The organism is Flavobacterium frigidum, assembly GCF_048286735.1.
In the GTDB taxonomy this organism is placed as follows: Bacteria; Bacteroidota; Bacteroidia; order Flavobacteriales; family Flavobacteriaceae; genus Flavobacterium.
The window spans coordinates 1-48045 of the sequence record NZ_JBLVPU010000026.1; the positions used below are offsets into that span (position 1 = coordinate 1).

The following is a 48045-nucleotide window of genomic DNA, read 5'->3' on the forward strand; positions in this document are numbered from 1 at the left end:
AACAATTTGTAATTTAAAAGACATTGAATAATCTTTTTGAGTCCGCTTTACATAGTGTGTTTCTTCATGTTTTTCCATTAGGATACTTATTGTGTATCGCTATTTCAGGACGGGACAAAATATAAAAAATTCAAAATAAAGGTTTTAAATAAAAGGTTAATCACATTACATTACATACTTTGTTTGTTTAAAAGATTCTATAGGTTGCTTTTAAACTTAAAAAACAATACAAGAAATAAAACAAAATTTATAAATCAAGATATAAATGAAAAGTAAAACAAACTGGATTTTAAAAAATCTACATCTGTTCTTATCTTTATCTATTGTAGTTCCGACAGCAATAATTTATGGTTCGCCATCAATTCTGCCTGAGTATTTGGATATTCAAATAAATACAGTTGACTTTTCAAATATGCTAAAAGCAATTATGTGTTTGTATCTTGGAATTTCAATCGTTTGGATTTTAGGAATTTGGAAAACTAAATATTGGATAACTGCTACCCAATTGAATATATTATTTATGCTATCTCTCGCAATTGGACGAATGATAAGTATGTTAATGGACGGAATTCCGACAGGCGGTTATATTTTCGGAATTATTGCAGAGTTTGTACTCGGATCGTACTCAATTTTTCAATTAAAAAAATACAGTCAGAACCAATAAAATTGTTAAAAAGCCAGCCTGTTGCAACTCGTAAGCAATAATTGGGCATTAGGCTCAATTTAAGATTTTGAAGAAATCATTATTTTTTTGAAAAAATCGGCTTTAATGAGCCCGACTTTGGCCTATTTGCGGGACGATTTAATTTCAGAATATTTTTAACACCTGAACGTCCAGAATAACTCATCCTTTAAAAATTTTTTAAAGATTTTTCTAGATTTAATTTTTTAAGCATTGTTACTATTTAATAGCATCTCCAAGTAAGGTGTTATTTACTAGTATTTATTCTTGATACTTCTTCCTCTAGGTTCATCTGCTTTGTGAAGTACAATTTCAGAATGTAGAAATGTTGCAGCATCTGCTGAATCTTTTACTTTGGAAGCACTACGTTCTATTATTTCAGCTTCAAATTTTTTTAACAGACTTTCTCGAATTCCAACTGTTCTCCATTGCGATAAAAGTCTGCATTCACTTGAAATGGCTCGTGCTAAAGCTAGTGCATCTAGCAACGCTTGGTTTGCTCCTTGTCCTTTAAACGGACTCATGGGGTGCGCTGCATCTCCGATCAAAGTTACTTTTCCAGCATTTTTTAATAACTCTGAGTGTAGTAATTCGCGATCATATACAGGATATCCTGAGACATGCACTTCTAGTGTTGCAAGTAAAATTTGTGGAATAGGATCGTGCCATTGCGTTCTACGAATTGCTTCTTCTCTTAGCGCTTTAGGACCTTGTGCACTTAATTCTTTAGCCTCTTTTTCAGTCATTGGAAAACTCAATTGCCACATTACTGAATCTTCTTTGTAAGGCATAATATAAATTCGTTCCTTGCCATTGGCAGTTTGAAATACTGTAGCTGAATCCAATAAAGAACTATTCATTTCTGCTAAAGCAATTAAAGGACATATACCTAATATCACAATACATCCTAAATACCGTAAAGGGCTCTGCTCATCACCAATTATTAACCTCCGTACTGTACTTCGAATTCCATCAGCTCCAACCACTAGATCGGCGTTTACAGTTTTTATTGCTCCATTTACTTGAAATCTTAGCGTAATACCTTTACTTTCATCCTCTTTAAAATCCAGTAATTGGTGACTCCATTGTACCTTTTCTGGATCACCTAATTGATTTAATAATTCCATCCGTAAAGATTGTCTTGCAATATGAATATTGGATCGCTTTGTTTTTGTTTTGTCATCTCCCTGTATCCACTTTCTCACGCCCCATTCACCTACTACATTTCCATCAGTAGTATGAACCAAATGCCTTGTTGAATGTACTCCATCTTTTAGTGAAAGTAGACCTAATCCCTCAATTGCCTTACTAGCTTGTTGTAAAGTGAGTCCGTATCCTTGAGAGCGAGTATCAAAATTTGCATCACGTTCGTATATAGTAAAAGGAATGCCCCGATGCAAACAAGCAACTGCTAGGGCAACGCCGCCAATACCTGCCCCAATAATAGCGAGGTGCGGAAAGTTTTCTGTATCAGCTGCAGGAGGATTTACAGCTGGAATTAAACCTAATCCTGAACATTTCAAGCAGGAGTAAAGGTGTCCTTTAGGAGGTATAGGAGCAGCTTCTTCGCTATTAGTCTTTTTTAAGTTGTCTAATGATAGTTGGTATTGGAGTCGCGCTTTTTTAGTTAGCCCCCGACTTTTCTTTCCTCTACCTTGGCACGCTAAGCACACCGTCCAACTTGCTTTTTTATTTTCCAATTTTTACTTCTTGTTTATTGTAATTTTACAAATAATATCCTTACTAAAAAACGGAGTTACTACAGTTGATGCCGTATTAAAAACTAAACTATTGATCATGGTCTTGGGTGTTTCTGGGTAATCGAACTAAAGATATATTCATTTTAAGCATTTTAGTGCTTGTATTATTTGCATGATTTTATGACAATAGAATAGCAGCGCAAAGCTACTTTTTTATAGTATAAGCTGTGTTCAACTCATAAGTGCAACAAACTTATTATTTAGAGTTTCAATAGGACTAAGGTAATTGAATTTTCTAATGGGTCTGTTATTAATTGATAATTCTACTTGTTTAATTCTTTCATTGGTTACAATTCGTAAATCAGTTTTCTTTGGAAAAAATCTTCTAATTACACCGATTCTATTTTCTACAGTTCCTTTTTCTTGCGAGGTATATGGTGTTGTAAAATAGGTTTTTAGATTAAATATTTTTGCGATTTCAGTATGTCCAGCAAACTCTTTTCCGTTGTCAAAAGTGATTGTTTTGACGTAGCTGGAGTTAAATCTAGAAAGCCTTTCAATTATTTTCTGTGTGACTTCTAATGATGTTTTTCCCTGCAACTTATCTATCATGGTAATTAATGTAGTTCTATCTGTAAGGACTAGCAATGCTGATTTATGGTCTTTTCCCATCATTAAATCGGCTTCTAAATCTCCGATTCTTTTTCTTTGTTCAATAACAGCTGGCCTCTCACTTATATGTTTACGATTTAGAATTGCTCCTCGAGTGTCTTTTATATTCCCTCTTTTTTGTCTCCTTTTACCATGTTTCAATTCTTGGTAAAGTGTATTAAAAGGTGTATTCTCTATCCTGTTGGTGTGCTTAGATTCCCATATCCATTTGTAAATTGTTTCATGACTAACTATTGCTTTACCTTCTAACTTCCAACGTTCTGAAATTAACTCCGGACTCCATTTGTCCAAGGTCATTTTATCGAAGATAGCTTGCTTCAAATCAGGTGTTAATAAAACTATTTTATACTTTTCTTTATGACGATTACTTGTTTTTCGCTGTGCATTTGAAGCACAATATTCTCCAGAACCTCTACCTCGTTTAGGTATCGATCTCTTTAGTTCTCTACAAATGGTACTGCGATGAACACCTAATTGAGCTGCTATCTTGGTTTGATTAAATCCAGCTTGTAGTAGAGCTTCAATTTGGTATCTTTGTTCTACCGTTAATTGTTTATATTTTTTCATGCAAGACAAATTTAGGCTTTTGACCTTAAACACTTGGGGGGATAACTCCAAGTGTTTTTAATTTATCTGTTGCACTTATAACTTGAACTTACATAATAAAAAGAATTGCTAAACGCTATTTATTTAAATTTCATGCTGATGTTAAAAAGTGGTTTATAAAAAGCTTAGCAAGGTTTATAACAAGCGCAAACACATCAAAAGATCTTTGTTTACGATTTGTATGTACGTTACAATTGCAAGTTATTACAATTATACAAGCCTTAAACTAAACCGCTTTATCGGCATAGGATACAAACGATAGCTATTTTATAGATAACTATTTGATGAAGTTTATCAGCGTCTGTAATTATTTCCATCAGTTATGGAGTGGCACAATGTAGTTTTGATTTCTGTAATTAAAAACCATACTGTTTTGCTTTACTGTAGCCTTTACCTCAATATTTTCTGAACTAAAGAGGTTTACTTATGGGTAAAGTAAAATAAAAAGACGATCCTTTGCCTTCTTCACTTTCAACCCATATTTTACCATTATTTTTTTCTAAAAATCCTTTGACAAGCAATAGACCAATACCCATTCCTTTATTTTCTTTTACCGCTTTAGAAAGTGCTTTGACCTTAGGAGCAAAAAGTTGATCGATTATTTCTTTTGACATGCCTTTTCCTGAGTCTTTGATCACTATGATCATCATGTCATCACTTTGCTTAGCTGATAGCGTAATTTGGCCTCCGTTATGAGAATGTTTAATCGCATTCGAAACTATATTTTGCAATATAGAAAGCAACATTTTCTCATCGGCAAACACATTACAATTTTTTTCTATTTCGTTTAGAAGGTTTATGGTATTGATGGATGCGGTTTCTTTTAAGGAATCAAAAACTTTTTCTACACAGTGTATTAATTCAATTGAGGCAGGTTTAAAAGCTTCGGCAGCATACTTAATCCTTGCCCATTCAACTAGATAGTCCAACATGTTCAATTCGTTTACCGCTGCTAAGTGAAATTCTTTCAACAATTCTTTTACTAAAGCAGGTTGTAGCGTGTCGAAATTTGCTTCTAAATATTGAGCACCCTGGATAATTCCTGCAAGTGGGCTTCTTAAATCATGAGATAATATCGCGAGCACATTTTCCTTGTGAGCATTGAGATCTTCAAGCTCTTTTGCATATTTTTTTATCTCGTCCTCAGCTTCTTTTGTGGCAGTGATATCACGCAATATTTTCACAAATCCCATACCAACCTCATTTTCATCTTTTAATGGAAATACCAATCCATCTGCAAAAAATGTTTTCCCGTCTTTACAGACATGCCATCTTATATCTACAGATCTCCCTGTTTTTGAAGCAATATCAATTTCCTTTTTTGGAATTCCAGCTTTTTTATCTTCTTCTGTAAAAATAGTTTCAAAGGGCTTTCCTATAATTTCATCTGTTTCATATTGAAATATATTTGTAGCTCCTGAATTCCAACTGTTTATATTTAAATCAGTGTCAACCGTAAAAATTGAATATTCCTCTAAACTATCAATTATTTGGCTATAAAATTCTGCTGTAGGAACGTACTGTTTTTTAAGGCTTTTCTTGTTTTGTGATGTTGACATTTTTCTGATTTTAGAGATAAGGGGTAAAAATTCTAAAAGCAAATATCTTTTTTTAACTGTAAAATTTGTTATACAATTCCGTATAAATGTTATATAATTCATTTCCTATACTGTTGGTCTTTGAAGTATAATTCATAAAATAAATGACAAGTATTGTATCCTTTGTTTATTTGTAAAAGCAAGAATTCAGCTAAACGAATTTCTCGTTTATGAACCCAAATAAATAGTAAGTCACTAATTGTAGTTATTTTTTTTTGAGCGTAAATTAGTTAATTACCAATTCTGAAATAGACGCAAGAATACACTATTGCTGGAACCTTGCAAAGCACTCAATAAAGCTTTTGTTAAAATCAAACCAAATCGTACTCATATTAAGGACTTTAAAATAAATTTGATTCAGATTTTTGATCCTATCAATGAAATTGATTAATGAAGAAAAACTGATAAATTATATTAGAAAAAAAATTTAATACACTGAACACTTAAAACACAGCACGCAGCATCTACTATAACAGTTTAAGGCGATAGGCACAATGGAAAGTTGGTTTTGTATTTTGGAAATTTGCTTCGCTTATTCGCTACAGCTCGGGTGGTAAGTTCTAAGATAGGCTTAGTTTAGTCCTAAATCCGATTTACTAAAAAGAATTTATTTAATAATTTTTGTTAAAGAAAACGCTGCACCACAATAAAATTGATAATGTAAATCGGTTTTTTTGACTAATAAATTGTGCTGTTTTTTGGTAAAAAAAACCTGTAAGCAATTTGAATGTTGGATTTTGAATTTGTTATCAATCCAACGTCAATGCACCAAGAATTTCTTCGGACATAAAAGGTCCGCCAGGATATTTTGCAGTATAATCTAAATTCATCCAGATTTGTCCGCGCTCATCAACGTGATAATGCAGTTTATTTTCTTTACTTTCATTAACAAATAACACATTTTTTATAAGAAAGTTTACTTTTTCTAAATCAGTCTGAGTGCCTATGAGTATTTCGGGATAAATATGGCCAGTAGTATGAATCAATCGTGGAGTTCCCCCAATAGACTTAATTGCGGCAGCCATTAATATGGAATGATCATCGCAATCGCCAGAGAAATAGAGTAGCGATTCTGATGCGCTTGCAATGTAATCTCTTGCTTTTGGATCACTTACATAATTCCATTTGTTATTTATTTCTTTAAAAACGGCAAAGCATTGTATAATAGTCCTGTAATCAGAATAGCCTTTTACTTTTTTAAAATGTTTAGTTGTTGCCATAATCGCAAAATTCCTAATTTTTGGATTTTGATATTCAATTGCATTTACAATCTTAGATTTGTTTGGAAACGGAAGCAACTTGGCAATAATAATATCTTGTGGATAAGGATTATCAGACATGGTGTACATGATGGAATTATAATCTTCAAAAACACTGTTAAATCCATAGTTTCCCATAGTTGATCCATATACTAAAACCAAAAAATAAAGGATGATACAAAAGAGAATTATAGTTCTTAAAAATCTAAGGATGATTTGAATACCTACAATCAATATCAAAAATAAAACTACACGATCGATGTTCAGAAACCAATTTGGATTAATTAGATTTTGATGGATGATTATAAAAAGAGGAATTGCAATTAAAATGTTTAGTACAAAAATAATCACGTCATCCCAAGGTTTTTTTACCTGAAATCGTTGTTTTATACTTTGAAAATTAATTTCTTTTATTTTTATCATAGTAAAAATAAAAACAGCAATCTAAACTGTTTCTACAAGATCTTCAAAAGTACCTTTTTTATCGATAATTTTAAGTTGAATCAATTGATTTTGAATTTTGTTTAACATTTCTGCTTTTAATTGGTTTTGCGACCAATGAGTTAAAGACAACCACTCTTGAATATCTTCAATTTTTTGATGGTATTTTAATGCTAATGTGGTATCAATACTTGGAATATCTTTAAAGTCAACAGTAGTTTGATTTATAATTGATAAAATTTTTGAAATAACATCCGCTTGTTTTTCAAGAATTTCTTTACGAACCGCAATCACAAAGCAAGGCCAAGGTGTTGGGCAATCTCCAATACGTCTAAAAATACCTTGGTCTACTAATGGCTTAGTCATAAAACGTTCCCACATAAAATAATCTGCAGTTCCGTTTGTTAAGGCTTCAACGGCACCGTCAATGGTGTTTACAATTTCAAATTGAAGATCATCCGTTTTCCATCCCGAATGTAGACGGGACTGATTATCGGCATTGACATACGCCATTAATTGTGAGCCAGAACCCAATCGAGAAATAGCAGCTGTAGTGCCGTTCAAGTCAGTTAAAGTATTGTATTTTGATTTAGCAGCCACATGAATTCCCCAAATTAAAGGACTATCAACATACACTTGAACTATTTTGCTCGGATTTCCAGCTGTGATATCTTTTACAATTCCTTCGGTTAATATGACTGCAATATCAGTTTCGCCATCACGCAGCAATTGGCACATTTTACCGGTACCTTCGGGAACATCAGTCCATTGTAAATCGATATTTTCTTTTTCGAAATCGCCGCTTTCTATGGCTAAATGCCAAGGCAAATTGAAATGTTCTGGAACTCCGGCTATTTTTATTGTATTCATTATAGATTTGGATTTTTTAATTCGTACCAATTCCAAGAAACGCCATCTTCTAGATAGGCTTCAGTCATTTCTAGTCCAATTTTTTGTAAAATTCGATTGGAGGCAATGTTGTCTGTATGCGCAGCTGCTTCCATTACAGGAATTTTCATCACATTAAAACCATAATCCAACCAAGCAAAACTGGCTTCACTTGCATATCCTTTGCCCCAGAATTTTTCGTTTAAGCGGTACCCAATGTCGTAAAAATGGATTTTATTATTGACCATTTCAGTGTTGTATTTTAATCCAGCCCAGCCTATAAGCTCTTGTGTCTCTTTTAAAATAATAACAAAGCGACCGATGTTATTCTGGGTGTACTGCTTATTAACAGACTCAATAGTAGCGTAGACTTCGCTAATTTCTTTTACAGGTTTGTTCCAAAGGTATTGATGCACCTTAGGATTTCGATCCATTTCAAATAAAGCTTCAGCATCTGAAATGAGCATTTCTCGTAAAAGTAATCGGTCAGTTTCTAAAATAAGATTCATGGTGTACTAAAAATTTCATAGTTAACGATTTAGCCCTGATAGCAGTGGTTTTCTGTCATTGCGAGGAACGAAGCAATCACACATTAATATCTTTGAAATTATTCAATTTTGCATATCGAATCATATTAGTGAAAGCTTCCTGATCTAGTTTTGGTATTTCCAAAATGGAGTTCAATAAAGTGGTGTCATATTCGTTGGCAGCAGTTGTAAAATAGGGACTTAAATGCTTACCAATACTTTCATAATACAGTTTTTCAATGACGTTTTTATATTTGAAATTTAATTGATTTTGAATTAAAGTAAAATTAGTGTAACCTACTTCCTTCATAATCAATTGCAATCCTTTTATCATATTAAAGCTTTTAGTATTTACAATGTTTAGCTGCTCAATATCGTCTCTTTCAAAGGTATTGACAATCACTTTTGCCACATAATCAACGGGAATAATATTTAAAACAGTGTCTTCATTGATGATAAAACGCACATTTTCTTGTTCCCCTTTTCGTTGAGAAGTAAAGTGAAAGAATTTTGCCAAAAGATAAAAAACCATATATTTTGAAATAAAATATGGATTTTCTGTCCCTAACATTTTTCCCCCAATAACACTTGGACGCAGAATTTGAAAAGGCAAATTTATTTTTTTACATTCTTGTGCTATAAAATTTTCGGAGTGAAATTTAGCGTTTTCATACGCATTGCGATGCTCTGGTTTGAATTCTAAACTATGAAAGTCATTGTCAATTAATCCTTTTCGGTTTCCAGATGAAAAAGCAGTTCCAATGTAAATAAACTTTTTTATGAAAGGATGAAATAAAGTGAAGAGGGATTTAGTGATTTTGGTATTTTCATCAAAAATCTTTTCTCGTTGTTCTTCATCGGTAGATAGATTAACAAATCCAGCTGAATGAATAAAATAAGCATCTTTTATTTGGCTTGAAAAAGTATCTTGAATTTCAGCCAAATCAATATCGATTATTTCAATGTATTCGTGCAGTTTTTCTATGCCTTTGTCCTTTATGATTTGCGGGGTATAACTACTCGATAATAGTTCGTTTATGCGATCTTGAGCTGTTTTTTTTCCTTTTTTTCGGGCAATTATAAAGAGTTTACCATCAATTTTAGTGTTGATGAAAAGCTCCAGAATTTCATACATAATATGAGATCCCAAAACTCCTGTTGCTCCTGTAAGTATTATTTTCATTATCGTTTTGTTCTAAAAGTAAAGGTAGTTTTAAATAGTAAATAGTTCAGGTTTAAGTATCATCGCGTTTTTGAAGTCTCCAACCAATAATTATCAATCTTTTGCTTTCAAATCGGAAATAATAATTCTGAATCCATCGGGATCCAAAAACATTTTGCCTCCCGAAACTTCGGGATCATTCCAATATGGATTTTTTGAAGTAATAATAGAAGTGTTAGAATTTAAAACATTGTTAATCATTGAATTATACTTACTTCTCGTTTCGGGATAAAGAACAAGAATATCATCTTCATCAAAGTGATGTTCTGCGTTTTCATTTGATTGTGTAAACTCAAAATGCCAATCTAAGTTAGAATTACCTATTAAGATACCATCGTACAGATCATGATTATTAAAGCTGCCAAGCAGTTCAAATTCTAGAATAGAAAGGTAAAAAACCTTAATTTTTTCTAAATCATTTGTATGTCTGGCAACTCTTAGTTTCATGTTAGTTTTTTTTAGCCCTGATAGGAGCGGCATCCTCTTGTGGTAGCGCTAGCGAACACAAGAGATATAGCGGATAGCAGGAAATAGCTCCTAATCATATTATTACTGTTATTGATTGGCCAGTTTATCTAGTGTATACGCAATCAATTCGTCAACCGCTTTATAAGGATCTTCACTAAATGTTCCCGAAGCACGATTCGCAATTATCGCGTTTAATGACAAGGCTTGATGTCCTAAAAGTGCCGAAAGCCCATAAATTGCTGCCGTTTCCATTTCAAGATTTGTGATTTGGTTGTCACCAAATTTAAAATTATCCATTTTAGAATTTAATTCTTCATCTTGAATATTCAGACGCAATACGCGTCCTTGTGGTCCGTAAAAACCTCCAGCAGTTGCTGTGATTCCCTTATGCATTTGGTCACTTTCAATAACTTTTTCTAATTTTTCAGAACAAGCAATTACGTAGGGCTTTCCTTTTTTTAGATCCCAATTGGTATGTTGTACAAAAGCATCTTCCATTTCGAGATTTGAAACTTCATCAATCAAATAGGAGCGGAGCATGTTGTCTAGTCCTAATCCAAATTTAGATAGTACAAAACTGTCTACAGGAATATCGGCCTGTAAAGAACCCGAAGTTCCGATACGAATAATGTTCAAGGAAGTCAAATTTTCTTTTGGTTGACGCGTTTCTAAATCGATGTTTACCAAAGCATCAAGCTCGTTGATTACGATGTCAATATTATCGGGCCCAATTCCTGTAGACATCACAGTAATGCGCTTTCCTTTAAAAATTCCAGTTTGGGTTTTGAATTCTCTTTTTTGAGTTGAAAATTCAATACTATCAAAAAACTGCGTGATTTTCTCCACACGATTTTGATCTCCTACAAAGATGATATCGTGTGCAATATTTTCTGGTTTTAAATTCAAATGGTATACGCTACCGTCTGGATTTAATATTAATTCTGATGATTGTATCATTTGTTTTTATATTTTTTCCTCTCCCTAGCCCTCTCCAAAGGAGAGGTAGCCAGTTCATGATTTATGTTCTATTTTTATATTTCAATTTGGTTCCTCCTCTTTGGGGAGGTTAGGTGGGGATTATCCTCCCACACGTTTTACTTTGAATCCTTTTTCTTTTAAAATAATCATTATTTTATCGCGGTAATCTCCTTGAATGATTATGGAATCATCTTTGAAGGTGCCGCCGACACTTAGTTTTGTTTTGATTTCTTTGGCTAGAATTTTAAAATCTTCGTCGGTGCCTTCGTAACCTTCAATTATGGTGGTCGCTTTTCCTTTTCGTTTTTCAAATTTACAAATCATTGGCTCTTTTTGAACGTATAATTCGTGTGCCGCCGCCTCGGTTTGCTCTTCTGGCAAAGGTTCATGATCTGGAAAAAAATTTTTTAATTGGTCTTGTAAGTTCATCTTTTTTAATATTAATTTATTATAAAACCATTAAGAAGTTAAGGAAATTAAGTTTTTACTGCTCTTAATGCACCTTAATTACTTAATGGTAATAAACAAAAAGACATCAAGCGAACTCGATGTCTTTCTTGAACTATTGAATTAAAATTTATTTTTTGATCAAACCTAAATCTACTAATCTTTCATACAAATAGTCACCTGCAGTAATGTCCTCAAACTGTTTTGGATTTTCGGCATCGATACAATTTTCTAAACAATTTAATGGCATATCGCTCACGGGATGCATAAAAAACGGTACGGAGTAACGCGAAGTGCCCCACAATTCCCTCGGTGGATTCACTACTTGATGAATGGTCGATTTTAATTTGTTGTTCGTGTGTCGTGATAACATATCGCCCACATTAATAACCAATTCATCTGGTTCTGCAATGGCATCAATCCATTCTCCGTTGTGGTTTTGCACTTGTAGTCCTTTACCTTGAGCGCCCATAAGCAACGTAATCAAGTTGATGTCGCCGTGTGCAGCAGCTCTAATTGCGTTTTCAGGCTCTGATGTAATTGGAGGGTAATGAATAGGTCTTAAGATAGAATTTCCATCTTTGGCATAATTGTCAAAATAAAATTCATCTAATCCTAATCGTAAAGCCAAAGCTCTTAACACATACACTCCTGTTTTTTCTAACATTTGGTAGGCTTCTTTTCCCACCACATTAAAACAAGGTAACTCTTTTACTTCAACATTTTCAGGATATTCTGCAGCGTATTTTGAATCTGCAGACACATACTGTCCAAAATGCCAAAATTCTTTTAAATCTCCTTCTTTTCTTCCTTTAGCATGTTCTGTTCCAAAAGAAACATAACCTCTTTGTCCGCCAATTCCAGGGATTTCATAACTGCGTTTTGTTTCTAAAGGTAAAGCGAAAAAATTTCTGATTTCACCATACAATTCATCAACCAATTGGTCGTTTAAAAAATGCCCTTTGAGTGCTACGAAGCCAATATCTTCAAATGCACTTCCGATTTCATTTACAAATTTTTGTTTACGTGCCGGGTCATCCGACAGGAAATCACGCAAGTCAACACTTGGAATGTTTTGCATACTTTTAAATATTTTTTGATATTTTGCAAGATCAAAACCTTGCAATTACAAATGTAAAGAATAATTTTATATTTGAATTTTAATTTTCACAAACAACATGAAAAAATATAACAAAATAACACAAAACTGTTATATTTTTTTATCTTTGAACCATACAATAAAACCGTAACAATGATCTTCGACAGAAAAAATCTTACTGACAATCAATTATTAGATTTATATAAACGAATACTAAAACCGAGACTTATAGAGGAAAAAATGTTAATCCTTATTCGTCAAGGTAAAGTTTCTAAATGGTTCTCAGGAATTGGTCAAGAGGCCATTTCTGTAGGGGTTACCGCAGTTTTAGATTCAGATGAATACATTTTGCCTATGCACAGAAATTTGGGAGTATTTACTGGAAGAGACATTCCGCTGTACCGCCTTTTTTCGCAATGGCAGGGGAAAGCTAATGGTTTTACAAAAGGTCGCGATCGTAGTTTTCATTTTGGAACCCAACAGTACAAAATTATTGGTATGATTTCGCATTTGGGACCACAGTTAGGTGTTGCGGATGGAATTGCATTGGCAAATAAACTCAAGAAAAACGGCAAAGTTACGGCTGTTTTTACTGGAGAAGGCGCCACATCAGAAGGTGATTTTCATGAAGCCTTGAATATTGCTTCGGTTTGGGAATTGCCTGTTCTTTTCGTTATTGAAAATAATGGATATGGCCTTTCAACACCAACAAATGAGCAATACCGATGCGAAAATTTAGCTGATAAAGGCATTGGTTACGGAATGGAAAGTTATATTGTAGACGGAAATAATATATTGGAAGTTTTTAATTTAGTATCTGAATTAAAGGCTTCAATGAAAGAAAATTCAAGACCTGTTTTATTAGAGTTTAAAACCTTCCGAATGCGCGGGCACGAAGAGGCGAGTGGAACAAAGTACGTTCCGCAGGAATTAATGGATATGTGGGCTGAAAAAGATCCCGTAGAAAACTTCAGAAACTTTTTGTCTGATCACAACGTTCTTACAAGTGAGTTTGATGAAGCACTACGATTAGAAATTAAAAAAGATATAGACGAAAGTTTGGCTCTAGCCAATGCTGAACCTGAAATAGAAGCTTCCTTAACCGAAGAACTAAATGATGTGTACAAACCATTTGTATATGAAGAAGTTAAACACTCAACAGAAAAAGAAAACATTCGTTTTATAGATGCTATTTCGACCAGTTTAAGACAATCAATGGAACGTCATGAAAACTCAGTTATCATGGGGCAAGACATTGCTGAATATGGTGGTGCTTTTAAGATTACTGATGGATTTGTAGCGCAATTTGGTAAAGAGCGCGTGATTAATACACCCATTTGCGAAAGCGCGGTGGTTTCGGCAGGAATGGGTTTATCTATTAATGGTTACAAAGCAATCGTTGAAATGCAATTTGCTGATTTTGTTTCGACAGGGTTCAATCCTATTGTGAATTTATTAGCCAAATCGCACTATCGATGGTTAGAAAAAGCCGATGTTGTAGTACGAATGCCTTGCGGCGGAGGTACGCAAGCAGGACCATTTCACTCACAAACCAATGAGGCTTGGTTTACCAAAACTCCAGGTTTAAAAGTAGTTTATCCAGCCTTTCCGTATGATGCAAAAGGTTTGCTGAATGAGGCTATAAATGATCCAAATCCAGTGTTGTTTTTTGAGCACAAGCAATTGTACCGAAGCGTTTACCAGGACGTTCCTAAAGATTATTACACGTTACCATTAGGAAAAGCGGCTTTACTGAAAGAAGGGAATTCGGTTACTATTATTGCTTTTGGAGCAGCAGTTCATTGGGCTTTAGATACTTTATCAAAAAATCCTGAAATTTCAGCAGATTTATTGGATTTAAGAACCTTACAACCTTTAGATACTGACGCTATTTTTGCTTCTGTAAAGAAAACGGGCAGAGCTATTATTTATCAGGAAGACAGCATATTTGGTGGTATTGCAAGTGATCTTTCGGCATTAATTATGGAACAATGTTTTGAATATTTAGATGCACCAGTAAAACGTGTGGCAAGTTTGGACACACCCATCCCTTTTACAAAAGCATTGGAAGATCAATATTTGCCAAAAGGCCGTTTTGAAAATGATCTGAAAGAACTCTTGTTATATTAGTTGTAAATTAATAGTTAGGTTATTTGTAGTATTTTAAATCTAAAAATAACCTAATATCCAATAAATAATTATAAAAATAAGAATGGTGCCAAAGCAGCCACCACCTAGTTTTTTAGCACCGTAGCCCGCTATAATAGTTTTAAAAAATCCGTTCATGGTATTTGTTTTTAATTACTTATGAATAATACTCTTTTGTTAAACGCATTATTTTTTTATATAGTATAGCATTTTACATTTTGTTTAAATACAATGTTTAAAAATAAATTCGCTCCATCATTTGGGCGTTATTATTTGATATTTTATTTTTGAAAAATAATATTATCAAACTCTAATGAAGCCACTAAAAGAAAAATTACTCATTAAAGATGCCACCATTCCTAAAATTCAATTTGATAAAGAATGGTTTTACAAACTCGACGATATGGCTTTTTACCTGAAAGAAGATTTATCAGAGGTTGAATTTGTATTTTTGCCAATGATTATCGAAGGTGAACAAGAATTTGTAAAGTGCGCTGCATTTGATGATATTATTAGAGGTAGGAAAGAAATAGAATAGCATCTTTTTCCTTCTTAACGATTACTCAATTTTGCTTTTTCCTTAATAATATCGCTAATTTTTCTGTTTTCGATTTTGCTTTCCAGCCAAGAAATGATATCTAGATATAAAAAAGCTCTTTTTTCATAGGTATTTTTCTCTAGTTCGATAAAACGTGCTCTCATTTTTACAAACTCCTTTTTGATATCTGTTGGATAAATGGAGTTTAAATTTTTTAAAAACTTGATAATTTCTTTTTGCACTTCGTGTAAGTCGTTCATTTTAAGTAAAAACTTGTACGTGTTTTTGAGTTGATTTTCTAAATAGTAATCCTTACCCAATTCATAATGTGCAATCAAACAAAGTAGTCTCGAAAAACACATTAAATCCTCTCGCATAGAAAGATTTTTGTTGTTGATGATTTTTTCTAAGTACAAAATACAGTCGGCATATTTTTCGGTGCCAAAATAAATAGAGGCAATTTTGTAATAAAACAACATTTCGTGATGCTCGTCAAGATGCTCACTATGCGTTTTTAATTTTGCTAAAATTTCAGGGATTAGGTATTCACTTTCTATAAAAGTACCTTCTAGAATATGAAAGTTTAGTTTGTTATTGTACAAATATAAAAAGGATAGGGAAGCAATATTATCGTTTACTGGAAAGCGAGGATCTTTTGTTGTTTCTTCTAATAAAACCAAATATTTTTTGAACTTAGATTTGTATTTCAGCATGTACAAAGACTCCAACAAATAATGGTTCCCTTTTAGAAAAAAAACAGGATTCAAATATATCATACTTGGAGTATCATAAAAGAGCGTCACCCATTTTAAAGCATATTTGTAGCACGATAAAAAATCTTGTACCAAAAAACTGCGCCACAAATTGGCATTATAAAACCAGTATTTTTCACGGAAGCCAAATTTTGATTGATCGAATTTTGAACTATGTTTTCTAAAATAATCATCGATATATATGTATTCGGCATCCGTTTTTACATAGCCAGTTTTCAACATAATGCCATACAGTTGCAACGATAAATTAGACAATTTACTCGAAATAGTATTTCTGTAATTTAATTCCTTGGCTTGCACCACTAATTCGTCAGCACGACCTTGAATACTTCGGGTAATGTATTGTGATTCGATTAGTTTTTCGAATTCTACAATTTCATATGCCATTAATTTTTCGTCATTTTCTAAAGCGAGGATTTTAGTTTTATCTAAAATTTTTAGACTTTGCCTATACAATCCTTTGTTGTATAGAATAGTTGCAAAATCAATTTGTTCACGAATTTGGTAACGCATATTCTGACTCGGAATATTCAATCGAATACTCACCAAAATTTGCTTGTACAAGTAGGATTTTAAATTCGATAATTGCACTTTTTTTATGATGCCACTTTTCAAAATTAGCTTCTCATCATAGGCATCCGATTTATCAAGAATATTAAATAGTTCAATAAATTTTGTATTTGAACTCGTTTCTAATCTACTTGCAAAAATCTTAAATTGTCTTTTTTCAGATTTTGAAAGGGATTTAATTAATACGAATAAGAAATCTTTTTGATGGTTAGCCATTGTAAAATAAGTTAGCTTAGTTTGTTGTTAATCAGGTTTTTATAAGCTTAACAATTGCTTTATAAGCAGTATATTTCATTAAATGGAGTTTCTCAATAACTTAATGAAAGATATTTTTGTTTAGGGTTGTGAAATTACACTAAATAAATGATAATGAATAGAGAGAAAGTTCAAATTTTTGATACCACTTTAAGAGACGGCGAACAAGTTCCAGGATGTAAGTTAGATACCAACCAAAAATTAGTTATTGCAAATCGATTAGACGAAATGGGAGTAGATATTATTGAGGCTGGTTTTCCGGTTTCAAGTCCAGGAGATTTTTTATCTGTTTCAGAAATTAGTAAAGTAGTTAAAAATGCCATTGTTTGCGGCTTGACAAGGGCCGTTAAAAATGACATAGATATAGCTGCTCAAGCTTTAAAACATGCCAAAAGACCACGAATCCATACCGGAATTGGCACCTCTGATTCACACATTCGATACAAATTAAATACCACCCGAGAAGACATTATTGCTAGAGCCAAATATGCTGTTTCACATGCTAAATCTTATGTTGAAGATGTTGAATTTTATGCTGAAGATGCAGGTAGAACTGACAATGATTTTCTAGCTCGAGTCTGTGAGGAAGCGATTAAATCAGGTGCTACTGTTCTTAATATTCCAGATACTACAGGATATTGCTTGCCAGAGGAATATGGAGCAAAAATTAAATATTTGAAAGAAAATGTTAGAGGGATTGATAATGTGGTCTTGTCTTGCCACTGCCACAATGATTTGGGAATGGCCACAGCAAATTCTATCGCTGGAGCTGTAAACGGTGCCAGACAAATAGAATGTACCATCAACGGAATAGGAGAAAGAGCAGGTAATACGGCACTTGAGGAAGTAGTTATGATTTTTAAGCAACATCCTTACTTAAACTTGGATACTAATATTAATACGCGTCAGATCAACGAAATGAGCCGATTGGTGTCTGAAAGTATGGGAATGATGGTCCAACCAAATAAAGCAATTGTTGGAGCAAACGCATTTGCACACAGCTCCGGAATTCATCAGGATGGTGTTATCAAAAACAGGGCAACCTATGAAATAATGGACCCAAAAGAAGTAGGAGTAAACGAATCCTCAATAGTTCTTACGGCCAGAAGCGGTCGAGCAGCATTAGCCTACAGGGCCAAAAAAATAGGATATGAGTTAACAAAAGTGCAACTGGATATTGTTTATAAAGAATTTTTAAAGTTTGCTGACATAAAAAAAGAAGTTATAGATAATGACATTCATCAAATCGTTACTGCTTGTAAAATGAGTAAGGAATTACTCTTGAATTAATTTCTGATGTTAAAAATATAAATCGTAGTAATATGAACTTAAAAATAGCAGTACTAGCAGGAGACGGAATAGGTCCTGAAGTAGTTTTACAAGCCAAAAAAGCATTGTACGCCATAGGTGTCGTTTTCGATCATGAATTTATTTTTGAAGACGCTCTTATTGGTGCAATTGCTATCGAAAAAACTGGAAATCCATTACCAGAACAAACTTTAAACCTTTGCCTAAATACTGATGCCGTATTATTTGGTTCTGTTGATGATACGAATTTAAATCCCATACAAGGACTTTTGAAACTAAGGCAGGCGCTTGGTTTATTTGCAAATATTAGACCTATAAAACCGTACACTGATTTATTGGATTTGTCCCCTTTAAAAAGAAAAATTATTGATGGTACTGATTTTATTATTTTCAGAGAAATTTCAGGCGGTTCGTATTTTAGTGAGAAAAAGATCAATGAGCAAGGCACTTTTGCCTCTGATTTATGTGAATATTCAGAGGAAGAAATCATTAGAATCACTCATTTGGCTTTCAGAACGGCATTAAAAAGAAGAAAAAAAGTCACTTTGGTCGATAAAGCCAGTATACTTGAAACATCTCGATTATGGAGAAAAGTAGTAACCGAAATTGCACAAGACTACCCAGATGTAGTTTTAGACTTTCTTTTTGTTGATAATGCTGCGATGCAAATTATTATTAATCCAAAACAATTTGATGTGATTCTAACCGAGAATTTATTTGGAGATATTTTATCTGATGAAGCTAGCGTAATTACTGGTGCAATAGGATTACTGCCATCGGCATCGTTTGGTAATTCAACGGCACTTTTTGAACCTATTCATGGTAGTTTTCAAGAAGGAAAAAGAAAAAATATTGCAAATCCTATTGCTTCAATACTATCTGCTGCTATGCTTTTGGAACATTTTGGACTTCACAATGAATCTCTTAAAGTACATGAAGCGGTAGATAAAGCTATTGAATTGAACGTCGTCACACCTGATTTGAATCCGTATTCTAAATTTGGAACCAACGAAGTAGGAGATTTTATTGCTAATTATATTTTGAGCAAAGACGATCTCTATTTTAAAAGTGATAATGTTTACATCGGACAATCTACTATTGTTTAAAATTAAAAGCAACAGTAAAACAGTACTATAAAAGAGAAAAATGGAATTAAATAAATACAGCAAAACCATAACGCAAGATGAAACGCAGCCCGCTGCACAAGCTATGCTATATGGAATTGGTTTAACTGAAAACGATTTAAAGAAAGCTCAAGTTGGAATTGTAAGCATGGGCTACGAGGGAAATCCTTGTAACATGCACCTGAACGATTTGGCAAAAGATATAAAAACAGGAGTTTGGAAAGAAGATTTAGTAGGGTTGATTTTTAATACTATTGGTGTGAGCGATGGGATGTCTAACGGTACAGACGGAATGCGTTATTCATTGGTTTCGCGAGATGTTATTGCCGACTCTATTGAGACGGTAGTGGGAGCACAATGGTATGATGGACTAATTGCTATTCCGGGTTGTGATAAAAATATGCCCGGATCTGTTATGGCTATGGGTAGATTAAATCGTCCAGCAATTATGGTCTATGGTGGCAGTATTCATTCTGGAAAATGGAAAGGAGAATCATTGAATATTGTATCGGCTTTTGAAGCTTTGGGAAAAAAATTCAACAATACCATTTCACCTGAAGATTTCAAAGGTGTAATTCAAAATTCATGTCCCGGTGCAGGCGCTTGTGGCGGAATGTACACCGCGAATACGATGTCCTCAGCTATTGAAGCTTTAGGAATGAGTTTGCCCTACAGTTCATCTAATCCTGCATTAAGCCCAGAAAAAAAGCAAGAATGTCTTGAAGCTGGTAAAGCCATTAAAATTTTATTAGAACAAGATATCAAACCAAGAGACATCATGACACGTGAGGCCTTTGAAAATGCTATTACAATGGTAGCTGTTTTAGGAGGTTCTACAAATGCAGTAATGCACTTGATTGCTATGGCTCATTCTGTAGATATCGAAATTACATTAAATGATTTTCAAAAAATTAGTGACAAAACGCCTTTGCTAGCCGACTTAAAACCAAGCGGAAAATACCTTATGGAAGATTTACATGCGGTAGGTGGTGTTCCAGCTGTAATGAAATATTTACTAAAAGAAGGCCTATTGCACGGACATTGTTTGACTGTAACTGGAAAAACAATAGCAGAGAATTTAGCAACTGTTCCTGATTTGAATGATGGTCAAGATGTGATTCATAAAATTCAGAAAGCATTAAAAAGTACAGGAAATATCCAGATCCTTTATGGAAATCTAGCCACAGAAGGTTGTGTCGCAAAAATTAGTGGCAATGAAGGGGAATATTTTGAAGGTGATGCCATTGTTTATGAAAATGAACACGAAGTAATAAAAGGAGTTCGAGGCGGAGACGTCAAACCAGGAAATGTTGTCGTCATCAGGTATTGTGGTCCTAAAGGTGGTCCGGGTATGCCTGAAATGCTAAAGCCTACATCAGCCATTATGGGCGCTGGTCTAGGAAAAAGTGTTGCTTTAATTACTGATGGTAGATTTTCGGGTGGTTCACATGGTTTTGTTGTAGGTCACATAACACCTGAGGCGTATGATGGAGGTGGAATAGCATTAGTCAAAAATGGAGATATTATCACCATTGATGCAGTTAAAAACACCATCAACCTCAAAATTTCTGATGATGAATTTAACGCTCGAAAAGCGCTTTGGGTGCAACCCGAATCCACTATTAAAAAAGGAGTGTTACTTAAATATATACGTTCGGTCTCAAGTGCCTCTGAAGGATGTGTAACCGATAAATAAAAACCAATTGCAATTTCAAAAGTCAATATCAATATCAAAAAAAAGATTTTGATTGTTAGTACCACGAATTTTGAAATTGCCATTGAAATTGCTATTGCCAGGGAATTTTAAAAAAGGCAATTGCTTAATAAAAATAATAGATGAAAAATAATAAAATATCAGGAGCAGAGGCAGTTATAAAATGCTTATTAGCGGAAGGAGTTGATTTAATTTATGGATATCCAGGAGGCGCTATAATGCCTGTTTACGACGAACTATATAAATTTAAAGATCAATTGCATCATGTACTCGTTCGTCATGAGCAAGGCGCAACGCATGCTGCACAAGGGTACGCAAGAGCAACAGGAAAAGTAGGAGTGGCCATTGCAACTTCGGGTCCGGGGGCAACAAATTTGGTTACAGGTATTGCTGATGCGCAAATCGATTCGACTCCCATGGTTTGCATTACGGGTCAAGTTGGGAAGCATTTATTGGGATCTGATGCGTTTCAAGAAACGGATATAATTGGAATTTCAACCCCAGTAACCAAATGGAATTATCAAATCACAGAGGCTTCAGAAATTCCGGAGATTATTGCTAAAGCTTTTTTTATTGCTAGATCTGGTCGCCCAGGTCCTGTATTAATTGATATTACAAAAAATGCGCAATTTGATGAAATGGAATTCAGCTATAAAAAATGTACCAGTATTAGAAGCTACAATCCAAAGCCAGCTTTAAATCTTGAAAAAGTAGCAGCAGCAGCTGAATTAATTAATACTGCCAAAAAGCCATTTATCATATTTGGTCAAGGTGTAATTCTTAGTGAAGCGGAAGCCGAGTTGAAAGCCTTAGTTGAAAAATCAGGAATTCCAGCTGCTTGGACCATTTTAGGACTTTCAGCAATACCAACAGATCATCCATTAAATGTAGGAATGTTGGGCATGCATGGTAATTATGGTCCTAATGTTTTAACGAATGAGTGCGATGTTTTAATTGCTCTAGGAATGCGTTTTGACGATCGAGTGACAGGAAATTTAGCTACATACGCCAAACAAGCCAAAGTAATTCATTTCGAAATTGATCCTGCAGAAGTCGATAAGAATGTAAAAACTACTGTAGCAGTTTTGGCCGACTTAAAAGAGTCTTTAACAGCTCTACTTCCTTTAATCGAAAGTAACTCTCATGAAGCTTGGCACAATGAATTTAAAGAGAAATATGAAATAGAATTAGAAGCGGTAATCAATGATGAGTTAAAACCTAAGAGAGAGGGAATTTCGATGGGAGAAACGATTGAAATGATTAATAAACATTCTAAAGGTGATGCCATTATGGTTTCGGATGTGGGACAACACCAAATGTTTGCGTGTCGCTATGCCAAATTCAATTCGACAAAAAGCAATGTAACATCTGGTGGTTTAGGAACTATGGGATTTGCTTTACCTGCTGCAATTGGTGCCAAAATGGGAATGCCAAATCGTGAAGTAGTTGCCATTATTGGAGATGGAGGTTTTCAAATGACCATTCAAGAATTAGGAACTATTTTTCAAACTAAAGTTCCTGTGAAAATTGTAGTCTTAAACAATGAGTTTTTAGGAATGGTGCGACAGTGGCAACAATTGTTTTTTGACAAAAGATACGCTTCTACAGAAATGATCAACCCTAATTTTATAGCTATTGCAGAAGGTTATTATATCAAAGCTAAAAAAGTAACTAAAAGAGAAGATCTTGATGCTGCCGTTGCCGAAATGATGGCTTCAAAGGATTCCTATTTCCTAGAAGTTATGGTAGAAAAAGAAAATAACGTATTCCCAATGATCCCAACAGGAGCATCGGTTTCGGACATTCGTTTGTCCTAAAATAGTTTAAAGTTTAAGGTTTAAAGTTGTTGAAACCCGAAAATAATTTTGCGCAACTTTAAACCTTAAACATAAAAACTTTAAACATAAAAAAATGGAAAATAAAACATTCACCATTTCTGTATATTCAGAAAACAACGTTGGCTTATTAAATAGAATATCAGGAATATTCTTGAAACGCCATATCAATATTTTGAGTTTAAATGTATCTGAATCTGAAATCGAAAATGTTTCAAGATTCATCATTGTAGTTAATACAACAGAAAAATGGGTACAAAATATCGTGGGACAAATAGAAAAACAGATCGAAGTCATCAAAGCATTTTACCATATTGATGAGGAAACGATCTTTCTTGAAAATGCATTATTCAAAATTGAATCGAGCTTACTTTTTGATGAAAAACAAATTCAGAATATAATTAAAGAAAGCCATTCCGAAATAGTCACGGTTGCGAGAGACTTTTTTGTAATTTCAAAATCAGGACAACGTATTGAAATAGAGGCGCTTTATAAAAAATTGAAACCTTTTGGAATCATGCAATTTGTACGCTCCGGAAGAATATCAGTTTCTAAAGCAAAAATGGAAATTTCAATATTATTAGAAGAACTTTCATAGAGTGTTCAGTTTGCAGTGTTCAGTTGCTTTGTTGTTTGTAATTCCGACAAAGGAGGAATATCAGCACTATCAGCATTAACTATTACAATTATTAAATTTTACAATCATTAAAAAATATAAAATGGCAAATTATTTCAATTCATTACCACTTCGATTACAATTAGAACAATTAGGCGTTTGCGAATTCATGGACCAATCTGAATTTATAAATGGAATACAAGCTCTAGAAGGAAAAAAAGTAGTCATTGTGGGTTGTGGAGCACAAGGATTGAACCAAGGATTAAATATGAGAGATTCTGGATTGGATATTTCTTATGCCTTACGAACAGATGCAATTGCTGAAAAAAGAACTTCATTTTGCAACGCCTTCGATCATGGTTTTACCGTTGGAACCTATGAGGATTTAATTCCAACAGCCGACTTAGTTTGTAACCTAACGCCAGATAAACAGCATACTGCAGTAATAACGGCTATCATGCCATTGATGAAAAAAGGTTCCACTTTAGCATATTCTCACGGTTTTAATATAGTAGAGGAAGGAATGCAAATTCGGAAAGATATTACTGTAATTATGTGTGCGCCAAAATGCCCTGGATCAGAAGTTCGTGAGGAATACAAGCGTGGTTTTGGCGTGCCAACGCTAATTGCAGTTCACCCAGAAAATAATCCAAACGACGCTGGTTTTGAACAATCAAAAGCGTATGCAGTAGCCACTGGTGGTCACAAAGCAGGAGTGTTGAACTCTTCATTTGTTGCCGAAGTAAAATCGGATTTAATGGGAGAACAAACCATTCTTTGTGGAATATTGCAAACAGGTTCTATTTTATGTTTCGATAAAATGATTGAAAAAGGCATTGAGCCTGCTTATGCTTCAAAATTAATTCAATACGGTTGGGAAACGGTTACGGAAGCTTTGAAACATGGCGGAATTACAAACATGATGGATCGTTTATCAAATCCAGCAAAAATTGAAGCAAACCGATTAGCCGAGGAATTAAAAAATATCATGCGCCCGTTGTTTCAAAAACACATGGATGATATTATTTCGGGTGAATTTTCAAAAAATATGATGATTGACTGGGCTAATGATGATATTAATTTATTGACTTGGAGAGCTGCAACTGCTGGTACCAACTTCGAAAAAACAGCACCAACAGCTTCACCTATTTTAGAGCAAGAGTATTTTGATAACGGTGTGTTGATGATTGCCTTGGTAAAAGCTGGGGTCGAATTGGCTTTTGAAACCATGACTAAAACCGGGATCATTGAGGAATCAGCCTATTATGAGTCCTTGCACGAATTGCCTTTGATTGCCAATACAGTGGCTAGAAAAAAACTATATGAAATGAATAGAATTATATCTGATACAGCAGAATATGGCTGTTATTTATTTGATCATGCATGTAAACCTTTATTAATAGATTTCATGAAAACAGTCGATACAAATGTTATTGGTAAACCCTTTTCTACTTTAAATGGAGTAGATAATGAGGTGCTAATTGCAGTAAATAAAACCATTCGTCAACACCCTATTGAACAAGTAGGAGAGCGGTTGAGAGCTTCTATGACCGCAATGAAAAAAATAGGATTATAAAATAGGAATTACCACACGAGGAAGTGTGTTGTCATTAGCACTATAGCATTAGATTTCATAATATTTCGAATTAGTTAGAAACATATTATTAATGCATAATGAGTATGGATGCTTTTACATTCACTTAATTTTTAATCCGTTAAAAATTAAGTGAAGTAATCCCTATTTAACATTTTGGAAACCAGTAAAAAAATCGACATTCAATTTTTATAAACTATACTTTAGCAAGTCGAACTAGTCTTCTTTTTTGGAACGAAATAGTTTTGGTAAATTTCAATTCAAAAAATCATCGTTATTAATTTTGTAGTTACGTTAGATGTGATAGTTTTTGGCACTCTCGTCCTTTTGTGTTTTTCTATTAGTCTGCAATTACAAAAATTAGATAAAGTATTATTAAAATTCTTTTTTATTTACGAATCAATCTCATTTTAGTGGTATTTATGATTTAAATAATTTTAAGAATCACGAGAGATTTAATACTTTTATAAAAAATTATAACATGAGCTATTACAAAATTGATAATCTAGAACAATACTTTAAACATTATAATAAATCAGTTCGTGAACCTAGAAAATTTTGGGGTAAGATAGCAGAAGAAAACTTTACTTGGTACCAGCAATGGGATAAAGTGGTAGAGTTTAATATGGCTGAGGCCGAAATTAAATGGTTTACCGAAGCCAAAGTAAATATTGTAAAAAATTGTATTGATAGACATCTTGCAAAACGCGGTGAAAAAACTGCAATTGTTTTTGAACCAAATGACCCTTCGGAAGCAGCATTACATATAACTTATAATGAATTGCACCAACGCGTTTGTAAAATGGCAAACGTATTGCGTGAGCAAGGTATAAAAAAAGGAGATCGAGTGTGTATTTATTTACCGATGATTCCTGAGCTAGCGGTTTCTATACTTGCTTGTGCAAGAATTGGAGCCATACATTCAGTTGTTTTTGCAGGATTTTCAGCCTCGGCAATTGCCAGTAGAATTAATGACAGTTCATGCAAAATGGTTATCACTTCTGATGGTGGCTTTCGCGGCAATAAAACCATTGATCTAAAAGAAATCGTAGATGAAGCACTAGAAAAATGTCCTTGTGTTGAGAAAGTATTAGTAGCCAAAAGAATTCACTCTAATATCATGATGCTAGACGGTCGCGATCAATGGTTACAACCGTTATTAGATCAAGCATCGGATAATAATGTAGCTGAAATAATGGATGCCGAAGATCCATTATTTATACTTTATACTTCTGGCTCTACAGGAAAACCAAAAGGTATGGTTCATACTACGGCAGGATATATGGTGTACACGGCTTATACGTTTAAGAATGTATTTAACTATGAAGAAAATGATGTTTTTTGGTGTACCGCTGATATTGGTTGGATTACTGGACATTCGTATATTCTTTATGGACCTTTATTGAATGGTGCTACCACAGTTATTTTTGAAGGTGTCCCTTCGTATCCTGATTATAGTCGTTTTTGGGAAGTAATCGAAAAGCATAAAGTTACACAGTTTTACACTGCTCCAACTGCTATTCGCGCTTTGGCAAAAGAAAATATAGAATTTGTACAAAAACATCCGTTAAAGTCGCTTAAAGTGATAGGATCAGTTGGTGAACCCATCAATGAAGAAGCATGGCACTGGTACAATGATCACGTTGGAGATAAAAAATGTCCTGTAGTAGATACGTGGTGGCAAACTGAAACAGGTGGAATTATGATTTCGCCAATTGCATTCGTAACACCAACAAAACCTACGTATGCAACCTTACCGTTACCAGGAATTCAACCGGTATTAATGGATGAAAAACGAAATGAGATAGAAGGGAATCAAGTCGTTGGAAGTTTATGCATTAAATTTCCATGGCCAGGTATTGCCAGAACTATTTGGGGGGATCACCAGCGGTATAAAGACACCTATTTTTCAGCTTTTCCAGGTAAATATTTTACTGGTGACGGAGCCTTGCGAGATGAAGTAGGATATTACAGGATTACAGGTCGTGTAGATGATGTGGTAATTGTATCGGGACATAATCTAGGAACAGCACCAATTGAAGATGCTATTAATGAACATCCAGCGGTGGCAGAATCTGCAATTGTAGGTTTCCCCCATGACATTAAAGGAAATGCTTTGTATGGCTTTGTTATTCTAAAAGAAACTGGAGAAACTAGAAATAAAGAAAATCTTTGTAAAGAAATCAATCAACATATTTCAGATCATATTGGACCAATTGCCAAGTTAGATAAAATTCAGTTTGTTAGTGGTTTGCCAAAAACACGTTCTGGAAAAATTATGAGGCGTATTCTTAGAAAAATTGCCGAAGGAGATTATTCAAATTTTGGAGATATATCAACCCTTTTAAATCCAGAAATTGTTGAGGAAATAAAAAATAATAAGGTTTAGAGTAATTTAAGGTTGAAGATCTGCTGAAAGATTTTCAACCTTATTTTTATTTAAAAATAAATAGATTAAATAAAAAGATGTAAAATGCAATACTCTGTCCATTGTATTCAAAACGATGTGGTCAATAAAATACGTTCCAATCGCAGCAAATACATCGTTAAAAATTAAGGCAAAAGTGCCAAAAAAATAATAATAAGCCCTTTTATCTCCATATTTGGCTAAATACATAACCGCAGTGGCACCCAGAAAAACGGTTATTATAGCATTAAAAACTATAATAATTTCGAGGTAAATATCTCCAACTGCTGATGTTAGAAGGTATAAGACAACCAATAAAAAAATACAATTTATTCCAAAAATGATAAGTGAAAATCCTTTAGGTAAGGTATACAGTTTTTTCTCTTTAAGCGAGTTGTATCCTAAAATAAGCAACGCAGAATAGCAAAAAAATGAGGCTACCATAGCAGTTCTAAAAAATTGTATAGAGTTTTCATAGAATAATAGCAATACTTCATTTACATAAAAAAAAAGAACAAATAAAATATAGATTAAGTTAAGCTTCTTAAAACTATTTGCTGCTGCATACAGCATAAAGGTTGGAATAATTAGTGGCTTAATATAAATAACTAGAGCTTGATCAAAAAAAATCCCGGCACAAAAGTAAGTTGCTAGTAATGCAATTGGGATTAATAATAACAGTCTCTTGGTTTTGATTACATTCATAAACAAACATAACGTTTTAATTTTTCTTTACAAAAAATATGTAAATTTTTTATAGAATTTAGAAAGATTTTGTTAGTGTAAATTATTAAATTTACAAAATATGAAACAAGATTCTATAGTTATTGTTGGTGGTGGTTTAGCCGGACTTATTGCGGCCATTCATCTCAAAAACAATAATTATGATGTTATTGTGATAGAAAAAAATGAATTCCCAAAGCACAAAGTTTGCGGTGAATATATTTCCAACGAAGTTTTACCTTATTTAAAATCATTGGGACTCGACATTCCGTCGTTGGGTCCTAAACATATTGATAAACTATTCTTTTCAGTTGTTTCTGGAAAATCATTAAATAGCACATTGCCTTTAGGCGGATTTGGGATTAGTAGGTATCAGTTAGATCAGTATTTATTTAAAGAAGCGCTTAGTCGTGGTTGCCAAATTGTAAAAGAAACGGTTTCTGATATCGAATTTTTGGATAGCAAATTTAAAATAACCACAAATTTAAACACGTACACTGCTCCAATTGTAGTAGGTGCCTTTGGGAAAAGATCCAATCTTGATATCAAGTTTAAACGGCCTTTTATTCAAAAAAAATCACATTGGCTAGGTGTTAAAGCACATTACAGGGTAGATTTTCCTGATGATCTTGTTGGTTTGCATCATTTTGTAGGTGGTTATTGTGGCGTTTCTAAAGTTGAAAGCAATCTAGTGAACATTTGTTATCTCGCTAATTATGAAACCTTTAAATTGCATAAAACTATTGAAGAGTATCAAGAAAATGTAGTTTGTAAAAATCCGAATTTAAAAGATATTTTTAAAAAAGCCGTCATACAGTTTGAAAAACCCTTAACTATTAGTCAAGTTTCATTCGAAAAAAAAAAATGTGTAGAAAATCATATTCTAATGATCGGTGATACCGCAGGATTGATTCATCCTTTGTGCGGCAACGGAATGGCAATGGCTATTCACAGTGCAAAACTAGCAGCTGAAAATATAATACTTTTTCTAGAAAAAAGTATTGATCGAGGTACTTTAGAAAGTAAATATTCAAAAGATTGGAACAAAAATTTTAAAAAAAGATTGCAAATGGGACGTATTTTAGGACAACTATTGCAGTACGAAAAAACAGCACAAGCGGTATTAAAAATTTTAATTATATTTCCGACTCTATTGCCCATAATTATAAAAAAAACACATGGTAAACCTATATAAATGGCTATAAATACAACCCATAGAACTAGCGCATCTGAAATTATGGATGACTTTGAGCTCGAAGGAGAAGAACTAAAAGATGCCTTAGATAAAATAGCCAAAATTAATCAGCTTTTAGGTGGCAATCGGTTAACTTTAAAAGGAGTACAAGAACTTCTTAAACAATCTAAAAAAGTAGAAATTGTTATTGTTGACGTGGGTTGTGGCAATGGTGATATGTTGCGAACTCTAGCTGATTTTGGAAAAAAAAACAATTTGAAATTTCAATTAATAGGTATAGATGCTAATAACTTTACAGTCAAGCATGCGCAAAAATTATCTGAAAATTATTCTAATATTAAGTATCGCTGCGAAGATATTTTTGATAAAGAATTCAAGGTGTTAAAATATGATATCTTATTATGTACATTGACTTTACATCACTTTAACGATGATGAAATTATGTACTTGCTAGATGTATTTTATACCAATGCAGCTACTGGTATTGTTATTAATGATTTGCATCGAAATCTAATTGCTTATCGATTATTTCAAGCATTATGTTTTGTCTTTCGATTAAATACTATGTCACGTGAAGATGGATTAACCTCGATTTTAAGAGGTTTTAAAAAAAAAGAATTGCTACAATTTTCAAAAAAATTAAATTTTAAAAACTATAAAATTCATTGGAAATGGGCTTTTCGCTACCAATGGATAATTTCAAAAATATGAGTGTAAAAATCAAAACCGTAGCAAAACAATTACCAAAATATTCTAGAACAACCGAAGAAATTCTTCCTTTTTTAGACACCTGGTTGATAGGACAAGACGAACGATTTATCAGGAAAGTAAAAAAAATTTTTGAAGGTGCAGCAGTTGATAAACGGTATTCCATTATGGATCCAATTGAAGTGTTTACCAAAACTTCATTTGAGGAAAGAAACGATATTTATGTTCGTGAAGTCATTGATTTAGGAGAAAAAGTATTGGAAAAAGCCTTGCAAAAAGCCAATTGGAACCCTAGAGATTTAGATTACATCATCACGGTAAGTTGCACCGGAATTATGATTCCGTCACTAGATGCCTATTTGATTAATTCATTACAACTACGTCAAGATATAGTGCGGCTTCCTGTTACTGAAATGGGTTGTGCGGCAGGAATTTCAGGTATTATTTACGCTAAAAATTTCTTGCAAGCCAATCCCGGAAAACGTGCTGCTGTGATTGCTGTTGAAAGTCCAACTGCAACTTTTCAATTAGATGACTTTTCTATGGCCAATATTGTTAGTGCCGCCATTTTTGGTGACGGAGCTGCTTGTGTTTTATTATCTTCACATGAAGACGATGAAGGGCCAGAAATACTTGCCGAGGAAATGTATCATTTTTATGACAATATTCACATGATGGGTTTTAAACTGACCAACTCGGGCTTGCAAATGGTGCTGGACATTGAAGTTCCAGAAACTATAGCGTCTCACTTTCCGGATATTATTCATCCATTTTTAGAAAAAAATAATTTAAAAATGGAAGACATTGATCACTTAATATTTCATCCTGGTGGAAAAAAAATTGTACAAACGGTTGAAAGTTTATTTTCGAGTTTGGGTAAAAATATAGACGATACAAAAGAGGTTTTACGATTGTATGGCAATATGTCCAGTGCAACAGTGTTATATGTTTTAGAACGAATAATGGACAATCAGCCTACGAAAGGGGAGAAAGGGTTAATGTTGAGTTTTGGTCCAGGTTTTTCAGCGCAAAGAGTTTTATTACAGTTTTAAAATATATTTTTATGACAGGACCAAATAAAGAAGATATTTATCCTTTAAAAAACTATGAACGGCTTTGTTTTTTAAAGAATATCATAAAAAATCCAAATATAGTTGTAGGTGACTACACGTATTACGATGATTTTGAAGATACTGCAAATTTTGAGAAAAATGTAAAGTACCTATTTGACTTTAATAATGATCAATTAATCATTGGAAATTTTTGCATGATTGCCTCCGATGTAAAATTCATTATGAATGGGGCCAATCACTTGACACATACAATTTCAAGTTATCCATTTTCTATATTTGGAAATGGCTGGCAAGAAGCTATGAAGGGCAAAGAATATCCAAATAAAGGGAATATTGTCGTTGGTAATGATGTTTGGATTGGATATAATGCCACAATTATGGCCGGCGTAACAATTGGTGATGGTGCAATAATTGCTGCGAATGCCACAGTAGTAAAAAATGTAGAGCCTTACACAATTGTAGGTGGAAATCCAGCGAAAATCATTAGAAAACGATTTTCAGAAACACATATAAAGTTATTACTAGAAATTCAATGGTGGAATTGGAGCATAGAAAAAATCACTGAAAATGTGCAGTTATTAACTAGTACTACTGTTGAAGATTTGAAAAAATTTGCAAATAAGAGATAGGATATGAACAAGGAGCAAATTATTTTAAAATTACCGTATTCTAAACCGTTTTTATTTGTCGACGAAATAATCGCAATTGATGAAAATGGGGTAGAAGGAACTTATACTTTTGATCCAAATTTAGACTTTTATAAGGGACATTTTAAAGACGATTCAGTAACTCCAGGAGTAATCCTCACAGAGGTTATGGCACAAATTGGGTTGGTTTGTTTAGGTATATTTTTATTAAATGATGACTTGAATAAAAATACATCAATTGCCTTAACATCAACAGATATTGAATTTTTAAAATCTGTTTTTCCAAGTGAAAAAGTTAATGTGATTTCAAAAAAAATATACTTTAGATTCGGAAAATTAAAATGTAAAGTCATCATGAAAAATGAACAAGGAGTAGAGGTTTGTACAGGAATAATTGCAGGAATGATACTTTCTAAATAATGAAAAAAAGAGTTGTTATTACAGGTCTAGGAGTTGTTGCCCCAAATGGAGTAGGACTTGATGATTTTACGCATGCTATCAAAAATGGAATTTCGGGAATCAAGCACGACCCAGAATTAGCACGACTACAATTTTCATGTCAAATTGCAGGAAAACCTGAGATTTCTACTGAATTTGCGTTGCGCTATTTCTCTGAATTAGAGTTGCGTAATTTCAATTCTACTGGGATTTTGTATGGTGTAATAGCTGGTATTGATGCTTGGAAAAATGCCGGATTATCTTTAGAGATATATGAAGAACCCGATTGGGATAGCGGAACTATTTTTGGTACTGGTACTTCTGGAATCGATAAATTTCGCGAAAGCATTTATAAAATTGATGATTTTCAAACCAGACGATTGGGTAGTACTGCAGTAGCACAAACCATGAATAGTGGTGTAAGTGCCTATTTGGGCGGTAAATTAGGTTTAGGAAATCAAGTCACCACAAATTCGTCAGCTTGTACAACGGGAACCGAAAGTATTTTAATGGCATATGAACGCATCAAATCAGGCCAAGCCAAACGTATTTTAGCAGGAAGTACAAGTGATTCAGGACCCTATATTTGGGGTGGCTTTGATGCTATGAAAGTATGTACTTTTAAACATAATGAATCACCAGAACAAGGATCGAGACCAATGTCAGCAAGCGCTTCTGGTTTCGTACCAGGCAGTGGAGCAGGTGCAATGGTTTTAGAAGATTATGAAACGGCTTTGGCCCGTGGAGCAACCATTTATGCCGAAGTTTTGGGTGGAAATGTAAATTCGGGCGGACAACGTGGTTTAGGAACAATGACAGCCCCAAATCCGGTTGCAGTACAAAAGTGCATACAAAATGCTTTGAAAAATGCAGGAGTTGACGCTACTGAAATTGACACAATCAACGGGCATTTGACCGCCACAACAAAAGATAGTTTAGAAATTCAGAATTGGTGTGAAGCCTTGGGCCGAAAAGGTAAAGAGTTCCCCTATATAAACTCGTTAAAATCAATGGTAGGCCATTGTTTATCAGGTGCTGGCTCTATTGAAAGCGTTGCCACAGTATTGCAATTGCATCACGGATTTATTTTTCCGAATACCAATTGTAATGATTTAAATCCTGAAATTTTAGGACTAATTGATGCATCACAAATACCACAACAAGTATTAGAAAAAGAAATTCAAATCGCAGCCAAAGCCAGTTTTGGTTTTGGAGATGTAAATGGCTGCGTTATTTTTAAGAAATATTCTCCATCAGCTAAACGATAATTAAATTCACAAATAATAATAAAATGAACAAAGAACAAACCCTTCAAGAACTAAAAAGTATTATAAAGCCTTACATTCAAAATCAAGAAGCATTTGAAGTACTTACAGAAGATACCGATTTTATAAATGACCTCAAAATTAATTCGGCTAATCTAGTTGATGTTATTTTGGATATTGAAGAAAAATATAACATAGTCATAGACAATGAGTCAATGGAGCGCATGGTCAATGTCAAGGCTGCTTTGGAAATTATCGATACTAAGCTAGCTAGTAAAAGTTAAGTATTTACAGAAAAAACCAATGAAAAATGATTGGAAATGACGTAGTAGATTTAGCTGTAGCAAAAAAAGAAAGCAATTGGCAACGAAAAGGGTTTTTAGATAAAATTTTTACCCAAAAAGAACAATTACTTATTACTTCTGCCATAAGTCCAGAAACAATGGTTTGGAATTTATGGTCGCGAAAGGAGGCTGCATATAAAATTTACAATAGAGAAACAGGAATTAGAGGGTATTTTCCTTTAAAAATAGCATGCAACTATGATGATGAAAATTCGGGTTCAGTTGCAATAAAAGGCAGGCTTTATTTTACAAAAACCAGTATTTCTTCGGCTTGTATACACACTATTGCCTTAACAAATAAAGACGACTTTTCGAGGGTTGAGAAGCCAAATAGTACTGATGCTATTGTAAAAACGAACGGAATACCTTTTGTGTTTTGTAAGCACTCAACTGCAGTAAAGCCAGTATCCATAAGTCATCACGGAGCGTTTTGGGAAGGCGTTACATTAATGGATTGACTTGAAAATTATTTAATCCCCAATCTTGATTTTAATTTTAAAAATAACAACGCAGTTTTATATGCATCTTCGGCAGCAGAATTTCGTTCACTTAATGGTATATTGTAAGCTGTAAAAAGTTGGTCGAGTGAAAATTGTTTATCATTGGTGTCATGTAATTTTCGGTGCATAATATCAACATCTAAAGCCTCGTTTTTCAATCTTCCGCACGATAATCTTTCTAATGCAGCATTAATCATATCCACATCAAAGTCAATATGATGTCCTACCAAAACTGAATTTCCTATAAATTCAATTAAAGAAGTTATGGCCTCGGGTTCGCCTAATTTTTTCATTTTACTTTCAACCAAAAAATCATTGGAAAGTCCATTGTCATGGAGGAATTTGTATTGCAATAGCACTGCTTCGAAACTATCGCCAATGACAATACTGTTATCGATTACTGCAAAAGAACCAATGGATAAAATCACGTCTTTTTCTACATTCATTCCAGAAGTTTCTGTTGATAAAACCACAAAACGTGTTGATTTTTTATCAAATTTAGAGACATAATTTTTCCAAAATTCAGGATGTTCTTTATTGATATTCTTTAACCAGTCTAACATAATTATGAAAATTGCGTAAGTTGAAATTTATTTTTTATTAATTCTTCTAACTCTTTCATGGGTGTCAAAGCATTTTTTAATTTTTCTTTATCAATTTTAGATAGTTCATTTAAATTGATGAATTGTCCTGAATTATCGTTTTTTAAACCTTCTAAAGTTCTGAATTTTGATAAAATTAAAAAGGCTTCTGCACAATTGAGATATACTTCAGCATGCTTAGCATCCGTAATGGCAAGTTGTTTGAATCTTTGGAATGTATTATTTATGCCACGAATATCAAAACTTAAGGTGAACAGTCGGGCTCCGTCAATTAATGGCATTAAACCGCGCGTTTTTATATCAAATTTATCTTTTTCGGGTCCTTCTTCTTCCACATTGAAATTTTTGAAAAAAGTTAGAGGTGAATTTTTTCTCAAAGCATCATTGCCCAAAAAGTCAAAGAATAGCGTGTTGTTTTTTGCATTTTTAAAAACAACGTTCCCAATGGCATCTTCTATTCGTTGCTCACCAAAAGTGATTTCGTAATCGAAGAAAATACTACTCAAATCAGTACTATTTTCTCCTGGAGTATTCATCCAACTGTCGTATTGTTTAGTCCAATCAGTCAGTGATTTACACCAAAGCATATTGCTTCCCATATGCCCGTTTGGACAAAATTCAAAACCAATTTTTTCAAGCGCAGCTGTTGTCTTTTTCCCTAGTTTTATAAAGTAATCTTTTACCTCTCTATATTTATCTGGGGCAACATCTTCAAAAATTAAAATACTATCTTGATCCGTTAAAAGTAATTGTTCTTTTCGACCTTGACTACCAATACTTAACCAAGCAAAACGAGCAGGAGGTGAGCCCAAATCTAATATTGACAATTCTACAGCGCGTTTAATTATTGCTAAATTAATTTCACTAGCAATATTGAATACATGTGATAGCGGTATGTTTTTGGAAATTGAAGTCTGAATCAAATCTGTTAAACGTTCGCGTATTTGTTTTAGTTCCTTTGGATTTTGAGATCGTTTGATTTCTTTGATCAATACACCAGGATTATTTGCTTGTGCAGCAATTAAATCATGCTCTGAAATTACACCTTTTAAATCCGATTTATCAGTACCGTCCTGTGTGACACATAAATGAGTGACATTGTGTTTTAACATTAACAATTGGGCTTCGGCCAAAGATACATTCTCTACAACTGTAATTACGGGCGAAGACATTATTTGGTCTATTGAAGCAGTTAGCGGAAATCGTCCAGTTGCAATTTTTGAACGCATATCACTATCTGTAATTATTCCAATAGGAAAATTAGCTTCGCAAATAATAACATTATTTTTTAAGGTTTCAGTCATTAATTGAGCAACTTCTCTTACTATTGCTGTGCTTGTCGCTGTAAGTGGAGAATGATTATACGCTAATGACTGAAAATATTGCATCTCAGACTGTTGGTCAGAATAAAAAACATTATCAGAAATTAATTTGCCAACTAAATTTTCTTTATCCTTAGGATTTCTAGTGTTTACAGCAAAACTCTCCAATAAAAAGTTTAAAACATCTGAATTATTAACAACAAATGGTCGGAAGGTGTCAATTGGAATGGCATAAACGACACTTTCTTCTCGTGCTTTAGCCGTCATCATGTAATTGTTCTTAGCAAAAAAAGGGCGTAATCCAAATATATCTCCTTCGGTACATTTGTTCAATAAAGTTTCCTCGGCATCAGATATAACGGCTAAGTTAATTACACCAGATGCAACCACATAAAAGCTATCGTGCAAAATATCATTTATTTGGAATAAAGTCTTATTTTTCTCTAAATTCACGACCCGAATATTAGTAGCTATTTGAGATAATTCTCCAAATGTTAAGTGATTAAATGGTGGATATCCTTTTAAGAAATCAGCAATATGTTCCGCAATTGTGTTCATAATTTTAGATAGATATGTATCGTTGGTAAAAATAACAATTTTAAAAATACTTTTGTTGGCAATACTCTTGTAAAATAATTAAATTATACAAAACTTAATTTTTTCATAAAATAGATCGGTTAATAGCGAAATAATTACTTCTTGTTTTACTTTTATAAATGAATTTAAAATCTACATTATGAAATCGATTAGAAAAATACATTTTTCGTTCATAGCTTTATTCCTTGTGAATTTAATTGCTGCTCAAGGAAAACCAACCAGTAGTAAAGAAGTTGCTACGGGAAAAATTAATGAAGCTACAATCACTATTAATTATGGGAGTCCTTCTGTCAATAATAGGCCAATTTGGGGAGCATTAGTACCATTTAATCAAGTATGGCGCGCAGGAGCAAATGATGCAACAACATTTGAAACAGATAAAGACCTATCTATTGAAGGTGCTAAATTACCGGCAGGTAAATATTCTTTTTTTGTGATTCCAAATGAAAAAGAATGTATCATTATTTTTAATAAAGAAGCCAAACAATGGGGCGCGTACAAGTACAAAGATAAAGAAGATCAATTGCGCGTTACGGTTAAGCCGCAAGTTGCTAAAGTTGCTGTAGAGAAATTGATGTATACAATCAACAAGAAAAATGTTGTTCTAAGTTGGGAAAAATGGAATATTCCAATCTCAATTAAATAACTTACATTTCTTATAGATAGAAGCATTACTGAGAAGTAATGCTTTTTTTATTAAATGTAATTAATGACTCATCTTAATTTCAATAAATTCTATTTTACATAATATAAATTATAGTTCAATTTGGTTTATACACAAAAGAAAGCCAATTCGAATATATATCATATAATCACGGTTGACTACAATTCTTTTAAATTAGATAATATTAAATGTGTTGTTGGTTCTCCATACACCAAAAGTCTATCGATGAATTGTTGCAGATGCAGTTGATCAATTAAAACTACTTTCATAAAAATATTATGTGTTCCTGTAATTCTATAAACTTCATTAATTTCTGGAAACTGATCTAAATCATCACAAAAAATTGTAAGCTTGCCGCTGAATAATTTGAACATAATAAATACTTCAAGTCCAAAACCTAATTTTTTGGTATTGAGTTGAACTGTATATCCTTTTATAACTTCAGTATCTTCTAGTTTTTGAACGCGTTCTCGAACTGATGATGGCGACAGACCAATTTGCTTGCCTATTTCTACAAAGGAAGTTCTTGAATTGATTTTTAGATTTTCAATTATTTTTGAATCTAGTATATCTACCATAAATAAAATTTTAATTATAGCTAAATTACATTTATATTATGGAATATCGACATTAAATCCGTTGAATACGTTTTAATATAATTGGATGTTATTTTAATTTTGCAAAATGAATACAATGATAGTGTTGCTTACAATTGGAATTTTTACTGGTTTTTTCGTTCAAACAATAACGGGTTTTGCGGGAGCTTTAATCGCTTTACCTTTTTTACTGTTTGTAATGCCACTACCCGATGCAATTGGTTATTTATCTATTTTTTATATGATTTCAACTCCTTTTCACGTCTATAAAGAATGGAAATATATTGACAAATCGCTGCTTAAAAAATTAGCTTTATCCTCTTTTTTTGGTCTTTTAATTGGCATTATTGTTTTATCGTACGGGCAACCCACTATATTAAAAAAAGGTCTTGGAATCTTTATTTTACTTTTTGTTTTACATAATATATTGTCCAATAAAGAAATACAAATTGTATCCAAAATGAAGTTCTTTTTTGGATTCCTAGGTGGTTTTTTCTCGGGTGTATTTTCAACTGGAGGCCCATTGTATTTGGTAATTGTAAAAAATGAAACATCAGATGTAAAGATCATGCGCGCCACCATGTTTGGAGTATTGGGATTGATAACAGTTATGCGCATTCCAGTTCTTGCTTTCGAAGGTATATTAACGGTTGATCAATTGTATAATTCACTCTATGTGTTGCCTTTTTTTATATTGGCTTTGGTTTTAGGCAAAAAAGTCTATTTAAAATTAAATGAAATGATATTAAAGCGAATAATGTTAGGGCTTTTATTTCTCTCTGGTATGGTATTGGTTTTTAAAAATTAATGAATTTAACCGTTCTATTTTTTGAGTTTTTTAATTTGATATAGTCTACAACTGATTTGTATTTTTAATTTTACCTTTGCACCAATTAAAAAAAAATTTATGACAGTTGCAGAAATGCCAAAAGCAAAATATTTTAAATTAATTCTAATTTTAGGTTCACTTACTGCACTCGGTCCTTTCTCTATTGATATGTATTTGCCAGGATTTGCAGGAATTGCCAACGATTTGAATACGAGTGTTGCAAATGTTTCTATGACATTGTCGAGTTATTTTATTGGAATTTCTGCAGGACAATTACTGTATGGACCTTTATTAGACCGTTTCGGACGAAAGAAACCCTTATTTATTGGATTATTAGTTTACATACTAGCTTCATTAGGTTGTGTTTTCGTAACCGATATCGATACATTCATAGGATTACGTTTTATTCAAGCTATTGGCAGCTGTGCAGCGACCGTTGCATCGGTATCTATGGTTCGAGACTTATTTCCTGTCAAAGATATTCCAAAAGTGTTTTCATTATTGATGCTGGTTGTAGGGCTTTCGCCAATGTTAGCGCCAACTGTTGGAGGTTATGTCACTGAATATTATGGTTGGCACGTGGTCTTTTTTATACTGATGTGCATGGGAATTTTAATTCTTTTGGCAGCTGAAATTGGTTTACCTACTACTTTCAAGCCGGATACTTCTATTTCATTAAAACCTAAACCTATTATTACAAACTTCCTTAACATCATCAAAGAACCACAATTTTATACGTATGCTTTTGCCGGTTCAATTGCGTTCTCTGGATTGTTTACCTATGTGGCGGCCTCCCCTATTTTATTTATGGATATTTTTAAAGTTGATGCCAAAACCTACGGTTGGATATTCGCTTTTATGTCATTGAGTTTTATTGGTGCGAGTCAATTAAATTCTTTTTTGTTGAAAAAGTACAGCAGTGAACAAATGATTTTTGGGTCATTAATTGTTCAAACTTGTGTCAGCATTTTATTTCTTGCTTTGGCAATGAATTCACTTTTAGGTTTGTATGAAACCATTACCCTGTTATTTTTATTTCTAGCTTGTTTAGGAATATCAAATCCCAATACCGCTGGACTCACACTAGCGCCATTTTCAAAAAATGCAGGAAGTGCATCGGCATTAATGGGTGCTATTCAATTGGGATTAGGTGCTTTGGCTTCTTTTGCGGTAGGTGTTTTTGTTAAAAATTCGATGTTGCCTATGGTTTTAATTATGACTGTTTCAACCGTATTAGCACTTATTATTTTGATTCTTGGAAAACGAAACATAAAAAAAACCATCACAACCTCTCTAAATCAAGAAATAGTGACAGTTCATTAAATATAGCTTTAGTTTACGCTTGTTTAGGTTCTGTTTTTACTTTTTTATCAGGTCTGATAATCATACGCAACGATTGATCTTGTGCAAAGTAAGCTATCATCCAATTGAAAAAGGTTTTGACTCTGTTGCGATATGTTATCAAGGAAATCAGGTGAATAAACAACCATATTATCCACGCAAAAAATCCTTTGAAATGCATTTTTGGTTTTGGTAAATCAACTACAGCCTTATTTTTTCCAATAATAGCCATCGATCCTTTATCATTATACTTAAAAGGTTTTAATGATTTGTTGGCACTCATTCGCTTAAAATTTTCAGCTAAATTAATTCCTTGCTGAATTGCAACTTGGGCCACTTGCGGATGACCGTTAGGAAACTCCATATCCGTTTGTTGAATACAAGTATCGCCTATTGCAAAAATATTTTCGGTATATATTACTTTATTAAAAGCGTTTGTGGCCATCCTTTTTCCACGTCCGTAACTTTCTAAAGGAATTCCTTCGAAAACTTTGGCGGAAACTCCAGCCGCCCAAATTAAATTTTTAGTTTGAATGGTTTCTCCATTACCAAAATACACAATGTCATCCTTATAATCGACAACGGTCGTGTTTAATTTCACAACAACCCCTAATTTAGTTAGTGCTTGAAGTGTATTCTCTTGTGAAGCCTTGCTCATGGTTGATAAAACGGCATTGGCACCATCAACCAGATAAATATTGCTTGCGGTAGTACTCAATTCTGGATATTCTTTCAAAAGAATATTTTTACGCATCTCAGCAAACATTCCCGAAACTTCAACGCCAGTTGGGCCACCTCCTGCCACAACAATAGTTAGGAGTTTTCTGCGTTCCCGCATGTCTTTGCAAATGGCCGCTTTTTCTAAATTTTTCAATAAAGTATTGCGCATCACAATTGCATCATTGAGCGTTTTCATTGGAATTGCATTTTTCTTTACGTTTTCCATTCCAAAATAACTCGTTTCGGCACCCGTAGCAAAAACCAAATGATCGTATTTCAATTCACCATTATGAAGGATTATGGTGTTCTCTAAAGGATTTACTTTTAATAGATTACCAAGTCGAAATTTTAGATTTTTTTTACCCGAAAAGAATTTTCGAAAAGGATAACTAATGCTGGACGGTTCCAAAAATGCCGTACCTACTTGATAGATTAACGGCGCAAAGAAATTATAGTTATTTTTGTCAACAAGCGTTACTGTTATTCCTTTTTCATTTAGCAACTCTTTTGCAAGGTTTAATCCTGCGAATCCTCCCCCTATGATAACAATTTCCATATTTTTATATTTATAAAATAATCATTCTAAAAGTACGAATTTAAATAACAATATGCACTATTTAAAAACGCAAGAACCGATGGCAAATTCTTGTTCCCAGTAAAAGCTTTGTCGAAAGTTTTTAGGGCTAAATATTGCGCCAAACTCAAGGCGAAATCACCTATCCAATACGAAAAAATCAGGCAGGATTTATGGAAAAAACCTTGAGTTGTATTTGCAAAGAAACCTTTCGGAAGTCCTAAATCGGTGGTGGAATATTTGGGAAGATATACCCATAAAATCGCCATTAGCAACAAGATAATCAAAAGCATCGACGGGCAAAACGTAACTTTTAATTACAAGGATTACCGAGTAGCGAGTGTTAAAAAACAAATGACGCTGACGCATCAGGAATTTATCAGGCGTTTTGCGTTGCATATTTTGCCTAAACGTTTTACTTCGTCAGTTCGCCCTCTGGGCTCGGGTGTGAAAATCCGTCATTATGGTTTTTTGAGCAGTATCCGGTAAAAATGGGACAGGCTCTGGAAACGGTAAAAACTAAAGCCTTTACAGGAAAAGCTGAAGGTAAAAGTTTTAGAAAAAGTAGAAAAGAAGCCTTTTTTACCTAAATGTCCGTGTTGTATCCTCCGCGGCGGACAGGCGGGCAATTTACATCGGATAGCGGTTTTTGACCAGCGTGGTCCGCCTCCCGAAGCCTCGGGATGGTATCTTGGCAGTAGCCAAAACACTATTCCCTGTAAAAGCTAATTTTGTGGGTAAGGACACGTGTGCCTAATCCCGAAACTTCGGGAAAGAAAAACACTCAAAAAACTAAATTAAAACTACTGCAAAAAAAAAAGACATTAAATCCTCTTGATATTTTCTTTCAATACTTTACGATAACTCCATAAGTGTTGCCGGGATGTAATCGGTTCCAGCTTGTACGCCGCGGAGCATTCAACAGGAATTTCATTACTTCGTCCAGTCGCTCGGATGTTCGTTCACCGATGCGTACGCAACGAATCCCTTGCTGTTGACGGCTGTTTATTTCGGGATAAATCGATTATGATCTTCTATTTCGGTTTTAATTTCCTTCATTCCTACTTTCTCAAATTTAGGTGTTGCTGCAATATCAACTTTAGTTCTATTCGATTTTGTTTGAACATCTGTTTCGACTTTATTTTCAATACTATTTTTAAATATTTTTATGCTAAAAATAACCAAACATACAATTCCTAATAGACCTAAAAATATATTCAAATAAAGTTCAATTCCATCTTTATCCAAATTTTGAATTAAAATTACTATTCCTAGGAGAATGAAAATAATTCCCCAATATTGCATTGATATCCAAAAAAGAGTGTGATTATTTTTAATTTTTAATCGTTGCCCTGTTTTTTCATCAATTAAAATTCTTTCATTTTCAGTATTCCATTTTGTTCCAAAATACCAGCTAAAAATACCAGTTACAAAAGCTGTGATAATAAATCCGTAATCAGCGTTTTCTGTTGGAAAGATTGAAACGCACAAAAGTAATGTTACTAATAATACAATAATAGAAAGAAATCCTCTACCTGACCATACAATCATAAAATTCAAATTTAATATTTTACCTACTTCCGATTATAGTCCTCTTTCGGTTTATTCGGACTTTTTTTAATTGCCGGTAACGTCAATTTGTCTAAAAACTCTCGTTTTATTTATCCCAAATATAATATTTTATTTTAAACATTAGCGGGAAAATTTGGTTAAAAAGTTGTCAACATATATCCGGAAAATCACGGTAAAAATTATAAAGCAGCAGTTTAGAAGATAAAATCGCTTCGGCTAATCCCGAGTGTTTTATTGAATATTTTCCAATCAAAACCATCTTGATTTTACCGCATAAAAAACGAGGACAAGCAATCCTCTTGAAATTCTCTCTCTAAACTTTACGATAACACCATAAGTGTTGACGGCATGTAATCGGTTCCAGCTTGTCCGCCGTGGAGGATTCAACACAGGTTTCATTGTTCGGCTTGCAGCCGCAACGAAACCTTATCTGTTGGCAGATGTTATTTAATCAGTCCTAGTTTTTTGAATTTTCTTTGTAGCTCGTAAAAACATTGTTCAATATTATCTCCTGAAAAAGGTATATATTGTAAACCTGCAATATTTGAAAATTCTTCAATTTCATTTTGCTTTAATATAATTACCTTATCAAAACCCAAGCGCCCTTGAAATAAACCTGCTTCGTGAATGACATTTTGTCTAGCCCTTGATTTCCCTTCTGCAGTTTCATCTTCTGCAGTCATAACCAAAATTGCCATTGAAGAATTATCTAAAAATTCATTCAATATATTAACTATGCTTTCGCTTGTTCTTGATTCATCTTCAAAAGTTAATGTTTGAAGATTTAAATCATCTTTTAAAAAAATTTGAAGTCTAGCCCAAAGCTTACTTCTTCCGTGTCCTATAAATATTTTGCCTAATCCCTTTGATTTTAATTGTGGCTTAGGTTTTATTAATTCAAATTCCTTATCTAACTCTTCTTTTGTTAATGAGCAAAGTTGCTGTACAATAGTGTTAATTCTTTTAACTGTGGTGTTATTAGTTGAAGTTTGAGGAGGAGGAAAATATAATACACCAGGACTGTTCGTTGGTCTATAACGAATAAAAAATTCTTCAATTTTATCAGAAAACATTTTTATGTCAATCAGACTTGCAGAATCTGAGAAGTCAACTTCAGATAGTTTTTTTACAAAAACTTGTATTGAGGAGAAAACTTTAAATCGTTTTTTACACTTTCCCATAATGCTTCTGAGAGCAATTCTAATTCTTTTACTTTCATTTAATTTTAAGTTTCTGAGGGTTAATATCTGCCAACGTCAGTCTGTGAAAAAACTTCCGTTTTATTATGCTCAAATATAATAAAAAACTAGCATTAAAAGGAGATTTTTCGTATTTTCAAGCATGCAACACATCATAGGTATTTAACGTCAACAACTGTGTTTTTCAAATTTAGAAGATACAATAAGTCCCGATAACCAGGTGCGATTTATAGATTCCTTTGTTGAGTATGTTGATAGCTCTAAACTGAATTTTGCTTTAAAAACACTCAAGACTGAAACCCCTCTTGTCATTCTCTCGTAAAACTTAATGATAAGTGCATAGTTCCTGCCAGTGACCGGTTCTCCCGTAAAAACGGGACAAGCTGTTCAACAGGTTATTCATTGTTAGTGCAGCGCACGCAACAAATCTCTAGCTGTTAGCGCTAGTACTATTAGTCGTAATGATGTTTACATTTCAAAATTTGGATTTGATCATCGATAAATCTGTAAATTAATCTATGTTCATCATCAATTCTTCTTGACCAAAAGCCAGCATACTTGTATTTCAATGGTTCTGGCTTTCCTATTCCTTCAAAAGGATTTCTTGAAATATCTTTGAGTAGATCATTTATTTTTTTAACTTTCTTCTTGTCAATTTTTTGCCAATACAAATAATCTTCCCAAGATTCATCAACAAATACATATTTCATTTTATTCCTCAATTAAGTCATTAGAAAATGACTTACCACTCTTAAATTTATCAATAGCAGAATCCAACCTTCTTTCGTTAGTTCTGTTTGATAATTCATAATTTGTTGCAATTAGTGAATTATATTCTTCAAGTGAAATAACAACAATACCTGAATCTTTTCCACGATTTATAATTAGAGTTTCAAAGTTTATTGCTACTCTATCAAAGTAAGATTTAATATCTTTTCTGAAATCTGAAATATTAGTTAGTACCATAATTATTATAATTTGTACAAATGTATGTACAATATTTTTATTTTACGCAATATTCGTCAAATCATTACTCCTAACATCAGTCTTTGAAAAGACTCTCGTTTGATTATCTTCAGATATAAAAAAAGTAGGTATTAAAAGAAGATTTTTCGTATTTTTAAGCATGCAATACATCATAGGTATTTCACGTCAACAAGTGCGTTTTTCAAGTTTAGAAGATACAATAAGTTCTAATAACCCGGTGCGATATATAGATGCCTTTGTTGAGTATGTTGATCGCTCTAAGCACTGTTTTGCAGTAAAAACTTACAAGAATAAAGCCCTATTGTTGTTCTCTCGTAAAACTTTAAACTAAGTGCATAGTTCATGTCAGAGACCATTTCCAGCTTGTCCGCCGTGGAGGATTCAACTGGTTTCATTGTTCGTTGCTGCGGACGCAACGAAAACCTAGCTATTGTGTGCTGTGTTTTTTTTACCACAACATTTTTTCTTGTAATTCAGCGTTCCAAAAATTTCCAGTTCCCATTTCGGTTTCTATAAGTTTAAATATTCCGTTTGCTGAAAATTCAGTTGATAATGGCGCACCTGCAGTTGATAATTTTGTATTTACCCAACCTGGATGAATTGAGTTTACAGCAATATTTCTGTTTTTCAATCTTGCAGACAAAGTTTTTGTGTACATATTCAATGCAGATTTCGACATTCTGTATGCGGTTGAATCAATTTTGGATATTATGTTAAACGTTGCCATAATTGAAGAAATATTTAAAATTTTCCCATTTTTTTTTACTAAATCTAAAATTGTTTCATTGAAACTTACAAGTCCGAAAACGTTAGTTTCAAAAGTTAATCTCAAACTTTCTAAATCTGGTTCCGTTCTATCCAAATCTGGCGCAATTCCAGCATTGTTTACCAAAATATCAATTCCGTTAAATTTAGTTCTAATAATTGAGTTTGCATTTTCTATTGATTTTTGATTTGTTAAATCCAATTCCACGACAAATAAGTTTTCAGATTTAATATTTTCAATTTTTCCATTTCTAGAAGTTCCAATTACAAAATAATTTTCAGCAATTAATTTTTCCGCTAACGCATTTCCTATTCCAGAATTTGCTCCAGTAATTAATACAATTTTATTTTTTAAATTCATTTTTATTTTTCAGTTTTTTTTCGGGAATATCGCACACAACGTTCGGGCACTACAGCGGGTTTGGAACTAAATTAAGCCCTATTTTCGGACTTGCCAAATAATACTAAATACAAGACCATTTTTTCATTAAGCCAAATGCCTAAACCCTTTGTAGTGGCTATTACAGAGCTTAGCAATATGCGTTAAACTTGTCAGTTTGTGTTAATTTTGGTCTATACTTTAATTTATACAAAGACTTATTTTGAGTATTTTCTACCTTTAAACAGATTCTTTTTTGACTTTTATCAAAGTTAAATTTAATTCTTTACAAAACTTTTTTGCATCAATAATTCAGTTAAAATTTCTTTTTTTTTCGGCAAAATAAATTCGACTCAATGTTTATTTTGAGTTTTCTACATATAAAATAGTAAAGAAGCTTTTAGATTAAATTCTAAAATTCATTAAACAATATCTTTTACTAAAATCCGAATTCATAAGCTATGTCTAATAATCAACAATTTTTTTCTTCAGGTAAATTTTTCCAGTTTATGTATCCACGAATATTGATTACCAGAAATACGGCATTTCCAATTGCTGTGCCTAAACTATTCATTAAAACAAATCCTAGAAAAATCCATACCACATTTGAGATAGCAAAAATTATAAATCCCCATTTATTTTTATTACCTAACATATAAACTGATAAAAGACTTAGTGATATTCCGAGCCAGTCAACTAAATAATATTCAAATATGTTTGCCATAAAATTATAAAATAATGTAAGTTAAAAATTGCGTTAAATTCTTGAATTCTCCGGAATCTGCTGAGCTATGCTCTGTAACATCAGTATGTAAAAAAACTTCTGTTTTATTATGCTCAAATATAGCAAAAAAACTGGCATTAAAATAAGTTTTTTCGTATTTATTAGTATTCAAATGGATTGTTTTTGCTAAGAAACCTTTTGGAAGTCCCAAATCGGTGGTGGAATATTTGGGACGTTACACCCATAAAATCGCCATTAGCAAACAGATAATTAAAAGTATTGACGGGCAAAATGTGGCTTTTGATTACAAAGATTATCGAGTAGCAGGTGCAAAAAAGAAGATGATACTAACGCATCAGGAATTTATTAGGCGTTTTGCGTTGCATATTTTGCCTAAACGTTTTACTTCGTCAGTTCGCCCTATGGGCTCGGGTGTCAAGATCCGTCATTACGGTTTTTTGAGCAGCAACTGGAAACGGCAAAAATTGAAGCTTTTACAAGCGAAACTCAAAGTAAAAGTGCTAGAAAAAGTAGAAAAGAAGCCTTTTTTGCCTAAATGTCCGTGTTGTAAAACGGGAAATTTACACCGGATAGCGGTTTTTGACAAGCGAGGTCCGCCTCCCGAAGCGTCGGGATGGTTTATTGGCGGTGGCCAAAACTCCATTCCCTGTAAAAGCTAAATTATGGGTAAGGGCGGATCAAGTCTAAAACCTGTGGGGAAATATTAAATTTCGATATTTGTATTTTAAAAATAGATACAAATGCAAGATTCTTTTAGTGAGCTAATCAAATTATTATTACCTGAAATTGTT

44 protein-coding genes and 2 pseudogenes are annotated in these 48045 nt (G+C 33.3%); 23 read left to right on the forward strand and 23 right to left on the reverse strand.

Features of this window, described 5'->3' with window-relative positions:
* Positions 1-265 precede the first annotated feature (265 nt).
* Positions 266-664, forward strand: coding sequence for a DUF4345 domain-containing protein (locus ACNQGO_RS13600; protein WP_417985601.1), 399 nt, complete (start codon positions 266-268; stop codon positions 662-664).
* 272 nt (positions 665-936) lie between these two features.
* On the opposite strand, the gene ACNQGO_RS13605 is transcribed toward ACNQGO_RS13600, so the two are convergent.
* The 11 genes from ACNQGO_RS13605 to ACNQGO_RS13655 form a co-directional block, all read right to left on the reverse strand.
* Positions 937-2382, reverse strand: a complete 1446-nt coding sequence (locus tag ACNQGO_RS13605; protein ID WP_417985602.1) for an FAD-dependent oxidoreductase — start codon at positions 2380-2382, stop codon at positions 937-939.
* Between the two features lie 231 nt (positions 2383-2613).
* Complete coding sequence (locus ACNQGO_RS13610) at positions 2614-3621, reverse strand: IS30 family transposase (RefSeq protein WP_417985603.1); 1008 nt, start codon at positions 3619-3621, stop codon at positions 2614-2616.
* A gap of 449 nt (positions 3622-4070) precedes the next feature.
* Positions 4071-5219 carry a PAS domain-containing sensor histidine kinase gene (locus ACNQGO_RS13615; RefSeq protein WP_417985604.1) on the reverse strand — a complete coding sequence of 383 codons (1149 nt, stop codon included), beginning with the start codon at positions 5217-5219 and terminating at the stop codon, positions 4071-4073.
* A 788-nt stretch (positions 5220-6007) separates the two neighbouring features.
* Entirely contained in the window at positions 6008-6940 is a 933-nt protein-coding gene (locus ACNQGO_RS13620; protein ID WP_417985605.1) for a transglutaminase, read from the reverse strand.
* 21 nt (positions 6941-6961) lie between these two features.
* Positions 6962-7828, reverse strand: a complete 867-nt coding sequence (locus tag ACNQGO_RS13625) for a substrate-binding domain-containing protein (RefSeq protein WP_417985606.1) — start codon at positions 7826-7828, stop codon at positions 6962-6964.
* On the reverse strand, positions 7828-8355 hold the full coding sequence (locus ACNQGO_RS13630; RefSeq protein ID WP_417985607.1) for a GNAT family N-acetyltransferase: 528 nt from the start codon (positions 8353-8355) through the stop codon (positions 7828-7830). Before ACNQGO_RS13630 ends, ACNQGO_RS13625 begins: the two co-directional genes overlap by 1 nt.
* A 76-nt stretch (positions 8356-8431) precedes the next feature.
* Positions 8432-9556, reverse strand: a complete 1125-nt coding sequence (locus ACNQGO_RS13635; RefSeq protein ID WP_417985608.1) for an SDR family oxidoreductase — start codon at positions 9554-9556, stop codon at positions 8432-8434.
* A gap of 93 nt (positions 9557-9649) precedes the next feature.
* Positions 9650-10042 (reverse strand): VOC family protein, encoded by a 393-nt coding sequence (locus ACNQGO_RS13640; protein WP_417985609.1) that lies wholly within the window; start codon positions 10040-10042, stop codon positions 9650-9652.
* A 108-nt stretch (positions 10043-10150) separates the two neighbouring features.
* Positions 10151-11020: a nucleoside phosphorylase gene (locus tag ACNQGO_RS13645; RefSeq protein ID WP_417985610.1), complete on the reverse strand. Its 870-nt coding sequence runs from the start codon at positions 11018-11020 to the stop codon at positions 10151-10153.
* A 120-nt stretch (positions 11021-11140) separates the two neighbouring features.
* Positions 11141-11470, reverse strand: a complete 330-nt coding sequence (locus ACNQGO_RS13650) for a translation initiation factor (protein ID WP_417985611.1) — start codon at positions 11468-11470, stop codon at positions 11141-11143.
* Positions 11471-11618: 148 nt separating this feature from the next.
* On the reverse strand, positions 11619-12569 hold the full coding sequence (locus tag ACNQGO_RS13655; protein WP_417985612.1) for an isopenicillin N synthase family dioxygenase: 951 nt from the start codon (positions 12567-12569) through the stop codon (positions 11619-11621).
* Between the two features lie 171 nt (positions 12570-12740).
* On the opposite strand from ACNQGO_RS13655, the gene ACNQGO_RS13660 reads away from it, so the two are divergent.
* Together ACNQGO_RS13660 and ACNQGO_RS13665 are read left to right on the forward strand one after the other, a co-directional pair.
* Positions 12741-14717: an alpha-ketoacid dehydrogenase subunit alpha/beta gene (locus tag ACNQGO_RS13660; RefSeq protein ID WP_417985613.1), complete on the forward strand. Its 1977-nt coding sequence runs from the start codon at positions 12741-12743 to the stop codon at positions 14715-14717.
* A 331-nt stretch (positions 14718-15048) separates the two neighbouring features.
* Positions 15049-15273 carry a hypothetical protein gene (locus ACNQGO_RS13665; RefSeq protein WP_309756953.1) on the forward strand — a complete coding sequence of 75 codons (225 nt, stop codon included), beginning with the start codon at positions 15049-15051 and terminating at the stop codon, positions 15271-15273.
* Between the two features lie 14 nt (positions 15274-15287).
* Here ACNQGO_RS13665 and ACNQGO_RS13670 read toward each other — a convergent pair whose 3' ends face one another.
* The gene (locus ACNQGO_RS13670) at positions 15288-16832 is read right to left on the reverse strand and encodes a hypothetical protein (protein WP_417985614.1); all 1545 of its coding nucleotides are present in this window, start codon (positions 16830-16832) and stop codon (positions 15288-15290) included.
* 153 nt (positions 16833-16985) lie between these two features.
* Between ACNQGO_RS13670 and ACNQGO_RS13675 the strand changes: the two genes are divergently transcribed.
* From ACNQGO_RS13675 to acs, 7 genes are all read left to right on the forward strand, one after another.
* A complete protein-coding gene (locus ACNQGO_RS13675; protein ID WP_417945794.1) occupies positions 16986-18161 on the forward strand; it encodes a 2-isopropylmalate synthase in 1176 nt (391 codons plus the stop codon).
* A 32-nt stretch (positions 18162-18193) separates the two neighbouring features.
* Positions 18194-19285: a 3-isopropylmalate dehydrogenase gene (gene leuB / locus ACNQGO_RS13680; protein WP_417985615.1), complete on the forward strand. Its 1092-nt coding sequence runs from the start codon at positions 18194-18196 to the stop codon at positions 19283-19285.
* A gap of 40 nt (positions 19286-19325) precedes the next feature.
* On the forward strand, positions 19326-20999 hold the full coding sequence (ilvD, locus tag ACNQGO_RS13685) for a dihydroxy-acid dehydratase (RefSeq protein ID WP_417985616.1): 1674 nt from the start codon (positions 19326-19328) through the stop codon (positions 20997-20999).
* A gap of 140 nt (positions 21000-21139) precedes the next feature.
* Positions 21140-22834: a biosynthetic-type acetolactate synthase large subunit gene (ilvB, locus tag ACNQGO_RS13690; protein ID WP_417985617.1), complete on the forward strand. Its 1695-nt coding sequence runs from the start codon at positions 21140-21142 to the stop codon at positions 22832-22834.
* A gap of 94 nt (positions 22835-22928) precedes the next feature.
* On the forward strand, positions 22929-23450 hold the full coding sequence (gene ilvN, locus ACNQGO_RS13695) for an acetolactate synthase small subunit (RefSeq protein WP_417985618.1): 522 nt from the start codon (positions 22929-22931) through the stop codon (positions 23448-23450).
* A gap of 121 nt (positions 23451-23571) precedes the next feature.
* Positions 23572-25044, forward strand: a complete 1473-nt coding sequence (gene ilvC, locus ACNQGO_RS13700) for a ketol-acid reductoisomerase (protein WP_417985619.1) — start codon at positions 23572-23574, stop codon at positions 25042-25044.
* A 499-nt stretch (positions 25045-25543) separates the two neighbouring features.
* On the forward strand, positions 25544-27451 hold the full coding sequence (acs, locus tag ACNQGO_RS13705) for an acetate--CoA ligase (protein ID WP_417985620.1): 1908 nt from the start codon (positions 25544-25546) through the stop codon (positions 27449-27451).
* 6 nt (positions 27452-27457) lie between these two features.
* On the opposite strand, the gene ACNQGO_RS13710 is transcribed toward acs, so the two are convergent.
* Entirely contained in the window at positions 27458-28174 is a 717-nt protein-coding gene (locus ACNQGO_RS13710) for a hypothetical protein (protein ID WP_417971902.1), read from the reverse strand.
* Positions 28175-28274: 100 nt separating this feature from the next.
* Here ACNQGO_RS13710 and ACNQGO_RS13715 point away from each other — a divergent pair, with 100 nt between their 5' ends.
* From ACNQGO_RS13715 to ACNQGO_RS13750, 8 genes are read left to right on the forward strand one after another with little or no spacing between them, the layout of a single operon-like run.
* Complete coding sequence (locus ACNQGO_RS13715; protein ID WP_417985621.1) at positions 28275-29387, forward strand: NAD(P)/FAD-dependent oxidoreductase; 1113 nt, start codon at positions 28275-28277, stop codon at positions 29385-29387.
* Positions 29388-30098, forward strand: a complete 711-nt coding sequence (locus ACNQGO_RS13720; protein WP_417985622.1) for a methyltransferase domain-containing protein — start codon at positions 29388-29390, stop codon at positions 30096-30098. It begins immediately after the preceding gene.
* Positions 30095-31147 (forward strand): type III polyketide synthase, encoded by a 1053-nt coding sequence (locus ACNQGO_RS13725; protein WP_309757500.1) that lies wholly within the window; start codon positions 30095-30097, stop codon positions 31145-31147. The genes ACNQGO_RS13720 and ACNQGO_RS13725 overlap by 4 nt, the downstream gene beginning before the upstream one ends.
* An 11-nt stretch (positions 31148-31158) precedes the next feature.
* Positions 31159-31797 (forward strand): CatB-related O-acetyltransferase, encoded by a 639-nt coding sequence (locus ACNQGO_RS13730; protein ID WP_417977887.1) that lies wholly within the window; start codon positions 31159-31161, stop codon positions 31795-31797.
* Positions 31798-31800: 3 nt separating this feature from the next.
* Positions 31801-32235, forward strand: a complete 435-nt coding sequence (locus ACNQGO_RS13735) for a 3-hydroxyacyl-ACP dehydratase FabZ family protein (protein WP_417971912.1) — start codon at positions 31801-31803, stop codon at positions 32233-32235.
* Positions 32235-33521: a beta-ketoacyl-[acyl-carrier-protein] synthase family protein gene (locus ACNQGO_RS13740; RefSeq protein ID WP_417971914.1), complete on the forward strand. Its 1287-nt coding sequence runs from the start codon at positions 32235-32237 to the stop codon at positions 33519-33521. Before ACNQGO_RS13735 ends, ACNQGO_RS13740 begins: the two co-directional genes overlap by 1 nt.
* 23 nt (positions 33522-33544) lie before the next feature.
* Positions 33545-33802 (forward strand): acyl carrier protein, encoded by a 258-nt coding sequence (locus ACNQGO_RS13745; protein WP_309757483.1) that lies wholly within the window; start codon positions 33545-33547, stop codon positions 33800-33802.
* A gap of 26 nt (positions 33803-33828) precedes the next feature.
* A complete protein-coding gene (locus ACNQGO_RS13750) occupies positions 33829-34320 on the forward strand; it encodes a 4'-phosphopantetheinyl transferase family protein (RefSeq protein ID WP_417971916.1) in 492 nt (163 codons plus the stop codon).
* 8 nt (positions 34321-34328) lie between these two features.
* On the opposite strand, the gene ACNQGO_RS13755 is transcribed toward ACNQGO_RS13750, so the two are convergent.
* Both ACNQGO_RS13755 and ACNQGO_RS13760 read right to left on the reverse strand, forming a co-directional pair.
* On the reverse strand, positions 34329-34925 hold the full coding sequence (locus ACNQGO_RS13755) for a 3'-5' exonuclease (protein WP_309757479.1): 597 nt from the start codon (positions 34923-34925) through the stop codon (positions 34329-34331).
* A gap of 2 nt (positions 34926-34927) precedes the next feature.
* On the reverse strand, positions 34928-36844 hold the full coding sequence (locus tag ACNQGO_RS13760) for a DUF294 nucleotidyltransferase-like domain-containing protein (RefSeq protein ID WP_417971918.1): 1917 nt from the start codon (positions 36842-36844) through the stop codon (positions 34928-34930).
* Between the two features lie 178 nt (positions 36845-37022).
* Between ACNQGO_RS13760 and ACNQGO_RS13765 the strand changes: the two genes are divergently transcribed.
* Entirely contained in the window at positions 37023-37529 is a 507-nt protein-coding gene (locus tag ACNQGO_RS13765; protein WP_417971919.1) for a DUF2911 domain-containing protein, read from the forward strand.
* Between the two features lie 176 nt (positions 37530-37705).
* Here ACNQGO_RS13765 and ACNQGO_RS13770 read toward each other — a convergent pair whose 3' ends face one another.
* A complete protein-coding gene (locus ACNQGO_RS13770; RefSeq protein ID WP_417985623.1) occupies positions 37706-38125 on the reverse strand; it encodes an Lrp/AsnC family transcriptional regulator in 420 nt (139 codons plus the stop codon).
* A gap of 106 nt (positions 38126-38231) precedes the next feature.
* On the opposite strand from ACNQGO_RS13770, the gene ACNQGO_RS13775 reads away from it, so the two are divergent.
* Complete coding sequence (locus tag ACNQGO_RS13775) at positions 38232-38951, forward strand: sulfite exporter TauE/SafE family protein (RefSeq protein ID WP_309757471.1); 720 nt, start codon at positions 38232-38234, stop codon at positions 38949-38951.
* Positions 38952-39065: 114 nt separating this feature from the next.
* Positions 39066-40295, forward strand: coding sequence for a multidrug effflux MFS transporter (locus ACNQGO_RS13780; RefSeq protein ID WP_417985626.1), 1230 nt, complete (start codon positions 39066-39068; stop codon positions 40293-40295).
* Between the two features lie 13 nt (positions 40296-40308).
* Here ACNQGO_RS13780 and ACNQGO_RS13785 read toward each other — a convergent pair whose 3' ends face one another.
* A complete protein-coding gene (locus ACNQGO_RS13785) occupies positions 40309-41589 on the reverse strand; it encodes an NAD(P)/FAD-dependent oxidoreductase (RefSeq protein ID WP_417971923.1) in 1281 nt (426 codons plus the stop codon).
* A 60-nt stretch (positions 41590-41649) separates the two neighbouring features.
* On the opposite strand from ACNQGO_RS13785, the pseudogene ACNQGO_RS13790 reads away from it, so the two are divergent.
* A pseudogene (locus tag ACNQGO_RS13790) lies at positions 41650-42336 on the forward strand (IS91 family transposase); the annotation flags it as partial.
* 276 nt (positions 42337-42612) lie between these two features.
* On the opposite strand, the gene ACNQGO_RS13795 reads toward ACNQGO_RS13790, so the two are convergent.
* The 6 genes from ACNQGO_RS13795 to ACNQGO_RS13820 all read right to left on the reverse strand — a co-directional run bounded on the left by ACNQGO_RS13795 (position 42613) and on the right by ACNQGO_RS13820 (position 47233).
* The gene (locus ACNQGO_RS13795) at positions 42613-43158 is read right to left on the reverse strand and encodes a hypothetical protein (protein ID WP_417947391.1); all 546 of its coding nucleotides are present in this window, start codon (positions 43156-43158) and stop codon (positions 42613-42615) included.
* A gap of 464 nt (positions 43159-43622) precedes the next feature.
* Positions 43623-44360, reverse strand: coding sequence for a TIR domain-containing protein (locus ACNQGO_RS13800; protein ID WP_417947393.1), 738 nt, complete (start codon positions 44358-44360; stop codon positions 43623-43625).
* Positions 44361-44830: 470 nt separating this feature from the next.
* The gene (locus ACNQGO_RS13805) at positions 44831-45088 is read right to left on the reverse strand and encodes a Txe/YoeB family addiction module toxin (protein WP_417947395.1); all 258 of its coding nucleotides are present in this window, start codon (positions 45086-45088) and stop codon (positions 44831-44833) included.
* A gap of 1 nt (position 45089) precedes the next feature.
* Complete coding sequence (locus tag ACNQGO_RS13810) at positions 45090-45344, reverse strand: type II toxin-antitoxin system Phd/YefM family antitoxin (RefSeq protein WP_417985624.1); 255 nt, start codon at positions 45342-45344, stop codon at positions 45090-45092.
* A 469-nt stretch (positions 45345-45813) separates the two neighbouring features.
* Complete coding sequence (locus ACNQGO_RS13815) at positions 45814-46491, reverse strand: SDR family NAD(P)-dependent oxidoreductase (protein WP_417985625.1); 678 nt, start codon at positions 46489-46491, stop codon at positions 45814-45816.
* A gap of 490 nt (positions 46492-46981) precedes the next feature.
* Positions 46982-47233 (reverse strand): nicotinamide mononucleotide transporter, encoded by a 252-nt coding sequence (locus ACNQGO_RS13820; protein ID WP_417947956.1) that lies wholly within the window; start codon positions 47231-47233, stop codon positions 46982-46984.
* Between the two features lie 173 nt (positions 47234-47406).
* On the opposite strand from ACNQGO_RS13820, the pseudogene ACNQGO_RS13825 reads away from it, so the two are divergent.
* A pseudogene (locus ACNQGO_RS13825) lies at positions 47407-47913 on the forward strand (transposase); the annotation flags it as partial.
* Positions 47914-48045: the final 132 nt, after the last annotated feature.

Bases quoted from the DNA above. Each gene is read 5' to 3' on its own strand.
- ACNQGO_RS13600 (WP_417985601.1), top strand. From the start codon at position 266: ATGAAAAGTAAAACAAACTGGATTTTAAAAAATCTACATCTGTTCTTA.
- ACNQGO_RS13610 (WP_417985603.1), bottom strand. From the start codon at position 3,621: ATGAAAAAATATAAACAATTAACGGTAGAACAAAGATACCAAATTGAA.
- ACNQGO_RS13615 (WP_417985604.1), bottom strand. From the start codon at position 5,219: ATGTCAACATCACAAAACAAGAAAAGCCTTAAAAAACAGTACGTTCCT.
- ACNQGO_RS13620 (WP_417985605.1), bottom strand. From the start codon at position 6,940: ATGATAAAAATAAAAGAAATTAATTTTCAAAGTATAAAACAACGATTT.
- ACNQGO_RS13625 (WP_417985606.1), bottom strand. From the start codon at position 7,828: ATGAATACAATAAAAATAGCCGGAGTTCCAGAACATTTCAATTTGCCT.
- ACNQGO_RS13630 (WP_417985607.1), bottom strand. From the start codon at position 8,355: ATGAATCTTATTTTAGAAACTGACCGATTACTTTTACGAGAAATGCTC.
- ACNQGO_RS13635 (WP_417985608.1), bottom strand. From the start codon at position 9,556: ATGAAAATAATACTTACAGGAGCAACAGGAGTTTTGGGATCTCATATT.
- ACNQGO_RS13640 (WP_417985609.1), bottom strand. From the start codon at position 10,042: ATGAAACTAAGAGTTGCCAGACATACAAATGATTTAGAAAAAATTAAG.
- ACNQGO_RS13645 (WP_417985610.1), bottom strand. From the start codon at position 11,020: ATGATACAATCATCAGAATTAATATTAAATCCAGACGGTAGCGTATAC.
- ACNQGO_RS13650 (WP_417985611.1), bottom strand. From the start codon at position 11,470: ATGAACTTACAAGACCAATTAAAAAATTTTTTTCCAGATCATGAACCT.
- ACNQGO_RS13655 (WP_417985612.1), bottom strand. From the start codon at position 12,569: ATGCAAAACATTCCAAGTGTTGACTTGCGTGATTTCCTGTCGGATGAC.
- ACNQGO_RS13660 (WP_417985613.1), top strand. From the start codon at position 12,741: ATGATCTTCGACAGAAAAAATCTTACTGACAATCAATTATTAGATTTA.
- ACNQGO_RS13665 (WP_309756953.1), top strand. From the start codon at position 15,049: ATGAAGCCACTAAAAGAAAAATTACTCATTAAAGATGCCACCATTCCT.
- ACNQGO_RS13670 (WP_417985614.1), bottom strand. From the start codon at position 16,832: ATGGCTAACCATCAAAAAGATTTCTTATTCGTATTAATTAAATCCCTT.
- ACNQGO_RS13675 (WP_417945794.1), top strand. From the start codon at position 16,986: ATGAATAGAGAGAAAGTTCAAATTTTTGATACCACTTTAAGAGACGGC.
- leuB (WP_417985615.1), top strand. From the start codon at position 18,194: ATGAACTTAAAAATAGCAGTACTAGCAGGAGACGGAATAGGTCCTGAA.
- ilvD (WP_417985616.1), top strand. From the start codon at position 19,326: ATGGAATTAAATAAATACAGCAAAACCATAACGCAAGATGAAACGCAG.
- ilvB (WP_417985617.1), top strand. From the start codon at position 21,140: ATGAAAAATAATAAAATATCAGGAGCAGAGGCAGTTATAAAATGCTTA.
- ilvN (WP_417985618.1), top strand. From the start codon at position 22,929: ATGGAAAATAAAACATTCACCATTTCTGTATATTCAGAAAACAACGTT.
- ilvC (WP_417985619.1), top strand. From the start codon at position 23,572: ATGGCAAATTATTTCAATTCATTACCACTTCGATTACAATTAGAACAA.
- acs (WP_417985620.1), top strand. From the start codon at position 25,544: ATGAGCTATTACAAAATTGATAATCTAGAACAATACTTTAAACATTAT.
- ACNQGO_RS13710 (WP_417971902.1), bottom strand. From the start codon at position 28,174: ATGAATGTAATCAAAACCAAGAGACTGTTATTATTAATCCCAATTGCA.
- ACNQGO_RS13715 (WP_417985621.1), top strand. From the start codon at position 28,275: ATGAAACAAGATTCTATAGTTATTGTTGGTGGTGGTTTAGCCGGACTT.
- ACNQGO_RS13720 (WP_417985622.1), top strand. From the start codon at position 29,388: ATGGCTATAAATACAACCCATAGAACTAGCGCATCTGAAATTATGGAT.
- ACNQGO_RS13725 (WP_309757500.1), top strand. From the start codon at position 30,095: ATGAGTGTAAAAATCAAAACCGTAGCAAAACAATTACCAAAATATTCT.
- ACNQGO_RS13730 (WP_417977887.1), top strand. From the start codon at position 31,159: ATGACAGGACCAAATAAAGAAGATATTTATCCTTTAAAAAACTATGAA.
- ACNQGO_RS13735 (WP_417971912.1), top strand. From the start codon at position 31,801: ATGAACAAGGAGCAAATTATTTTAAAATTACCGTATTCTAAACCGTTT.
- ACNQGO_RS13740 (WP_417971914.1), top strand. From the start codon at position 32,235: ATGAAAAAAAGAGTTGTTATTACAGGTCTAGGAGTTGTTGCCCCAAAT.
- ACNQGO_RS13745 (WP_309757483.1), top strand. From the start codon at position 33,545: ATGAACAAAGAACAAACCCTTCAAGAACTAAAAAGTATTATAAAGCCT.
- ACNQGO_RS13750 (WP_417971916.1), top strand. From the start codon at position 33,829: ATGATTGGAAATGACGTAGTAGATTTAGCTGTAGCAAAAAAAGAAAGC.
- ACNQGO_RS13755 (WP_309757479.1), bottom strand. From the start codon at position 34,925: ATGTTAGACTGGTTAAAGAATATCAATAAAGAACATCCTGAATTTTGG.
- ACNQGO_RS13760 (WP_417971918.1), bottom strand. From the start codon at position 36,844: ATGAACACAATTGCGGAACATATTGCTGATTTCTTAAAAGGATATCCA.
- ACNQGO_RS13765 (WP_417971919.1), top strand. From the start codon at position 37,023: ATGAAATCGATTAGAAAAATACATTTTTCGTTCATAGCTTTATTCCTT.
- ACNQGO_RS13770 (WP_417985623.1), bottom strand. From the start codon at position 38,125: ATGGTAGATATACTAGATTCAAAAATAATTGAAAATCTAAAAATCAAT.
- ACNQGO_RS13775 (WP_309757471.1), top strand. From the start codon at position 38,232: ATGAATACAATGATAGTGTTGCTTACAATTGGAATTTTTACTGGTTTT.
- ACNQGO_RS13780 (WP_417985626.1), top strand. From the start codon at position 39,066: ATGCCAAAAGCAAAATATTTTAAATTAATTCTAATTTTAGGTTCACTT.
- ACNQGO_RS13785 (WP_417971923.1), bottom strand. From the start codon at position 41,589: ATGGAAATTGTTATCATAGGGGGAGGATTCGCAGGATTAAACCTTGCA.
- ACNQGO_RS13795 (WP_417947391.1), bottom strand. From the start codon at position 43,158: ATGATTGTATGGTCAGGTAGAGGATTTCTTTCTATTATTGTATTATTA.
- ACNQGO_RS13800 (WP_417947393.1), bottom strand. From the start codon at position 44,360: ATGGGAAAGTGTAAAAAACGATTTAAAGTTTTCTCCTCAATACAAGTT.
- ACNQGO_RS13805 (WP_417947395.1), bottom strand. From the start codon at position 45,088: ATGAAATATGTATTTGTTGATGAATCTTGGGAAGATTATTTGTATTGG.
- ACNQGO_RS13810 (WP_417985624.1), bottom strand. From the start codon at position 45,344: ATGGTACTAACTAATATTTCAGATTTCAGAAAAGATATTAAATCTTAC.
- ACNQGO_RS13815 (WP_417985625.1), bottom strand. From the start codon at position 46,491: ATGAATTTAAAAAATAAAATTGTATTAATTACTGGAGCAAATTCTGGA.
- ACNQGO_RS13820 (WP_417947956.1), bottom strand. From the start codon at position 47,233: ATGGCAAACATATTTGAATATTATTTAGTTGACTGGCTCGGAATATCA.